The following is a 57,671-nucleotide window of genomic DNA, read 5'->3' as shown; positions in this document are numbered from 1 at the left end:
CACACCGATGATCGCGAACGGCGCGAGCGTGTACAGCACCTCGAGCGGCAGGTTGTAGCGCGTCTGCCGCGGCGCGTCCTCGCTACGCCGGCGGTACCGGACCACGGCGAACAGGATCAGGCCCCAGACCGCCACACCGATCACCAGGGCGGCGATCCAGGCGCCGATCCACAGGCTTCTGACTGCCTCGGTCCGGTCCGAAGCACCCTCCGGCAGTCCAAGTCGTTTCCACTGCGCGTTGGTCTCCGACGAGCAGCCGGTCAGCACCAACGTGCCGACCACTACCGCTGCCGGGACCAGCAGGCGTCGCTTCGCCGGACGTGACGCGGCGCGGGTCTGCTGACCCGCCGCTCGCGCGACCACTCCGGACGTGCCGTTCGAACCCACGGGGCGCCTTTCCCTTCCCAGGTGAGACTGACGACAGAACACTACTGGACCGCCTCCCGCGTTCTGCGCATAGGTAGGGCTTAGCGTTTCCCGTGTGAGCAACCGTGCATATCTGGACGCCGCAAGTGCCGAGGTACTGCACCCTGCCGCGCGGGAGGTGTTGCTGCAGGCACTCGATTCCGGGTGGGCCGATCCGGCCCGGTTGCACCACGAGGGAAGGACCGCCCGGCTGCTGCTGGACAACGCCCGCGCGGTGCTCGCGGAAGGCGTCGGCGTACAGCCCGACGAGCTGTACCTGACCACCTCCGGGACGGCCGCGATCCATGCCGGACTGCCCGCGGTCGCGGCTGCTCGGCGACGGATCGGTACGACGGTGGTGCACTCCGCGGTCGAGCACTCGGCGGTCCTGCACGCCGCGGCAGCGGCCGGTACGGCGTACGAGGTGGGCGTGGATCAGCTCGGACGGGTCGACGCGGATGAATTCGCCTCGCAGGTCAGGCGGCCTGGCGTCGCGCTGGCCGCACTGCAGACCGCGAATCACGAGGTGGGGACGCGGCAGCCGGTGGCTGAGCTCGGCGAGGTGGCGGCTGCGGCGGGCGTGCCGCTGTTCGTGGACGCGGCGGCGACGGTGGGTCATGAGGCGATCCCTGGTGGGTGGTCGGTGCTCACCGCGAGTGCTCACAAGTGGGGCGGGCCGGCAGGGGTCGGGCTACTCGCCGTACGGAAGGGCACGCGGTTCGCACCGGCCTGGCCGGTGGACGAACGCGAGGACGGCCTCTCCCCTGGGCACCCGAACGTCCCCGCCGCGCTGGCTGCCGCTGCTGGTCTCCAGGCTCGTCTCCTGGAAGCCGATGCCTTGGACAAGCAGCACCGGGCCTGGATCGCCGAGCTGAGGACCCGGGTGGCCGCTGACCTCACCGATGTGGAGGTAGTGGGCGACCCGGACGACCGGCTCCCCCACGTGCTGACCTTCTCCTGCCTGTACGTCGACGGCGAGGCCCTGGTCACCGCACTGGACGCCGAGGGCTTCTCCGTCTCCAGCGGCTCAGCCTGTACGGCGAGCACGCTGCGCCCGTCGCACGTCCTGGCCGCGATGGGTGTGCTCACCCACGGCAACGTCCGGGTCTCACTCGGCCGCAGCAGCACGTACGACGACGTGGACCGCTTCGCGCGGGTTCTGCCCGGGCTGGTCCAGCGGATCCGTACTGAGGTGGGCATGTGACGACCCTCGACTGCCGCGGGATGCTCTGCCCGCTCCCGGTGATCAAGCTCGCGCAGGCGTTCCCGGCGCTGGCGGTCGGCGACAGCATCGCCGTACTGGCCGACGACCCCGCCGCCGCGACCGACATCCCCGCCTGGTGCCGGATGCGCGAGCAGGAGCTGGTCTCCGCCGAAGACGGGCGGTACGTCGTACGGAAGCTCAGCTAAAACGGTTGGCGCCGAGTAACCGCTACGGCCCAAGCTGACCGGCATGACCGACTTCTCGACCAAGCCGATCCTGACCGGCGAGCTGGTTGTCCTGCGGGTGCTGGACGAGCAGGACTTCCCGGCGATGAAGGCCGCGATGGACGATCCCGAGGTGGCCCGGCTGACCGGCAGCCACGAGAAGATCAGCGACGAGAGAGCGCTGGAGTGGATCCGGACCCGCAAGAACCAGCCCGACCGGCTCGACCTGGCGATTGTTGACAAAGCCACCGGCGAGACCGTCGGCGAGGCGGTCCTGAACGACTACGACCCGGACAACCAGGCCTGCAACTTCCGGATCCTGATCGGCCCGACCGGCCGCGGCCGCGGCCTGGGCACCGAGGCGACCCGGCTGATTGTCGACTACGGCATCGAGGTACTCGGCCTGCACCGGATCAGCCTGGGCGTGTACGCGTTCAACCCGCGGGCGCAGCGGGCGTACGAGAAAGCGGGCTTCGTGGTCGAGGGGCGTTTGCGCGACGACCTGTTCTGGGAGGGCGAGTGGGTCGACTCGATCGTCATGTCGGTCCTCGCGACGGAATGGCCGGCAGGTAGCCGGTGACCTTGGCGCGACAGCCGACCGTGCCGCTTCCATCGGCGCGGAGCCTGCGGACGTAGAGCCGCTCGATGTACAAGAACAGCGCCAGGTCACCACAGCGGATCAGCCGGTCCGCGCGGCGAGCAGTCGACCGCTCCCCCTCTCACCGCTGACGAGCCCTCAGGCTCGAGCTGCACGACGCACAGGTCAGGTCGACTCGACGGCAGCCGCTCCACCACCAGCAGGCGGAGTGACCACTGGGCATGGCAGTGGCCGGTGAACTCGGCCGGTCGCCAGTGGGCATGGCAGCGGCCGGTGAACTCGGCCGGTCGCCAGTGGGCATGGCAGTGGCCGGTGAACTCGGCCGGTCGCCGCTCAGCGCAGCGGCGTGGCCGGTGGGCTCAAGGTGGGCCCGGTAGGTTCGGGGGCGTGACCGAACGTTTCGCCGTACTGACCGGTGCCGGGATCTCGACCGCGTCGGGCATCCCGGACTTCCGCGGTCCGCAAGGATTGTGGACAAAAGACCCGGCCGCGCAGGCGATGTTCGACATCGACGAGTACGTCGCGTCGCCGAAGGTCCGGGCCGCCGCCTGGAAGCACCGCCTCTCCGCCCCCGCCTGGACAGCCGAGCCGAACGCCGGCCACCGCGCCCTCGCCGAACTGGAGCGCCAGGGCCGCCTGACCGCGCTGATCACCCAGAACATCGACGGCCTGCACCAGAAGGCCGGCTCGGTGAATGTGCTCGAGCTGCACGGCACGGTCTGGTTCGTCGATTGTCTGCAATGCGCCCGCAGGATCCCCATGGCCGACCTGCTCCCCCGCCTCGACGCCGGCGAGGAGGACCCGGCCTGCGAGATCTGCGGCGGCATCCTCAAGTCCGCCACGGTCTCCTTCGGCCAGTCCCTCGACCAGAAGATCCTCGACGCGGCCGTCGCCGCCACCGAGGCCTGCGACACCTTCCTCGCGATCGGCACCTCACTGCAGGTCTACCCCGCGGCCGGCCTGTGCGCCGTCGCCCTGAAAGCGGGCAAGCGCTTGATCATCATGAACGCCGAGCCCACCCCGTACGACGAGGAGGCCGACGAACTCCTCCACACCCCCATCGAGACGACCCTGCCGAACCTCGTCCAACGCTGACCGCCGCCCGACGTCTCCAACTGACCATGCCCGGCCCGATCGAGATCGCGCTCCCCAGCCTCGTCACCGCCTGAGTCGCTCGGCGACACCATCGCCTCGACCCCGACAGATCCGCAGCACCCCTCCGACAAATCGGCAGGATGACATCCGACAAATCGGCAACAGCCTCCTCGACGAATCGGCAGTACGATATGTCGATGAGCCTGATCGACCGCGCAGCGACGACCGTCGTGAGAGCCGCCCTGACCGATACTCCGGTCGTCGTGCTGAACGGACCGCGTCAGGTCGGGAAGACCACTCTCACCCAGGGCCTGGGTTACCTCGGATCGCACGACTTCGCCACTCTCGACGAGGAAGCAAGTCGGCAAGCGGCCCGCGACGACGCCCGCAACTTCGTCAGTAGGCCGGTCGACACCTTCGTGATCGACGAGGCACAGCTCGAACCACAGCTGTTTCGTGCAATCAAGGCTTCCATCGATCGGGACCGGCGGCCCGGGCGCTTCCTGCTGACCGGGTCGTCCCGGCTGCTGTCGGCGCCGGACATGGCTGCTTCGCTGGTCGGACGAGTGGAGACGATCGACCTGTGGCCCTTCTCCCAGGGCGAGCTCGACGGCCTGACCGACACCTTCGTCGATCGGGTCTTCGACGAACCGGCGGCTCTGATCCGCACCGGTGACCTGTCACGGCAGGAGATCGTCGAGCGCATCGTCTGCGGCGGTTACCCCGAGGTCGTCAGCCGACGGCCGGGCAGACGCCCTGCCTGGTTCGACAGCTACCTGACCACCGTCACCCAGTCGGTGATCCGTGACCTGTCCGCCATCGAACGGCTGGCCGAGATCCCCCGCCTTCTGCGGCTTTGCGCTGCGCGGACAGGTCAGGAGCTGAACGTCAGCGCCATCGCGAGCGAGCTCGGCTTCCCCAGCCGCACCGTGGACGGCTATCTCGAACTGCTGGTCCAAGCCTTCCTGATCGAACGAATCCCTGCCTGGTCCACCAATCTCAGTCGCAAGGTCGTCCGGCGACCGAAACTCGTCCTCACCGACACCGGACTGGCCGCTCACCTGATCGGAGCCACCGCGTCGACCACTGACAGGCCAGGTGGACCCTTCGGGCAACTGCTGGAGACCTTCGTCGCCAACGAGGTCCGCAAACAACTCACCTGGTCCACCGAACGGCCGTCACTGTGGCACTTCCGAGACCGCGACGGGGCCGAGGTGGACCTGGTTCTGGAGCATCCGGACGGGCGGGTGGTGGGCATCGAGGTCAAGGCGACGAGCACGCCGTCGGCTCGTGATCTTCACGGCCTTCGGTACCTCGCCGACCGGCTCGGCGACCGGTTCCATTTCGGTGTCCTGCTGCACACCGCACCGGAGGCGACGCGGTTCGGACCGTCGATCGCCGCCCTCCCGGTCTCCTCCTTGTGGCGTGCCGTGACCTGAGCGCGACCTTCGAGGTCTTCCCCCGGTCCGGAGCGCGGGCTAGCGTCCCGGGCAGATTGTCCTGTCTTGGGAGGGGAACCCGCGATGCTCAGGTTCGTCATGCACCGTGCTCGTTGGCTGGCTGGGGCGACAGCGATTGCCGTGGTGGCGGTGGGACTCGGTACGCCGTCCGCCGCGCCCGCTGGTCCGTCCGCCGATCGGGTGATCACGCTCGCCGGGTCGCTGCAGAGTGAGTTGGGATGTGCCGGGGACTGGGACCCGGGGTGTGCCGCGAGCACGCTCGGTACGGCGGCGCCGTACGGGAAGGTGTTCGACGTACCGGCCGGCTCCTACGAGTACAAAGTGACCGTCAACGGCGGCTGGGACGAGAACTACGGCGCCGGCGGCGTACTGAACGGCGCGAACATTCCGTTGACAATCGACGGGCCCGCCAAGCTGCGGTTCAGCTACGACGACACGACGCACGTGGTCAGCGTCGCGCCGGTCAATCTGGCCGGGCCGACGCCGACCGCGGCCGACAAGGCGCTCGCGAGCCCGAGCCTGCGCGAGGACCTGACCAAGGAACGTTTCTACTTCCTGATGGCCGACCGGTTCGCCAACGGCGACAAGTCGAACGACGCCGGCGGCCTGACCGGCGACCGGCTCGCCACCGGGCTCGACCCGGCGGACAAGGGTTTCTACCACGGTGGCGACCTGGCCGGCGTGATGCAGAAGCTCGACTACATCAAGTCCCTCGGCACGACGAGCATCTGGCTGACCCCGTCGTTCAAGAACCGGCCGGTGCAGGGCTCGGGCGCGGACGTCAGCGCCGGATACCACGGGTACTGGATCACCGACTTCACCCAGATCGACCCGCACCTGGGCACCAACGCGGACATGCAGAAGCTGATCAAGCTTGCCCACGGCAAGGGGATGAAGGTCTTCTTCGACATCATCACCAACCACACCGCGGACGTGATCGCCTACCAGTCCGGCCAGTACGGCTACATCCCGAAGGCGACGTCGCCGTACAAGGATGCCGCGGGCACCGTGTTCGACGACAAGCAGTACGCCGGGGGCGACACCTTCCCGCCGCTGGACCCGAACACGAGCTTCCCGAACGTGCCGGTCTTCAAGACGCCGGCCGACGAGACCGTCAAGCAGCCGGCCTGGCTGAACGACCCGACGCTCTACCACAACCGCGGCGACTCGACCTTCGCCGGGGAGAGCGCGGAGTACGGCGACTTCGTCGGGCTGGACGACCTGTTCACCGAGCAGCCGAAGGTCCGCGACGGGATGATCGACGTCTACAAGGCCTGGGCCGAGCTGGGCATCGACGGGTTCCGGATCGACACCGTCAAGCACGTGAACCTGGAGTTCTGGCAGAAGTTCTCGCCGGAGGTCCTGAAGGCCGCGAAGGCGAAGGGGACGAAGGACTTCTTCATGTTCGGCGAGGTCTTCGACGCCGACCCGAAGTTCATGTCGACATACACGACCTCCGGCGCGCTGCAGGCCACCCTCGACTTCGGGTTCCAGCAGAACGCGGTCGCGTTCGCCAAGGGCGACCCGTCGACCAAGCTGAGGGACCTCTACGCGAACGACGACTACTACACCGACGCCGACTCCAACGCGTACCAGTTGCCGACATTCCTCGGAAACCACGACATGGGCCGGGTCGGCACGTTCCTCAAGCAAGCCGGGGCAGCAGGTCAGGAACTCCTGCAGCGTGACAAGCTCGCCCACTCGCTGATGTTCCTGACCCGCGGCCAGCCGGTGATCTACTACGGCGACGAGCAGGGCTTCACCGGCCCGGGCGGCGACAAGGACGCGCGGCAGGACATGTTCGCGACCAAGACCACCGAGTACGCCGACGACGAGGTCGTCGACGGGACCGGATCGTCGACAATCGGCAGCAAGGACTCGTTCAACCCCCAGGCGCCGATGTACAAGCACATCGCCGCGCTGCAGAAGCTGCGCGCCAAGTACCCGGCACTGAGCAACGGCACCCAGATTCACCGCTACGCGTCGAACGCCGGCGGTCTGTACGCGTTCAGCCGGCTCGGCGCGGACAAGACCGAATACCTGGTCGTGTCCAACAACGCGACGACCGCCAAGACCGCGACCATCCCGACGTACGGGTCGAAAGTCTTCAGGCCCGTGTACGGCGGGACGAAGTCGTTCGTCACCGACCGCGAAGGCCGGGCGACGCTGACCCAGCCGCCGCTGTCCGTGACGGTCTACCAAGCGGTCTCGAAGGTCCCGCGCCGGTCCAAGGCTCCGGCCGTGTACCTGAGCTCGCCCGAGCCGGGCGCGACCGTCGGCGGTCGCGCCGAGATCGCCGCCGCGGTTCCGGAGAACACCCCGGTGACCGTCACGTACGGCGTCCGCCCGGTCGGTACGACGACGTGGCAACGACTCGGCTCCGACGACAACGCGCCGTACCGCGTCTTCCACGACGTGACGAAGCTTGCCAAGGGCACCTTGCTCGAGTACCGGGCCGTGCTCAAGGATGCTTCCGGCAACTACTCCGTCTCCGGCTCGTACGGCGTGGTCGGCGATCCGCCGCCGCCCGGCGGCGGTGGAGGCGGCGGGACCGGCCCGGTCACCCAGCCCGCCAACGTGAGCGTGCCCGGCGACCACAACAGCGAGATGGGCTGCCCGGCGGACTGGTCACCGGACTGCGACCAGGCGCAGCTGACGCTGGACCCGAAGGACAAGGTCTGGAAGGGCACGTACACCGTTCCCGCCGGTGAGCACGCGTACAAGGCCGCGATCAACAAGACGTGGGACGAGAACTACGGTGCCGGCGGCAACCTCAACGGCGCGAACATCTCCTACACCGCACCGGCCACGCCGACCACGTTCTACTACGAGCACGGCCGGCACTTCGCCACCTCGGACGCACAGGGCCCGATCGTCACCGTGCCCGGTTCGTTCCAGTCCGAGCTGGGCTGCCCGGCCGACTGGTCGCCCGACTGCATGCGACCCTGGTTGACCGACCAGGACGGCGACGGCACCTTCACCTGGTCGACGAGCGAGTTGGGAGCGGGCAGTTATGAGGCGAAGGTCGCGCACGGTCTGTCGTTCGACGAGAGCTACGGCCAAGGCGGGAGCCCGACCGGCGCGAACATCCCGATCACCGTTCCCGGTGACGGGCTGGTCGTCACGTTCTCGTACGTGCTCGCGACCCACCTGCTGACCGTGACGACCTCCAAGCCGGGCGCGCAGCCCGATCTCAAGCAGGCGAAGGCGCACTGGGTGGGCAAGGACCTGCTCGCCGTACCGCCGGTGGCTCACCCGGAGCGGTCGCGCTGGCGGCTGCACTGGTCGCCGACCGGCGGGCTCGCGGTCGACGCGGACGACATCGGCGGCTCGTCGTCCGGCCTGCGGGTCGATCCAGCAGGATTGTCGACAAAGGTGCTGGCCAAGTACCCGGCGCTGAAGGGCTACACCGCGCTGCGGCTCGACCATGCCGACGCGCGCAAGATCCTGAAGGGCCAGCTCGGGCTCGCCCAGTACGACGACGCCGGGCGCCTGCTCGACGCGACCGGGGTGCAGATCCCCGGCGTACTGGACGATCTCTACGACTCAGCGGTCGGACGTTCGTACGGCGTGACGTGGCACGGCGGCGTGCCACGGTTCACGCTGTGGGCGCCGACCGCGCAGAAGGTCACGCTGCTGATCGGCGGCCGGCGGGTGCCGATGCGGCCGTCGTCGGATGGTTCCTGGACGGCGGACGATCGTCGACAATCGACCGGGGCGTCCTACCGGTACGAGGTGACGGTCTTCGCGCCGAGCACGGGCAAGGTGGAGACCAACGTCGTCACCGATCCGTACTCGGTCGCGCTGACGACGGACTCGGCGTACTCGGTGGCCGTGAACCTCGACGATCCGGCGGGCAAGCCGGCGCTGTGGTCCCGGACCCCGGTTCCACCGCTGGCGCGGTCGGTGGATTCGACAATCTACGAACTGCACGTGCGCGACTTCTCGATCAACGACACCACGGTCCCGGCCGCGCACCGCGGAACCTACCTCGCGTTCGCCGACGAGGGCGCCGGCACCAAGCATCTGCGCAAACTCGCGCAGGCCGGCCTCGACACGGTGCACCTTTTGCCGACATTCGACATCGCCTCGATCCCGGAAGGCGCGCAGGACAAGCCCGCGTGCGACCTGAAGGCGCTCCCGGCGGACTCGGAGGAGCAGCAGGCCTGCGTCACCGCCGTCGCGGCGAAGGACGGGTTCAACTGGGGCTACGACCCGTACCACTGGCTCGCGCCGGAGGGCTCGTACGCTGTCCGGAAGGACGGGCTGAGCCGGGTCGCGGAGTTCCGGACGATGGTCGGCGGGCTGCACAAGTCGGGGCTGCGGGTCGTGCTCGACCAGGTCTACAACCACACGCCGGCCGCCGGTCAGGCGCCGACGTCGGTGCTCGACAAGGTGGTCCCCGGCTACTACCAGCGGCTGAACGCGACCGGTGGGGTCGAGACGTCGACGTGCTGCAGCAACATCGCGACCGAGCACGCGATGGCCGAGAAGATCATGGTCGACAGCACGGTGTCGTGGGCGCGCAACTACCGCGTCGACGGGTTCCGGTTCGACCTGATGGGCCATCACAGCAAGGCGAACATGCTGAAGGTCCGCGCCGCGCTGGACAAGCTGACCGTCGCCCGCGACGGCGTCGACGGGAAGAAGGTGTTCCTGTACGGCGAGGGCTGGAACTTCGGCGAGGTCGCGAACGGCGCGCTGTTCGAGCAGGCGACGCAGGGCAACCTCGGCGGGACCGGGATCGCGACGTTCTCCGACCGGCTGCGGGACGGCGTCCGCGGTGGCGGGCCGTTCGACGAGGACCCGCGGGTGCAGGGGTTCGGATCGGGCGCGGCGAGTGACCCGAACGGTGCTCCGGTCAACGGGTCGCCGGCGGATCAGGCGAAGCGATTGGCGCACGACACCGACCTGGTGCAGCTCGGGCTGGCGGGGAACCTGCGGGCGTTCAGTTTCCGGTCCGCGGACAGCGGGACCGTCGTACGGGGCGACGGGGTGGACTACAACGGATCGCCTGCCGGGTACGCGGATCAGCCGAACGAGGTCATCACGTATGTCGATGCCCACGACAACGAGACGTTGTGGGACTCGCTGACCTTCAAGTTGCCCACGGCAATGCCGATGGCCGACCGGGTACGGATGAACACGTTGTCGCTGGCAACGACCGCGCTGGCGCAGACGCCGTCGTTCTGGCACGCGGGCGCGGATCTGCTGCGCAGCAAGTCGCTGGACCGGAACTCGTACGACTCCGGCGACTGGTTCAACCAGCTGGACTGGACCGGGGCGGACAACGGCTTCGGGCGCGGTCTGCCGCCGAAGCCGGACAACGAGGCCAAGTGGTCGTTCATGAAACCGCTGCTCGGCAACGCCGCGTTGAAGCCGACGGCCGGCGACGTGGCGACGGCATCCGCGGCTGCGGCCGATCTGCTGAAGCTCAGGTTCTCGACGCCGCTGTTCCGGCTGGGGTCGGCCGACCTGATCAACCAGAAGGTGAGCTTCCCGCTCAGCGGCACCCCCGCGGCGGTCCCGGGCGTCATCACGATGCGGATCGACGACTCGGCCGGACCGAACGTCGACCCGGCCCTCAAGGGTGCCGTGGTGATCTTCAACAGCACAGGATCGACGGTCAGCCAGCAGATCCCGGGCCTCACCGGCGCGAACCTCTCGCTCTCACCGGTGCAGGCCGGCGGCTCGGATCCGATCGTCAAGCAAACAACCTGGACCGCCACGACCGGCACCGTCGCGGTCCCGGCGCGGACGGTCGCCGTACTGGTCCAGCGCTAGCGAGGAGAACGGCGCCGCCCAGCGCAACCAGCGCAAGGCCTGGGCGGCGCCGCTCGCCCGCTCGTCCAGCGCGGAACTTGCGAAGGCCCGAGGCGGCGCCGCTCTCCGCTCCGGACGGATGAGGACGAACTCTTCCCCAGCGCAGGGAATCGGTTTACAGTCCGCCCTGTGAGAGCGCTCTCACATCCGCCCTCTCTTCCGCCCCGGAGGTGGTACCCCGTGTCTCGGAGTCCAGCAAGAAATCACCGAAGGCGTCGCGGCTGGCGTGCGGCCGTCGTCGCCCTGGCCCTGGCCGTCTGCTCGACCCTCCTGGTGGGTGGCGTAGCAACGGCGGCCGACGACTACACGCAGGCGGCCACCTCGCTCGACGCGGGCCAGGCCCAGATCGCCTTCACCCCGACCACGGCAGCGCTGTACGTCGACGTTCACTACACCGTCGCCGGCCAGGGTCAGCAGAACTTCCGGATGGACCTCAGCGGCGGGACCTGGCGCAAGACCGTCAGCGGGCTGTCGTCGGGGACCGTCGTCGACTACTGGTTCACCTACGAGAAGAGCGGTCCGCAGTACGACACCCCGCACTTCAGCTACACCCACGGCGGCTCGACCACGCCGGCAGTTGCGGCGCCCACCTTCTCCCCGGCCGGCGGCAGCTACTCGACCGCGCAAACGGTGACGATCTCGACGGCCACGGCGGGCTCCACGATTCGCTACACGGTCGACGGTTCCACGCCGACGGCGTCGTCGCCGCTGTACAGCGGACCGATCAGCGTGCCGTCCTCGCGCACGCTCACCGCGATCGGCATCAAGTCCGGTCTGGCCGACTCCCCCGCGGCCGGCGCGACGTACACGATCGGCACCGGTCAGGTCAGTTGCACGACGCAGCCCGACGTACCGGACTTCGGCCCGAACACGCGCATCTTCGACCCGAGCATGTCGTCGACCGCCATCCAGGCGCAGCTCGACGCCGACTTCAACGCCCAGAAGGACACCCTGACCGCGCAGATGGCGAACCGCCGGATCGCGCACCTGTTCAAGCCCGGCGCGTACAGCGTGCACGACGACGTCGGCTACTACACGTCGGTCGCGGGCCTCGGCCAGAACCCCGGCGACGTGGTCATCAACGGCGCCATCACGGTCGACGCGTTCAACGAGTCCGACCAGGGCGTCGCGCTGCAGAACTTCTGGCGGTCCGCGGAGAACCTGGCCGTGAACCCGATCGGCGGCTCCAACCGCTGGGCCGTCGCGCAGGCGGCGCCGTTCCGCCGGATGGACATCCGCGGCAACCTGCAGCTCTACCCGGCCAGCTACGGCTTCGCCAGCGGCGGCTACATCGCCGACTCCAAGGTGTCCGGACAAACCGCGTCCATCTCGCAGCAGCAGTGGTACACCCGCGACAGCAACCTCGGCAGCTGGGCCGGTGGCGTCTGGAACATGGTCTTCTCCGGTACGCCGGGCGCGCCACCGACCACGTTCCCGAACCCGCCGGAGACAACCCTCGCGACCACGCCGGTCTCGCGGGACGTGCCGTACCTCTACCTCGACAGCGCGGGCAAGTACCGCGTGTTCACCCCCGCCCTGCGCACCAACGCCTCCGGCGCGAGCTGGGCAGGAGGCTCAACCCCCGGTACGTCGATCCCGATGAGCCAGTTCTACGTCGTCAAGGCCGGCGACACCGCGTCGACCATCAACGCGGCGCTGGCGTCGGGCTGCAACCTGTTCTTCACGCCGGGCATCTACCACCTCGACCAGACCCTCAACGTGACCAGGGCGAACACCGTCGTACTCGGCATCGGGTACCCCACGCTGATCCCGGACAACGGCGTCAACGCGATGCAGGTCGCCGACGTCGACGGCGTCCGCATCAAGGGTCTGCTGTTCGACGCCGGTACGACGAACTCCGCGGCGCTGCTGACCGTCGGCCCCTCGGGCTCGTCCGCGAACCACGCGGCGAACCCGACGACCCTGCAGGACGTGTTCTTCCGGATCGGCGGGTCGATCGCCGGCCACGCGACGACGAGCCTGCTCGTCAACAGCAACCACACGATCATCGACCACATCTGGGCCTGGCGCGCCGACCACGGCAACGCCGGCACCTGGGGCTGGACCCAGGCCACCGGCGACACCGGGTTGATTGTCAACGGCAACGACGTACTGGCCACCGGCCTGTTCGTGGAGCACTACCAGAAGACCCAGGTGATCTGGAACGGCCAGCGCGGGAGGACGATCTTCTTCCAGAACGAGATGCCGTACGACGTACCGAACCAAGCGAGCTGGAACCGTCCGAGCGGCCGCAACGGCTACGCGGCGTACAAGGTCGGCGACAACGTCACCTCGCACGAGGCCTGGGGGCTGGGAAGCTACAACTTCTTCAACGTGAACCCCTCGGTCAGCGCATACAACGCGTTCGAGGCACCGAACAACGCAGGAGTGCGCTTCCACAGCCTGTGCACGGTGTCCCTGAACTACCAGGGCACGATCACCCACGTCATCAACGACACCGGGGGCGTGACACCACCCGGCACCGTCCCCGTCAACGTGGTCAGCTACCCGTGAGCTGACCGTCGGTCCCTCTGCCCTCAGGGAATGCGCACGACGAGGGCGGAGGGATCGACCTCGGCGCTGAGGATGCGGCCGTTCTCGATGGTGTCGCCGTCGAGCTGGCGGCCGGCTGGTCTGTCGGCCTTGATCTGGATCCGCTGCCCGGTGTAGCGCTGGATGTGGCGGCCCTCGTTCAGCGACTTGATCACCAGGCTGAGCGCCAGCCGCGGCCAGTGACTGATCCGGCGCGGCGCGAGGACGACCAGGTCGATCATGCCGTCGTCGGGCTTGGCGTCGGGCAGCAGCGGGATGTTCGCCTGCAGGGTGCCGACGTTGCCGATCACCACCGTGCGGGCCCGGCGGGTGATCGGCGGTTTGTCGTCGACGGTGATCTCGATCTTGACGAACGGGTGGTTCAGATTGCGCATTGTCGACACGACGTACGCCGCCCAGCCGACCCGCTTCTTCAGGTCGTCCGGGGCGTCGGCGATGATCGCGGCGTCCAGGCCGAGCCCGGCCATCACCACGAACCGGTCGTCGCCGAGCTGGTCGCCCTTCACCAGCACGCTGTCGATCCGCTGCTCGGAACCGTCCAGCAGCTGGCTCAGCGCCTCGTCGAGGTCGAGCGAGATGCCGAGGTTGCGGGCCAGCAGGTTGCCCGTACCGGCCGGGAGGACGGCGACCGGGATGTCGGTCCGCGCCAGCTCGGCGCAGACCACCCGGACCGTCCCGTCACCGCCGGCCACGACGACCAGGGCGACGGTCTCGTCGATCGCCCGTTTCGCCATCGCGTAGCCGGCGTCGTCCTCGGTCGTCTCCAGCCAGAGCGTGTCCTCGAACCCGCGCTCGGACAGCGCCGCGTCGACCTTCGCGCGGAACTCGTCGACGTCCGCGACCTTGATCGGGTTGAGGATCACCGCAGCTTGCAGTCGGCCAGTCGGCTCTGGCTGGTCGTCCTGGGTCTCTGGGTTCACCGGGAGCCTGTCTGTTCAGGGGAATGGAGGTGCAGCATTCCATGGTGTGCCCAGGAAACCCAGGGAGTACTCCCTTTCAGACCGGCCGGTACACCGTGTGGAGTACGCCGGTGCTGAAGGTCGTCGCGGACAACAGCTCCAGCGGCACCGTCTCACCGTCGTCGAACAGTCGCGCACCGTGACCGACAGCGATCGGGTGGACCAGCAGGTGCAGCTCGTCGAGCACCTTCGCCCGCAGAAGCGAGCGGACCAGCGTCGACGACCCGACAACGCTGATGTCCTTGCCCGGCCCGTCCTTCAGCTTGGCGAGGGTCTCGATCGGGTCGCCCTCGACGAGCGTCGAGTTCTGCCACGCGTCGACGTTCTCGAGCGTGCGGGAGACGACGAGCTTCGGGGTGTTGTTCATGTGCTCGGCCATCTCCAGCTCGGCCGTCGGCCAGAACGCCGCGAACTCCTCGTACGTCCGGCGACCGACCAGCATGGCGTCCGAGCGCGCGGTCAGCGCTTCGACCTGCGCGCCCATCGCGTCGTCGAAGTACGGGAAGTGCCACTGGTCAGGGGCCTCGGTGACGCCGTCGAGGGAGATGAACAGGCCGGCCACGATCTTCCGCATGATGGTGCTCCTCGGTTCTGAAGGGGTGCTCTTGCCTGTGCGTCGACCGGCGGCCGGCGGAATCGACATCGCCGCCCGGAACCTTTCGGCCCGTCTCAGGGCGGGCGAACGTGGGTGATTTTGTCGGTCCCGGCGGCTAGCGTGCTTCGGGTGACTCTTCCCCGCAGTACGCCGGCAGACCAGGGACTTTCCAGCGAGGGCCTCGACGGGCTCGTCGCCGCGCTGGACGCGTCCGAGCAGGAGATCCACACCGTGATGGTGCTGCGGCACGGTCACGTCGTGCTGGAGCGGGAGTGGTCGCCGTACCGGCTGACCGACCGGCACCTGCTGTTCTCGGTGTCGAAGAGCTTCACCTCGACGGCGGTCGGGCTGGCCGTGGAGGCCGGGCTGCTGTCGGTGGACGACAAGGTGGTCTCGTTCTTCTCCGGCGACGACCTGCCCGACAAGGTCAGCGACAACCTGGCCGCGATGGAGGTCCGGCACCTGCTGACGATGTCGACCGGCCACACCGCCGACACCGTCGACCGGCTCGGCCGGACCGGGCGGATGGTGCAGGGGTTCTTCCGGCTGGACGTGGAGAACGCGCCGGGTGCGCCGTTCGTCTACAACAGCGGGGCGACGTACATCCTGTCCGCGATCGTGCAGAAGGTCACCGGCGAGAAGGTGATCGACTACCTGCGGCCCCAGCTGTTCGAGCCGCTCGGGATCAGCGAGCAGATCTGGGAGACGTCGGACGAGGGCATCAACATGGGCGGCTGGGGGCTGAGCCTCAGCACGCACTCGCTGGCGGCGTTCGCTCAACTGCTGGTGCAGCGTGGGGTGTGGGAAGGGAAGCAGCTGGTCCCCGCGGAGTGGATCGACGCGGCGACCTCGGCACAGGTTGACAACAGCAACCAGGACAACCCGGACTGGAAGCAGGGATACGGGTACCAGTTCTGGCGCGGGCGTCACAACTCGTACCGGGGTGACGGCGCTTTCGGTCAGTACGTGCTGGTGCTGCCCGACCACGACACAGCGGTGGTCATCACCAGCGCCTCTCCGGACATGCAGGCAACACTGGACGTCATCTGGGAGCACTTGCTGCCGCTGCTGGAGGCCGGGCCGACCGGCGTCGCCGTGTCGTCCTTCGGTGAGCCGCCCGCGATGGAGATCACGCCACCTTCAGGCCCCTCGCCCGCACCGGGTGACGGGCGGACCTACACGTTCGCGACCAACGACCACGGTCTGTCCGCGGTCCGGCTGGACGCCGACGGCAGCGGGACTTTCACCTTCGTCGCGGCCCGCGCGTGGGAATCCGGTACGCAGGAGATCACCTTCGCACCGGGCGACTGGGACGAGCAGTCCTACACGCTGACCGACCCGGCGCAGCGCCTCGTCACCTCGGCGTACGGCGACGGCGACACGTACGTCGCGACCGCACGCCTGCTGGAGGCGCCGTTCAAGATCACACTGCGCTGCCAGCCGGTCGACGGCCGGCTGTCGGTCGCCATCAGCTACAACGTCGGCTTCGGCACCACCGACCAAACCCTGATCTCCGAGTGAATCGACCCGGGGTCTCCGGGTGAATCGGCCTGGGGTCTCAGAGTCAATCGGCCGGTGGTCTGCCGAGCAGGTCGCACCGACCAGGCCCGGCCGGACTGAACCCCGCCGCGCTCAGTCCCGGCGGGTGAAGGTGAGGGTCTCGCCGCGTGCGCCGCCCATCCAGAGGTCCTGGCACGCGGCGGCCATCTCGGGGAGGCCTTCGGTGATGGCGCCGAACACATTGCCGGGGATCCAGCCCTGGTCGCCGTTGATCAGCAAGTTGTTGCGCCCGTAGAACAACGCCAGGTCGACAATCGCGCCCGTCGTACCGGTGCCCGTGCTGTTCTCGTACCCGTACGCCGGGTTGCCGAGGTCGTCGGAGTCGAACGAGAACCAGCACAGGTCCCCGGGGATCGGCGTCACCGTCGTGTTCTCCTTGCCCGGGTCGGCCGGAGCGAACGCGGGCAGCAACGTGTAGATCTCGTTGCGCGCGTACTTCCCGTGGAACACCGGTGCCGACAACGGCAACGCGTCCCACACCGCCGCCGCCGTCCGCGGCGCTTCCTCGTCGAGCAGCCGTGCGACACAACTGACGCCACGCTTGTCCAGGGACACGGTGATGAACCGGCTCATCAGACCTCCTGCAGGGACGGGACACGGGTGTGCCATGCGGTCGCGGACTGGTACGCCTGCCCGACGCGGAGCACGAGGCCGTCGGCATGACGCTTGCCGACAATCTGCAATCCGATTGGCAGCCCCTCGCTGGTGAAGCCGCAGGGAACGCTCAGGGCGGGTTGCTGGGTGAGGTTGAACGGATAGGTGTACGGCGTCCAACTGGTCCAGTCGGGCGACGGCGACCCGTCCGGCACGTCCTGGCCGACGGCGAACGCGGGCAACGGGAGCGTCGGCGTCAGCAGTACGTCGTACCGGCGGTGGAACAGGCCCATCAGCCGGCCAAGCTCCATCCGCGTCGCCGTGGCGTCGAGGAAGTCCGAGGCGGTGAAGTGCGCGCCGGCTTCGGCGGTACGGCGTAGGCCGGGGTCGACCTGGTCGCCGACCGCTTCGCCGTACGCCTGGAGGAGCTTCGCGGCGCCCGAGAACCAGAGCACGTTGAACGCGTCGATCGGATCGTCGAAGCCCGGATCGACCTCGCTCACCTCCGCACCGGCCGCTTGCAACACCTCGACCGCGGCGCGGACAGCGGCGTCCACCTCCGGATGATTGTCAACAAAACCGAGATCAGGCGAGAAACCGATCCGCAGGCCGGCCACGCCGTCGTCGATGCCGTCGAGGAAGGAGCTCGTGGGCGTCGGCATCGCGGACCAGTCGCGCGAGTCGAACCCGGCAATCACGTCCAGCAGCGCCGCGTTGTCGCGCACCGTGCGTGTCATCGGCCCCGCGTGCGACAGCGTGCCGAACGCACTCGGCGGGAACAGCGGGATCAGCCCGTACGTCGGTTTGAGCGCGACCGTACCGGTGAACGCCGCCGGGATCCGGACCGATCCGCCGCCGTCGGTGCCGACCGACCACGCGCCCATACCGAGCCCGACCGCCGTCGCCGAGCCGCCGGACGATCCGCCCGAGGTCTTCGTCGGGTCCCACGGATTGCCGGTCGCGCCGTACTTGATCGAGTCGGTGACGCCCTTCCACGAGTACTCCGGCGTTGTCGTCTTGCCGAGGATCACCGCTCCGGTCTCCCGCAGGCGGGCAACCGCCGGGGCGTCTTCGTCCCACGGACCAGCCTCGTCGATCAGGTGGCTACCGCGCAGTGTCGGCCATCCTTTTGTCCACAACGCGTCCTTGATCGAGGTCGGTACGCCGTCGCCGGGGCCCAGTGGCTCCCCTGTGTGCCACCGGGCCTCCGACTCCTTCGCGGCGGCCATCGCGCCTTCGCGATCGACCAGGACGAAGGCGTTCACCCGCTCGTCGTACCGGTCGATCGCGTCCAGTGCCTCCTGCGTCGCCTCGACCGGAGAGATCGTCTTGCGCCGGTACCCCTCGACCAGTTCGACCGCTGTCACCGACCAGCACCTCCGGGTACGTAACCGAGTTTTTTGTCGACAATGTTGAGCAACTGCTCTCCCGCGACCCACCGCCGAACATTGCCGGCGAACTGCGCGGCCAGCGTGTCGCGCCAGCCGATCACGTCGCCCGCCATGTGCGCGGTGATCGTGGTGTTCGGTGCATCCCAGAGCGGGTGGTCCGCAGGCAGCGGCTCGGTGTCGAAGACGTCGAGGGTCGCGCCGCCGAGCGCACCCCGGGAGAGCGCGTCCAGGAGCGCACCCTCGTCCACGAGCGGACCGCGACCGATGTTCACCAGGTGGGCGTCGGGCTTCAGCTGAGCGAACACCTCGGCGCCGACGACGCCCCTGGTCCCGGCGGTCAGCGGGGCCGCGACGATCAGGTAGTCGCACCAGGCGGCCTCGGAAGCCAGATTGCTGGTATCAACGACCTCGCCGAAGTCGGGATCGCCGGTGAGCGCTCGCCGGCCGGCGCCACGGACCTCGAGCCCCGCGGCGGTCAGGAGACGGGCAGTGGCCCGGCCGATGCCGCCGGTGCCGACGACCAGGGCCTTCGCTCCGGCGATGCTCCGGGTCTCGCGGTGTCGCCACTCGCGCCGGCGCTGCAGGTCGAGGCTGCCCCGAGTGTCCTTGGCGGCAGCGATCACCGCGCCCAGGACGTACTCGGCGATCGGGCGGTCGAAGACCCCGCGCGCGTTCGTCACCACCACGTCGGAGTCGCGCAGCCCGTCGAACAGCAGCGTGTCGACCCCGGCGGCGGTGACGTGGATCCACTCGACCGACCCCGCGTCCGACCACACGTCACGCACCGCGGTCGAGAAGTAGTCCCAGAGCATCAAGGCCCGCGCTCCCCGCACCGCCTCGGCCAGACCGTCGGCCGCGCAGTAGCGGAACTCGACCGGCAGGCCCTCCAGGCCGGGTGGTCGATCCGAGGATTGTTCACACAGAACCGCGACGACTGGACTCTCGACAGGTGGCGGCACGCTGTCGAGGCTAGAAACCGCCCGTAGGATTGTCAACAATCCCTTGTTTCTGGACCGGCCCGGCCCCCACACTGAGTCCCATGATTGAGGCTCCTCCCCTGCTGCAGACAGGGATCGGCGTCGTCGCGCCGTACGACTTCGCGCTGGACCGCGAACTGTGGCGCTGGGTGCCCGACGACGTGAGCCTCTACCTGACCCGGCTGCCGTACGTCCCGCTCGCCGCGACCGTCGAGATGGCGATGCACATCTCCTCTCCCGCCCTGGTCGCCCGCAGCGCCGTCGACGTGCTGGCCGTGTCCCCGCTGGTCACCGCCTACGCCTGTACGTCGGGCAGCTTCATCGGCGGGCTCACCGGCGAGGCGCGGATGGTCGCGGCGATGGAGGACGCCGGAGCGCCGACCGCGGTCACCACCAGCGGAGCACTCCTGATCGCGCTCCGCCAGCTCGGTCTCACCCGGATCGCCGCCGTCACGCCGTACACCGAAGACCTCACCGACGGCCTCGTCGCCTACCTAGCCGAGGCCCAGGTCGAGGTCGTCGCGACCGCCGGCCTCGGCCTCACCTCCGAGATCTGGACCGTGCCGTACGAGACGACCTGCGCCCTCGTCCGCGACACCGACACCCGCGATGCCGAGGCCGTCTTCGTCAGCTGCACCAACCTGCCGACATACGACCTGATCGCGCCCCTGGAGGTCGAGCTCGGCAAACCCGTGCTGACCGCGAACCAGGTGACGATGTGGTCGGCGCTGACCATCGCCGGGCGCCCGGCGGTCGGGCCCGGCCAACGACTGCTCGCGGCCTGAGGGAGGACGACGATGCCGAGCGACATCCTGGTGCAAGCGGTCGAGGCCGCCGAGTACGCCGACCGGCTGGCGCGGGTCCGCGAGATCATGCGAGAGCGCTCCCTGGCGGGTCTCGTGGTGACCGACCCGGCCAACCTCTTCTACCTCACCGGGTACGACGCCTGGTCGTTCTACACCCCGCAGTGCCTGATCCTCGGAGCCGAAGGCGAGCCGCACCTGTTCGCGCGCGCGATGGACGCGGCCGGCGCCGCCTACACCTGCAACCTGCGCGCAGACCAGATCCACGGATACCCCGAAGAGCTGGTGCACCGGCCAGACGTCCATCCGTTCGACTGGATCGCGGAGAGAGCGCGATCTCTCCTGCCCGACGGGGAGACGATCGCGGTCGAGGCCGACTCGCACTACTTCTCCGCCCGCGGCTACCTTGCCCTCGGCAACGGTCTGCCTGGACGCCGGCTGGTCGACTCCACCGAGCTGGTCAACTGGGTCCGGCTGGTCAAGTCACCGCACGAGCTGGCCCAGCTGCGGATCGCGGGACAGATCGCCGCGACGGCGATGCGGATCGCGTGCGACCAGCTTCAGCCCGGCCGTCGGCAGTGCGATCTGGTCGCGGAGATCATGGCCGCGCAGGCGATCGGCACACCGGACCACGGCGGCGGCTACCCGGCGATCGTGCCGATGCTGCCGACCGGCGAAGCAGCCGGTACGCCGCACCTGACCTGGACCGATCGCGTCTTCCGGGCCGGCGAGGCGACCACGATCGAACTGGCCGGCGTCTTCGGCCGCTACCACGCCCCACTCGCCCGGACCGTGATGCTCGGCGACCCACCCCAACGCCTCACCGAGACAGCGAAAGTCGTTGCCGAGGGCCTGCAAGCCACGCTGGCGACCATCCGGCCAGGCGTCACCGGGAGCGCGGTCCACCACGCCTTCGACACGGTCATCCGCGGCCACGGCCTGCGCAAGGATTCCCGGATCGGGTACTCGATCGGCATCGGGTACCCACCCGACTGGGGCGAACGTACCGTCTCGCTACGCCCTGGCGAGACGACCGAACTCGCCGCCGGCATGGCCTTCCACGTGATTCTCGGCATGTGGATGGACGGCTGGGGCTACGAACTGTCCGAGCCGGTAGTTGTCACGAGCAACGGAGTCGAGCGCCTCACCGACCTGCCACCCGACCTCACCATCAGGAGGTAACACCTTGCCGACCACCCCAGCTGCCCACCGCCCCGTCCCCGAGAGCGCGCTCTCCGCCGCGGAGAGCGCGATCAGTTCTCCGACCGTGGCGCTGCCTCCGGGCCTGCCGTACGCCGGTCGCGCGGCCGGCCTGGTCGGGTCGGTGATCGACTCCAGCACGTCGTTGCTCCACAAGCAGCAGCACGACATCGTCCGGCTGGCGATGGGCAGCCCGGCAGCCGAGGCGGTACCGGCCGCGATCCTGGCCGGGATCGCGGAGACCCAGCTGGCCCGGCCGGACTCCTACGACTACGCCGCCACCGAAGGCGATCCGCCGCTGCACGCGGCGCTGCTCGACGTACTGCGGGGAACGAGCGACGAGACGACCGCGGACCGGTTGACCGTCACCGCCGGTGGCATGCAGGGGCTCGACCTGTTCTGCAAGCTGTTCGTCGACCCCGGCGATCTGGTGGTCGTCGAGTCTCCGACGTACACGAACGGCAGCGCAACCGCTCTCTCGTACGGCGCGCAGGTGCTCGAGGTCCCGGTCGACGACAACGGCATGGACGTGGACGCGCTGGAGGCCCTGGTCGCGGCTGCCGGCCGGCTCCCGAAGGCGATCTACACGATCCCCACGTTCCAGAACCCGTCCGGGGCCACGTTGTCGCTCGAGCGGCGGCACCGCCTGCTGGAGCTGGCCCGGCGGTGGGGAGCGATGGTCCTCGACGACGACCCGTACGGGTTGCTCCGCTTCGACGGGGACCCGTTGCCGACGTTGCGTGAGCTGGGTGGCGGCGATCCGCTGGTGTTCAGCGTGCGGACCTTCTCGAAGATCGTCGCTCCCGGGCTGCGGGTCGGCTGGGTGGACACCGCGCCGGAGCTGCAGCCGCTGCTGATCAGCGCGAAGCAGGCGATGGACACCTGCACGAACCTCCCGGCGCAGCGGCTGGTGACCGGCTTCCTCACCGGCGGGCACCTGACCGACCACCTGGTCACGCAGCGCGCGGAGTACCGGCGGCGCAAGGAAGCGATGCACGCGGCCCTGACCGAACACTTCGGCGGAATCGCCCACTGGACCGACCCTGACGGCGGATTCTTCCTCTGGGTGACGCTCGACAACGGCGTCGACGCGGCCGACCTGTTCGAGGTCGCGCTGGCCGAAGGCGTCGCCTACATTCCGGGGAGCGCTTTCTCACCGAGCGGCAGGTTCCGCGACGCGCTCCGGCTGTGCTTCGCGTCGACCCCGCCGGACCGCATCCACGAAGGAGTCGCCCGGCTGAGACGAGCCGTCGACCTCCAGACGAAGGGGTAGTACGTGGGCATCTCCAGCACCGAGCAGGTCGTGCTCGACCGGATCGACGAGCAGTGGCTGGTCGAGCTGACCCAGTCGTTGCTGCGGGCAACCGGCCAGAACCCGCCGGGCGACGAGGCGGCGACGGTCGCCGTACTGAGCGCGGCGGCGGCCGGGCTCGGGCTGGAGGTCGCCGAGACCCTCGTCGAACCCGGCCGGAACAACCTGAGCATCACGTTGCCCGGCGGTGACGCGCCAGGTCTCCTCCTGCTCGGCCACACCGACGTCGTACCGGTCGGCGACGGCTGGACCACCGACCCGTACGGCGGCGAACTGCTCGACGGCCGCATCTACGGCCGCGGCGCCTCCGACATGAAAGGCGGCCTCGCCGCTTCCCTCGCCGCCCTCGCTGCCCTCCGCGGCACCAACCTCACCGGCCCCGTCGAACTGGCCGCGCTGGTCGACGAGGAGGAGACCGGCAAGGGAATCCGCGCGTACGTCGGTTCGGTCGGCCGCGCCGGCGACCGGGCCCCGCGGTTCCGCGGCTGCATCACGACCGAACCGACCGACCTGCAGACAATCATCGGCGCCCGCGGCGACTCCTACCTCCGGGTCGAGATCCACGGCCGCGCCTGCCACGCGGGCAACCCCGCCGACGGCGCGAACGCGATCTACGGCGCGGCCGCCGTCGTCGCCGAGATCGAACGCCTGCATGCCGAACTGGCGCTGAAGCCCCACCCGTTGCTCGGCCCGGCGACCTGGAGCGTCGGGCAGATCCACGGCGGTACGGGCGGTTCGATCGTCCCCGCCGAGTGCGTGCTGGTCGCCGACCGCCGGCTCCTCCCCGGCGAGTCCCCCGAGGCCGTCCTCGACGATCTCCGCGCCCGCGTCGCCGGCCTCCACCTCGAAGACCGGGGCCTCACCGTCGACCTCGCGATGCCGATGGAGATGCCCGCCTTCGAGACCTCCGCCGACGCCGAACTGGTCCGCGCGACCGACACCGCTCTGGCCGCCGCCGGAGGGCCCGGCCTGCCGCTCGGCGGCTGGACCGCCGCCTGCGACGGCGGCTACATCGCCCGCGACCTCGCCGTACCGGTCGTTGTCCTCGGCCCCGGTTCCGTCACCACCCAGGCCCATCGCGCCGACGAGTCCGTCGCCGTCACCGAACTCCTGACGGCCGCCCGCGCCTACACGCTCGCGGCCCTACGACTGCTCGGCAGGTGAGCCCGGGAAGAAGTTCGCGCTCTGCACGTACTCCATCGCCCGCACGAACTCAGGGTCGTTCATGCGCGCCATCATCTGCTCCTCGGTGAGGTCGGCGACGCGGGTCTGGATCCAGTAGAGGTTGCCGAACGGGTCGCGAACGCGGCCGACCCGGTCGCCCCAGAAGAGTTCGGTCACCTCCGTCACCGAGGTGCCGCCGGCGGCAACGGCCTGGCGGTGGGTGGCGTCGGCGTCGGCGACGTACAGGCGCAGGAACGCCGGGGTGGCCGGCCACTCGGGGCGGGCGTCGAACATCATCACGATCGCGTTCCCGATCCGCATCTCCGCGTGCCCGACGACGCCGTGCTCGTCGACCACCTTGCCGAGGTCCTCGGCGTCGAACGCCTGGGTCAGGTAGTCCATCAGCGCGAGCGTGTTCCGGGAGATCATCCACGGGGTGATGCTGGTGTAGCCCGGCGGGATCGGGGCGACGGTCATGGCGGTGCCTTCCGGTTGCGGTTGCTTGCACCGGAAACGCTAGGAGCAGTAGCGGTCGATTGTTGACCGCTACTGCGTTCGACCCGGTGCTTCGAGTGCGGCGGCCAGGAGTTGCGCGAGGTGGAGAGGGCGGCGATCCGTGCCGTGGGCGATCTGGGTGCGGCAGCTGAAGCCGTCCGCGAGGACCTGTGTGGACGCATCCGCAGCCCGTACGGCGGGGAGGAGAACGCGCTCTCCGACGGCCTGGGACAGCTCGTAGTGGTCGGGCTCGAAGCCGAAGTTGCCGGCCAGACCACAGCAACCGGCGTCGGGGACGACCGCGTCGATGCCTGCGGCCCGCATCACCGCGCGGTCGGCGTCGAAGCCGAGGACGGCGTGCTGGTGACAATGCGGCTGGACCAGCGCCTCTCCCCCGACCTGCGGCGGCTGCCAGCCGGATTGCTGGAGGAACTCGGCGAACGTGTACGTCGACGCGGCGGCCGCCGCCGCGAGGTGGTTGTTCTCGAGCAGGTCCGGTGCGTCCTGGCGCAGCGCCGCGGTGCAGCTCGGTTCGAGGCCGACGATCGGCGTACCGGCGGCCAGGAACGGAGCCAAGACCGCGAGAGAGCGCTCTATGACGTTCTTGGCCGTTCCCAGCTGACCGGTGGAGATCCAGGTCAGACCGCAGCAGACCGGCTTCGCGGGGATGACGACCTCGTACCCGGCAGCTTCGAGGACCTCGACGGCGGCGCGGCCGATCTCCGGTGCGAGGTGGTCGGTCAGGGTGTCGGGCCACAGCACGACCTTGCCGCGGGACCCCTGGCGCACCTCGCGTCCACGGAACCATGCCGTGAAGGTCTGCTCGGCGAACGCCGGGATCGCGCGTTCCGGCGCGATCCCGCCCAGGCGTTTGGCCAGCGGCAGTCCGGCCAGACGGTTCACCAGGCGAGGAGCGTGCGAGGCGAACCGCGACCAGAGCGGGAGCCAGCCCATCGACCAGTGCGACAGCGGCCGGGCCCACGGGCGGCGGGCGTAGTGGTGGTGGGTGAACTCGGCCTTGTACGTCGCCATGTCGACGTTCACCGGGCAGTCGGACTGACACCCCTTGCAGGACAGGCAGAGGTCCAGCGCGTCGCGAACCTCGGTCGACTTCCAACCGTCGGTGACCAGGTCGCCCTCGAGCATCTCCCACAGCAGGTGCGCCCGCCCGCGCGTCGAATGCAGCTCCTCACGGGTCACCTGGTAGCTCGGGCACATTACGCCGCCCGAGCTCTGCCGGCACTTCCCGATCCCCACGCAGCGCCGCTGCGCCTGGGCGAAGTCGTGATTGTCGTTGCCGTAGGCAAAGACCGTCAGCAGCTTGCGATCCTTGGCCGGCCCGTCGTGGCGGATCGCCGCATCGACCGGCGGCGGGTCGACGATCATGCCCGGGTTCATCACCCCGGCCGGGTCCCAGATCCGCTTCAGCTCGCCGAGCAGCCGGACGCCGTCGGCGCCGTACATCCGTTCCAGCAGTTCCGACCGCGCCCGCCCGTCGCCGTGCTCGCCGGAGACCGATCCGCCCAGTGACACCACGAGATCGGTCGCCTGTTCGACGAACGTCCGGTACGTCGCCAGCCCGCTCCGGCTGAGCAGGTCGAAGTCGATCCGCATGTGCATGCAGCCCTCGCCGAAATGCCCGTACGACGCACCCGACAGCCCGTGGCGCGCGAGGAGCTCGTCGAGGCCGCGCAGGTACGCACCGAGCCGCTCGGGCGGAACGGCCGCGTCCTCCCAGCCACCCCACGCCTCAGCGCCGTCGGCCCGCCGCGTCGCCAAGCCGGCGGCGTCGGTACGGCACCGCCAGAGCACGCTCTGCGCTCGCGGATCGGTGACGAGCGTGGCCGTCGCGGGTGATCCGTCGCGGAGTTCTTCCAGCATCCTCTGCGCGGCCCGAGCCGCCGAGGTTTCGTCGACGCCGCCCATCTCGACGAGCAACCAGGCCCGCCCGGCCGGCAGACCGGCTTGGATCGCGGCGTCGCGCACCTCGCTCGGCAGGCGCTCGACCAGATCGCTGTTGATCGACTCCATCGTCAACGGACCGTGGCGCAGAACGACCGGGACACAGTCGGCCGAGGAGATCGAGTCGCCGAAACCCAACACACACAGGACTTTCGCGGGCGGTACGGGGGTCAGGGCAACGGTTGCCTGCAGGGTCGCGGCGAAGCCGCCCTCACTGCCGCAGAGCAGACGCGCGACGTCGTACCCGTTCTCCGGCAGCAGCCGATGCAGCGCGTACCCGGAGATCTGCCGAGTGAACTGACCGAAGCGGCGGCGGATGATGAGTTCGTTGCTGTCGACAAGGGCCTGCAGTTGGCGGTGGAGGTCGCCCTCGCGGCCGGGGCGGGCGGCGAGTTCTGCGCGTACGGCGGCTAGCGCGTCCCACGCGCCAGGAGGCGCACCGGCGGAACGTGGTCCGCTGGGAGCCAGTCCGCCGGCGCGGGCGTCAGGGCGGGCGCCGAACCCAGAGTCCGCGCCGCTCGGGCGGGCGCCGACGCCTGCTCCGCCGATCGCCGCAAAAGCGCCGGTGTCGAGCGTGAGAAAGGTGCCGTCAGCAAGGACCGTGTCGAGGGAACGAAGATTGTCCGCGGTCGTACCCCAGGCGACCGAGTGGGCACCGCAGGCGTTGTTCGCGATCATGCCGCCGAGCGTGGCCCGGCTGGCCGACGACGGATCTGCACCGAACGCCAGACCGTGCGGCCGAGCCGCTGCCAGCAGATCGGTGAGAACAACGCCAGGCTCCACCACCGCAGTACGCCGCTCGACGTCGAGCGACAGAATCCGATTCACATGCCGGGATGCATCGATCACCACGCCGCCGATCGCATTGCCGGCCATCGACGTACCGCCACCGCGCAGCGTCACCGGCGCACCGGCGGCCGCCACCAAGGCAACCGCCGCGGCCAGATCAGCCTGGTCCGCGGGGACCACGACGAGGTCCGGAACGGCCCGGTAGTTCGAGCCGTCCGCCGCGTAGAGCGCACGACTACGGGCATCGTCACCGACGGACCCCCGCAACTGCGCCCGCAACTCGCGAACAAGCCGACCAACGTCGTACGACGACCGCCCACCACCGACCCCCACACCAGCCACGCCAGCACCCACTCCCTCCCGACGATCGTTCCCGCCAGAGCCCCGCGAGTTCACCACCCCACCACCTGCCAACCCAGCCCGCCGCCGCCCAAGTCAGCACCCACCGCCCCGCGACCCCCATCCCCACCAGGCACCTGCGAAGCCACGACACCATCACCCACCAACCCGGCTCGGCTGCCGGCCCGTGTCACCAACCCGGCTCGGCCGCTAGCCCCCGTCACCATCCCAGCTCGGCCGCTGACCCCTGCCGCCATCCCAGCCCGACTGCCGGCCCCTGCCGCCATCCCAGCCCGACCGCTGACCCCCGCCGCCATCCCAGCCCGACCGCCGGCCCCCGCCGCCATCCCAGCCCGACCGCCGGCCCCCGCCGCCATCCCAGCCCGACCGCCGGCCCCCGCCGCCATCCCAGCCCGACCGCTGACCCCCATCGCCACCCCAGCCCGACCGCTGACCCCCGCCGCCGCCCAGGCCAGCGGCCCCCGGACGACCTTCCCGCCAGAAGCCTGCGAGTTCACCGCCTCGCCACCTGCTAACACGGCCCGCCGCACGGTCACGAGCCCGCGCGCGTCCAGCGCCTCGTGCAGCGCGGTGATGTCACCGAACCCGACGAACACCTTCTTCACCGCGGCCAACGCGTCGAGATCCAGCAACGGCAGCATCCGCTGTACGCCGTACCCGCCCGCATCCGAGGGGGCGCCACTGCCTTCCCTCTCCCCCCGGTCAACCATCTGAACCCCGCCCTGGGAGTCGTCGGGATCAGACGGTCCGAGCTGGGGAGTGCCAGGCGCGAGTGGGGTTAACATTGTCGACAATCTACCTACTCCGGTGACAGGGAGCCAGCATGGTGACTGTAGGCCTGCTCTATCCAGGGCACAGCGCGGAGGACGACTACCCCGCGCTAGAGGCGCGACTCGACGGCTCGGTCCGGCTGCCGGTGGTGATCACCTCGGTCGGCGAGGACGCGCACCGGGTCGACGCGCTGCTGGATCTCGGGCGGGCCGAACGCCTGGCCGACGGAGCGAGCGAGCTGGCGGCCGCCGCCCCGGACGCGGTCATGTGGGCCTGCACGTCGGGCAGTTTCGTGTTCGGCCCCGAGGGCGCGCGGAACCAGGCCTCCGGCGTGGCCCAGGCGCTCGGCGTACCGGCGTCGTCGACGTCGATCGCGTTCGTCGACGCACTGAAGCACCTCGGGCTGACCAAGGTCGCGGTCGCCGCGTCGTACCCGGAGGACGTCGCCAAGCACTTCGTCCGGTTCCTCACCGCGGGCGGGGCCGAGGTCGTGTCGATGGGCAGCCACGGGATCATCACCGCCGCCGAGGTCGGCACGCTCGCGCCGGACCAGGTGGTCGCGATGGTCAAGGCGGCCGACCACCCTGACGCGGAGGCCGTGCTGGTGCCGGACACCGCGATGCACACCTTGCAGATTATCGACCAGCTGGAGGCAGCCGTCGGCAAGCCGGTCCTGACCGCCAACCAGGTGACGGTCTGGAAGGGTTTGCACCTGCTCGGCCCGGTACCGTCGTTCCCAGGATTGGGAACTCTCTTTGGAGCACAGAAGTGACGAACTACATCGAACCGCTGGCCCAGGAGTCGACGCCGAGCATCATTGCCGACAAACTCCGCAAGGCCATCGGTCACGGGGAGCTCAAGCCGGGCACTCAGCTCGGTGAGGCCGACCTCGCGCGCAAGCTCGGGGTCAGCCGGGGCCCGCTGCGTGAGGGCATGCAGCGGCTGACCCAGGAGGGGCTGCTGGTCGCGATCCGCAACCGCGGCCTGTTCGTGGTGGACATGACCCCGGACGACGTCCGCGACATGTACCTCGCGCGGGAAGCGGTCGAGCGCGCGGCGGCCCGGAAGATCCTCCAGGGCGGATACGCGGCGGCCGGCCAGACGTTGATCGACATCGTCACCGAGATGGCCGCGGCCTGGACCCCGGCCGCGGTGGGCGAGCTGGACATCGAGTTCCACGAAACCCTCGTCCGGCTCGCCGCGAGCCCACGGCTGGCCCGGATGCACCAGACGTTCATCACCGAGACCCGGATGTGCATCCACGCCCTCGAGGAGACGTACTCGGCCTCGGAGGTCCGTATCGAAGAGCACCTCGCGCTCGCCACGGCCATCCAGCAAGGCGACGCGTCACTGACCGACCAACTCCTGGTCGCCCACATGGACGACGCCATCACCCGCCTCACCAACCGCTGACCCCGAAGCCCCTCGGGCCTCCATTCCCTCGGGCCAGCCCTGCGTCCCCTCGGGCCAGCCCCGTAGCGTCCGAAGATTCCGTATCCGTCCGAGAATCCGTGCCCTATAACGCTCGGTCCTTCGGACGGATGCGCATTCTTCGGACACAACAGCTCGGGGCAGGGTGCACGGGGAACCGGCGCTCAGCGGCGATCGGCGGAAAGCGCGGCTCGGCTGGGAGCCGGGGTCGGCAGGGCGGGAGGCCCGGCGGGAAGCGCGGAAGCGGAGAGCGACCGAGTGCGGAGCTCAGCTGGGAAGCCGCGGCTGGGCCGGCTGCGGCCAGCAGGCCCGGCGGAGGGCAGTGGCGGGGCAGCGCTCAGCGAAGGTTGGCGCGATGAGCGGCGATTCTGACGGCGGCGCGGAACGGGAGCGGCGCGGAACGGGAGCGGCGCGGAGCCGAGCCAGCGCGGAGTGGGTCGGGAGCGGGTTTAGTGGGAGCCCAAGGGGCAGCGCGAATCGACCTCGGGTTCAGCGGGAGCCGGACCCAGGGTCATCGCCGAGTCTGGCGACGGCGCGTACCCGACAGCACGAAGACCGTCGGGCTGGCGCCGGAGTACTTCAGGAGGCGTTCGCGGACGATCTTCACCTCGGGTGTCCGCGCGACCGAGTCCTTCAGTAGCCGTTTGTCCTCGGTCAGCAGGACGGCGCGACCGTCCGGCCGCAGTACCCGGGCGATCTCTTTCAGCACCGCCGGGTAGAGCTTCGCGTTGTCGCCATGGCTCCCGACCAGCTTGCCGAACGGCAGGTTCGTGATCACCCGGTCAATGCTCCCCGAGGCGAGCGACGACTTCTCCGCCTGGCCGACCGACAGCTCCGCCGTGATCCCCGCGCGGGCCACGTTCTCGCGGGCGAGCTCGATCGCCTTCTCGTCACGGTCCGAGCCGACCAGTCGCCCGTACGCGAACGGGTGCGCCGCGAGCAGGATCGTCCCGGTCCCGCAGAACGGGTCGAAGATGTGGTGCTCGGTCCCGACCTTCGCCAGCCGGACCATCACCTCCGCGACCACCGGCTTGGTCGACCAGGGCAGGCGCTCCAGCTGCGGGTAGTTCCGCGACCAGTGCAGCGGCCCGATCTCGCCGAGCCAGCGGCCGCCGTCGGAGGGGTCCGCGACGAAGTTCACCGCCCAGTCCGACGTGTTCTCCGACCACCCGAGTTTGTCGACCAGCACGTCCCACAGCGCGCGGGCGTCCGGCGTACCGGGTGCGATCCGGAACCGGACCGGCTCGTCCAGCGCGGACAGTACGCCGGTGTCGGCCGACCGCAGTACGGCGGCTTCGTCGGCCAGCGGTACGGCGGCCGTCAGGTAGAGCCGCGTGCCGTGCAACGGCCGCAGCGAGCCGTCGATCCGGCAGGTGACAGCCCCGTCGGTGCGGTCGGTGATGTCGGGTCCGGTGAGCAGGTCCTCGGCACCGCCGACCGTGGTGAGCACGATCTGGTCCTGAACGGGCCGATCCAACAGCAAGGTGAACTCCTGAGGTGAGCGCCGGACTCGGCAACCACCGACCGTACCAGTCCTACTTCAGGGCGATCCCGATGTACTTCGTCTCCAGGAACTCGTCGATGCCGTTCGGCCCTCCCTCGCGGCCGAGGCCCGACTGCTTGATGCCGCCGAACGGCGCGGCCGGGTTGGACACGACGCCCTGGTTCAGCCCGACCATCCCGGTCTCCAGCGCCTCGGCGACCCGCAGGGCCCGGCGCAGGTCGTTCGTGTAGACGTAAGAGACCAGCCCGTACTCCGTGTCGTTCGCCGCGGCGACCACCTCGTCCTCGCTCTCGAACGGCGTCAGCGGCGCCACCGGACCGAAGATCTCCTGATCGGCCATCCGGGCGTCCCGCGGTACGCCGGTGAGCACGGTCGGCGGGTAGAAATACCCGTTGCCCTCAGCAACCGATCCTCCGGTCAGCACGGACGCGCCCCGATCGACCGCGTCGGCGACCAGCGACTCGACCTTGGCCAGCGCCGCCGCGTCGATCAGCGGGCCGACCTGGACACCGTCACCGGTCCCCCGGCCGACCGTCAGGGCACCCATCCGATCGGCCAGCCGGCGACCGAACTCGTCGATCACCGAGGCGTGCACGTAGATCCGGTTGGCCGCCGTACAGGCCTCGCCCATGTTGCGCATCTTGGCCGCGATCGCGCCGTCGACCGCCTCGTCCAGGTCGGCGTCCTCGAACACCACGAACGGCGCGTTGCCGCCGAGCTCGAGGGATGTCCGCAGCACCTTCTCGGCGCACTGCTCCAGCAGCGCCCGGCCGACCTTGGTCGACCCGGTGAACGACAGCTTGCGCGCGTCGCCGGAGCGGATCAGCGGCTCCATCACGCCGCCCGCGTCCATCGCGGTGACGCAGTTGACCACGCCGGCCGGTACGCCGGCCTCGGCGAGGATGTCCATCAGCGCGAGCATCGACAGCGGCGTCTGGTGCGCCGGCTTGATGACGCTGGTGCACCCGGCCGCGATCGCCGGTCCGAGCTTGCGGGTGCCCATCGCCATCGGGAAGTTCCAGGGCGTGATCAGCAGGCACGGCCCGACCGGCTGCCGGGCGACCAGGAACCGCGCTCCCCCGGCCGGTGCGGTCTGGTAGCCGCCGTCGATCCGGACGGCCTCGCCCGCGAAGTGCCGGAAGAACTCGGCGGCGTATGTGATCTCGCCGCGCGCCTCGGCCAGCGGCTTGCCCATCTCCAGCGTCATCAGCAGCGCGAGGTCGTCGATCCGATCGTGCAGCAGCTCGAACGCGGCGGTGAGCAGGTCGGCCCGCTCGCGCGGCGAGGTCGCGGCGAACGACTTCTGCGCGGCGACCGCGGCGTCCAGCGCGGCCCGGCCGTCGGCCGGAGTCGCGTCGGCGACCGCGCACAGCTTCTCGCCGGTCGACGGATCGAGTACGTCGAACGTCGCGCCGCCGGCCGCGTCGCGCCACTGCCCGCCGACGTACAGGCGTTTGTGGACGGCGTCGACGACCCGCGCCTCGTCCGAGCCCGAACCCGTGGCCTCGCCCGAACCCCTGCCCGAGCCCTTGCCCGGCCCCCCGCCCGAACCGTCGCCCGAACCCTCGCTGGACCCCCTGCCCGAGCCCTCGCTCGACCCCCTGCCCGAGCCCTCGCTCGACCCCCTGCCCGAGCCCTCGCTCGACCCCCTGCCCGAGCCCTCGCTCGAACCCTTGCCCGAGCCCTCGCCCGAACCCGCCTGCTCGTCCTGCCGAATCATGTCCAGCTCGGTCATCGGACCCCCTTCACCGCCAGAGACGTCTGAGATACGCTGATTGTCGACAATCTACCAGTCTTCCAACGAGGGGGAACCCCGTGGCCGAGCTCTCCCAGCTCCTCAAGCAGGCGACCGGCGTCCTGGCCGCCCGCGGCGAGGGCGTCCTGCTGTACGACGAGGACGACCGCCGCTATCTCGACTTCACCGCCGGCATCGGGGTGACCAGCACCGGCCACTGCCACCCTCGCGTCGTCGAGGCGGCGCAGCGCCAGGTCGGCACGCTGATCCACGCCCAGTACACGACCGTCATGCACCGCCCGCTGCTCACACTGGTCGACCGCCTCGGCGAGGTGCTGCCGGCCGGGCTGGACCGGATGTTCTTCGCCAACTCCGGCAGCGAGGCGATCGAGGCAGCCCTCCGGCTGACCCGGCAGGCGACCGGGCGGCCGAACGTGATCGTCTTCCACGGCGGGTTCCACGGACGGACCGTCGCGGCGGCGTCGATGACGACGTCGGGGACCAAGTTCCGCTCCGGGTTCAGCCCGTTGATGGGCGGGGTGCACGTGTCGCCGTTCCCGGACCCGGGGCACTTCGGCTGGCCCGTCGAGCAGGCGACGGACTTCGCGCTCGCCCAGCTCGACTACGTCCTGCAGACCCTCAGCACGCCGGCCGACACCGCCGCATTCTTCGTCGAGCCGGTGCTCGGCGAGGGTGGTTACGTGCCCGCGAACGAGCGGTTCCTCGCCGGCCTGCGGGAGCGGACCGACACGCACGGGATCCTGCTGGTGATCGACGAGGTCCAGACCGGGTTCGGCCGGACCGGGAAGTTCTGGGGCGGCGACCACTTCGGCGCGCGCGCCGACGTCCTGGTGACGGCGAAGGGGCTGGCGTCAGGTTTCCCATTGTCGGCAATCGCCGCATCCGCGGACTTGATGGACAAGGCCTGGCCCGGGTCGCAGGGCGGCACGTACGGCGCGAACGCGGTTGCCTGCGCCGCGGCGCTTGCGACGCTCGACGTGATCCAGGACGAGAAGCTGGTCGAGAACTCGGCCGAGCGCGGGGCGCAGTTGAAGCAGGCCCTGCAGACAGTGGCAGACAAGCACGACCGGATCACCGACGTGCGCGGCCTCGGCCTGATGATCGGCAACGAGTTCCGCGACGCGGACAACAAGCCGGATCCAGTCACGGCAACCGCCGTACAGCAAGAGGCGGCCCGGCGCGGGTTGCTGCTGCTGACGTGCGGGGCCTGGGGGCAGGTCGTCCGGTTCATTCCCGCACTGGTCGTCTCACCCGACGAGGTCGACGAGGCCGCAGGCGTCTGGTCGGACGCAGTCAACGCCGTCCTCGGCTGACAGCGGTCGACGCGGCTCGGCTGAGGGCGGTCGGCACTGCGAACTGCCGTCGTTGGCCGACAGCGGTCGACGCGACGAACGCCGCCATCGGCTGACTACCAGTCCACGCGGTGAGCGACGTCTTCGGCTGATGGCAGTCGCCTCGCGAGCGCCGTCTTTGGTTGACAATCTACAAAGCGCCGACTGGGACAAGTTGTCCCGGCCGGCGCTTTGGGTTGGGTCAGGCCTTGGCAGGCTCGAGCTCGACCGGGGGCGGAGCGCCCTCGGTGCCGGGAGTCTCGGTGCCGTTGAGCGGGCAGCGGGTGGTCTCGGGAACCTTGACCAGGGCGATCGCGCCGATCACGCAGGCGGCCATCATGTAGTACGCCGGCGTCAGGTTGTCACCGGTCTTCTCGGTCAGCCAGTCGTTGACGGCCGGCGCCGTCCCGCCGAAGAGCGAGGTCGAGACGTTGTAGGCAATCGCGAACCCGGCGTACCGGACGTGCGTGGGGAACATCGCCGGGAAGGTCGCCGAGATCGTCGCCAGCTGCGGTACGTAGAGCAGACCCAGGATGGCGAACCCGAGTACCGCGCCGACCATGTTGGTGCCCATCAGCAGGAAGGCCGGCACCGCCGCGACGAACAGTCCCGCGAGCGACACCCACCACAGCGGTTTTCGCCCGACCCGGTCGGAGAAATGGCCCGCGAACGGCAGGAAGCACATCATCGCCAACTGGCCGATGATCGGCACGATCAGCGACTGGTCGGCGTTGAGGTGGATCTCCTTCTCCAGGTACGTCGGCATGTAGGTCAGCAACGTGTAGTTGACGACGTTCAGCGCGACGACCAGACCGCCCAGCTGCAGGATCGGCTTCCAGTAGCCGGCCAGCAGGTCCTTGAACTGGGTGGAAGTGCTCTCCTCTTTCTCCCCGGACGCCTCCAGCTCCTTGAACACCGGGGTGTCCTCGAGCCGGGACCGCAGGTACATGCCGACCAGGCCGAGCGGCGCGGCGACGAAGAACGGCAGCCGCCAGCCCCACGACCCCATCGCGTCGTCGCTGAGCACGAGCGAGAAGCCGAGCATCAGCAGCGCGCCGAGCGAGAACCCGGCCAGCGTGCCGAACTCCAGGAAGCTGCCGAGGAACCCGCGCTTGCGGCTCGGGGCGTACTCGGCCATGAAGGTCGCGGCGCCGCCGTACTCGCCACCGGTGGAGAAGCCCTGGATCATCCGGAGCAGCACCAGCAGGATCGGCGCCCACAGGCCGATCGAGTCGTACGACGGGACGAGCCCGACGCACAGGGTGGCGCCGGACATCAGCAGGATCGTGATCGCGAGGACGTGCTTGCGGCCGAGGCGGTCGCCGAGCGGACCCCAGACCAGACCGCCGAGCGGGCGGACCAGGAACGAGACCGCGAACGTCATCAGCGCGAGCAGTGTCGCGCTCTCGGCGTCGCCCGGGAAGATCGCGGCGGAGATGTAGGTCACGCCGTACGCGTAGATGCCGTAGTCGAACCATTCGGTCGCGTTGCCGATCGCCGACGCGGCGATCGCCCGCTTCAGCACTCCGGGCGGCGGATCGGTCTCGACGGTCGGCTGAGGGTGTTCGGAACCCACGGAGGGCCTCCTCGGTTCGTCAATCGGCAACAGCGTCAAGCTCGGTGCCCACTTGGGCACGGATGTAACCGCTTTCGCTCGTTCGTAGTTTTGTTGACAATCCGAAGGTTAGCCATGTGCGATCGTGAACGGCAAGCACTCGACCGCAACCTGTCACCCGCGGGACGCGCTGTTGGCGGTGGATGATTGTCGACTCACGCGCCGAGATCCACGGCGGGAATCGCCGCCTGCACCGACCGAGCCAGCCAAGGCGCGGTGCGTAGGAGGGAACCCGCGGGGGGTGCCGGGTGGTGCTTGGGTGCCGGGGACGCCGGAGGCCGGGGTGCGGGCTGCCGAAGTGCCGCGGTGGTGCGGCCCGGGCGCGGGGTCCCGGGCGCCGGGAGCGGGCGCCAGGGCTGGCGCGGGGTGCCGGGGAAGTGCACGGCGCCAGGGCGCGGAGGTGCCGAGGTGGCGCGGAGCGCCGGGGTGACGCGGGGTGCCGGGGGCAGTGGGCGTGCCGGGGGTGGTGCGCGCGGCGCCGGGGTGGTCCCGAGGCGCGGGGTGCGAGGCGCCCGGGGTGGTGCGGATCGCCTGGGGCACGGAGTGCGCCGGGGGCGCCTGGGCGCGGGCTGCCGAGTACCCAGTGCGCAGGGCGCCTGGAGCCCGGTGCCGGGTGCCGGGGTGCCGGGTGCCCGAGGCGTTAGTGCCGGGGTGGCGCGGCTTGTCTGGGCGGCCGGGTGCCGAGTGCGCAGGGGTGCCCGTGCGGGGTATCTGAGCGCGGGGCGTCTGAGCGCGGGTGTCGGGTCCGGGGGTGCGGAGGCCCGCGGTGGTGCGGGCCCGACCGCGGCTTCCGGGGCGCCGGGAAGCGTGCCGGGGCTGGCGCGGGGTGGCCGGGCTGGCGCGCGGCAGCGGAGTCCCGGGCGGGTGTGCGTCCGCGCCGGGTGGCGCGAGGCGCCCACGCGGCGCGGGATGCGGCTGCCGGGGGTGCGGGTGCATGAGGTGGCGCGGAGCGCCGGGGCCCGGCATGCGGATGCCGGGATGAAGGTTCCCGGGGTGCAGGGTCCCGGGCCCGCGGGCGGGGTGGCGCCGGAGACCCGAGCGAGTGATGCGGGGTGCCCGGCGTGCAGGGGTGCCGGGGCACGGGTTTCGGGGTGGTGCGGAGTGCCTGGGGACGGGTGCGCGGGTGCGCGGAGTGCCTGAGAGCGGGGTTCCCGGGGCCCAGGGCGGGTGGCGCGGGTGTCGGGTGGTGCGGAGTGCCTGGACGCGGGGTGCGCGGGTGCGGAGTGCCTGGACGCGGGGTGCGCGGGTGCGGGGCGCGGAGTGCTCGGGGCGGGGTGCCGGAGTGATGCGGTGCCGGGCGCGGAGTGCCGGGCGCGGGGTGCCCGGGGGCGGAGTGCCGGGCGCGGGGTGCCCGGGGGCGGGGTGCCGGAGTGGCGCGGTGCCGGGCGCGGGGTGCCGAGGTACCGGGCAGGCGTGCGGGGCGCGGGGGCTGCCGGGGTGCCTGCGGTCGTCGTACTGGGTTTGGCTGGGGGTTGTGATGGTTCGGACTGCTGCTACTGCTGGGGCGGGACCATGGAGGCGAGGCCGGCGATGATTACTTGGGCGCCGAAGTCGAAGCGGTCGTCGCCGCTGGCGCCGGTGGTCATGGCGCCGGCCAGGGCGATGGTGAGTGGGAAGCGGGCTGGGTCGAGGGAGCCGAAGAACGAGCGGAGTTGGTCGACGAATCCGGCGAGGTCTTCGGGGGCGAAGTCGGCGGCGCCCTGGACGCTTTCCTCGAAGGCCGTGGCGGTGATGAACAGCGGGATCAGGTCGACGGCCCAGGCGGCGGCCTGGTCGGGGACTCGGCCGGCTTTGAGGATCGCGAGCATGCGTTCGGTGCTGAGCATGGCGTACTCCCCCAGCGGGACCTGACCGATCGCCGCGCGGGCCAGGCCGGGGTACGCGCGCATCACCCGGAGGATCTCGTCCATCGCGGCCTTGAGCTGCTCCTGCCAGTGCTCCGGATCGGCGTCCGGCAGCACCATGTCGGCGGCGGCGCGGTCGAGCATCAGCTGGTCGAGCTCCTTCTTGTTCGCGACGTGCGCGTACAGAGAGGCCGGGCCGGTGTCGAGCGCCTGGGCAACCTTGCGCATCGACACCGCCTCGTAGCCCTGCTCGACCAGCAGCCGCAGCGCGGTGTCGACAATCCGCTCGCGCGTGAGCGGCTCCCGCGTGGCGCGGGCCGGCTTGGCGGGAGTGATCGGCTGCCACGGCGACGACTGGTTCATGCGCCCACTGTAGCGAACACCGTACTTGACACGAATAGTGTTCGAGCGTAGAACGGTGTTCGTTAACGAACACCGTTCTACTGGGAGCAACGATGACTACCTCAACCACCACCTCACCCGGCGAGGTGACCGCAACCGCCGGTACGCCGTACAAGTGGCGCTGGATCGTGCTCGCGACCGTGCTCGTCGCCGAGATCATGGATCTGGTCGACGCGACGATCGTCAACATCGCCGCGCCCTCGATCCAGCGCGAGCTGGGCGGGTCGAACGCCGCGGTGCAGTGGATGCTCGCCGGGTACACGCTCGCGTTCGCGATCGGCCTGGTCAGCTTCGGGCGGCTCGGCGACCTGGTCGGCCGGCGCAAGCTGTTCGTGATCGGCGCGGTCGGGTTCACCGTCGCCTCAGCGCTCTGCGGGCTGGCGACCTCACCCGGCCTGCTGATCGGAAGCCGGGTCGCACAAGGCCTGCTCGGGGCCGTGATGATCCCGCAGGGGTTCGCGATCCTGAAGTCGGTCTTCCCGCCGGACGAGATCGGCAAGGCGTTCGGGCTGTTCGGGCCGGTGATGGGATTGTCGGCAATCGCCGGGCCGGTGCTGGCCGGCGTCCTGATCGATGCGAACTGGTTCGACGCTGGCTGGCGGATGATCTTCTGGATCAACGTGCCGATCGGGGTCGCGGCGGTCGTCGGCGCGCTGCGCTGGATGCCCGAGGTGAAGACGCCGGGCGCCCGCGGGCTCGACCCGGCCGGCGTGATCCTGGTCAGCCTGGGCGCCGGGCTGCTGATCTACCCGCTGGTCCAGGGCCGCGAGCTCGACTGGCCATTGTGGACAATCGCCATGATGGTTGCCGCGCTCCCCGTGTTCGTGCTGTTCGGGTGGCGTGAGCGCCGGTCGGGCAACCCCGTCATCGACCCGTCGCTGTTCCGCAGTCGCGGGTACGTCGCGGGGCTCGGCGTGATCAGCACGTTCTTCCTGGCGATGTCCGGGTTCACGCTCGTGCTCAACCTGTTCACCCAGCTCGGCCTGCACTACAGCCCGTTGAAGGCCGGCCTCGCGATGGTGCCGTTCTCGCTCGGGATCGCGATCGGCGCACCGCTGTCGGCCGGACTGCTCGCGCCGAAGCTCGGGCGGATCGCACTGCAGCTCGGGATCGGCGTGATGACGCTGGCGATGGTGTGGGTCTGGATCACGTTGGTCCACAACGGCGACGCGACGACGATCTGGGACCTGGTACCGCCGCTGCTGCTGGTCGGGATCGGGTCGGGCATGGTGTTCGCGCCGCTGTTCGACATCATCCTGGCGTCGATCGACGACAGCGCGGCGGGCTCGGCGTCCGGCGTACTGACCGCGATGCAGCAGTTCGGCGGGGCGATCGGGGTCGCGGTGATCGGCACGATCTTCTTCCAGCTCCTGCCCACCGACGGTTTCCTCGGCGCGGCCAAGACCAGCACGCTGGTCGCGACCGGACTGTTCCTCGTCGCGCTGGCCATCACCTGGCTACTCCCCCGGCGGGCCCGCGCCGAGGTCGCTGCCAGCTGAGCTGCGGCCTGGGGGACGACCGGACTGCCGCCTGGGCTGCGGCCCGGGTTGCGGCCTGAGCTGCGGCCCGGGTTGCGGCCCGACTGCGGCCTGAGCTGCGGCCCGAGTTGCGGCCGGACTGCGGCCTGAGCTGCGGCCCGGACCTACGACCGGACTGCCGAGGCAACTGCCAGCTGAACTGCAGGCCTGAGCGGCCTGACCGGGTTGCGCCTGTGCAGGCCGCGCTGGTCCTCGGAGGGCTCGGGCTGGGCCAGCGAGTCGTTTACGACCGGCCTGCCGGCTGACCCGAAGCTCGCCGGTTGGCGTTGAAGCGTGCCTTCTTCTGACGATTCCCGCAGGTGTTCATGTCGCACCACTTGCGGGTCCGGCTCTGGCTGGTGTCGAAGAAGGCGGCGCGGCAGGTCGGCGAGGCGCACAGGGCCAGCTTTCCGTCTCGTTCGCCGGCGACGATGCCGATCGCGTCGGCGGCGATCACGCTCAGCGCGTCTTCCACGCAGGAAGTCGAGCTGAGCCGCCATCGCCGCTGACCGTCGGGCGTCAGGACGGCCGCCGCTCGGCCCTGAGCGCTGAAGTTGTTGATGACCTCGACAGCCGCCGCAGGAAGCGCGTCCTGAGTCGCGGCCGCTGTCGCGGCAGCGTGGATCGACTCCCGAAGTTCGCGCGCGAGGTCGAGCTGGGCGCTCGTGCAGGAGCCCACGGCGAGGCCGCTCACGGCCAGCCAGTCGACGAGTCGCTGCGGTGTGGGAATGCGTTCCACCGAGTCGCCCTGACGCTCCGACAGGGTGCCCGTGAAGCTGGTCGCCAGCACGGCTCCGAGGCGGAATTCAGGGAACTCGGCAGGCATGGAACCATCTTAGCAGGTTCACATCGGCCGGGAAGTTGTGTTAGAACCGTCTTAGCCGGTTCGCATCGGAGGCAGCCGGCGCCGCGACGGCCAGGAGGTCTCATGCCCAGCGACGACGTACAAACATTCGCAACCCGCGCGACCGACGCCGAACTCGACGAGTTGCGCGCGCGATTGGCTGCGGCACGGCTACCGGAGGCCGAAACGGTCCTGGGCGCCGCGCCCGGCGCGCGCCGATGGGACCAAGGCGTTCCTCTCGCCGACCTCGTCGAGATCGTGAACTACTGGAGGACCGGGTACGACTGGCGAGCGTTCGAGGAGCGTCTCCACGCGATCGGCCAGTTCCGCACGACCATCGACGGCCTGGGGATCCACTTCCTGCACCGCCGATCCGCGCGCACCGACGCCACGCCGCTGATCCTGACGCACGGCTGGCCCGGCAGCGTCGCCGAGTTCGTCGATGTGATGGACGAGCTGGCGGATCCGCAGGACGCGGACGCGCCGGCGTTCCACGTCGTGGCTCCTTCGCTGCCCGGCTTCGGGTACAGCGACAAGCCGGCCGGCACCGGGTGGGGAACCGAGAAGATCGCGGCCGCCTGGGTGGAGCTGATGGGGAGGCTCGGCTACCGCAGGTTCGTGGCGCACGGCGGCGACTGGGGAGGTGTCGTCACCACCGTTCTCGGTGGCAGGTTCCCGGAGCACGTTCTCGGCATCCACACGGTGCTGGCGCAGGCGCCGCCCGGGCTGACGACGGACGGGCTGACAGCGGTCGAACGCGCGTGGACCGAGGAGACTCGCGACTTCTGGCACCAGCGGTCGGCGTACGCGAAGCAGCAGGCGACACGGCCGCAGACAATCGGCTACTCGCTCGTCGACTCGCCGGTCGGGCTGCTCGCGTGGATTGTCGACAAGTTCGCCGAGTGGTCGGACACCCAGGACAGCCCGTTCGAGACGATCTCCAGGGATCGCGTTCTGGACGACGTCACGCTGTACTGGCTGACGCGGACCGGGGCGTCCGCGGCGCGCATCTACTACGAGAGCCACCAGTCGCTCGACCCCGAGCTCAGGGTCGACGTCCCGACGGCCGTCACGGCGTATCCGCGGGACATCGAGAAGTGCCCGCGGCCCTGGGCGGAGAAGCGGTACCGGCAGATCGTCCGCTGGAGGACGCCCGAGGCCGGCGGGCACTTCCCATCACTGGAGGTGCCTGAATATTTTGTCAACGATCTACAAGAGGGTCTCGCGGCGGTGCTCAGTCGCTCGTGACGAAGCCTTCCTTGACCAGCCAGTCCATCGCGACGTCAGCAGGCTCACGGCCGTCGACGTCGACCTGGGCGTTGAGCTCGATCAGGACCGCGTCGGTGAGTTTGGCGGAGACCGGGGCCAACAGGTCGCGGAGTTGCGGGTACTGGTCGAGGACCTTCTTGGCGATCACCGGTGCGACGTTGTACGCCGGGAAGTAGTTCTTGTTGTCCTCGAGCACCACCAGGTCGAGGGACTTGATCCGGCCGTCCGTCGTGTAGATCTCGCCGAACAGGCAGTCGCCGTTGTCGGTGGCGGCGTAGACGGCGCCGGTGTCGAGGGTGCGGACGTTGTCGCGGCTCACGCCCGAGCCGAGCGGGACGCCGTAGTGCTTGAGCATCGGTTCGAAGCCGTCGTTGCGGTTCGCGAACTCGGACTCGACGCAGAACGTACGTTCCTTCAGCGGGATCTGACTCAGCTGGGACAGCTTGGTCAGGCCGAGCTTCTCGGAGTTCTTCCGGGTCACGCCGAAGCCGTAGCTGTTGTTCATCGGCGCCGGCTCGAGCCAGACCAGCCCGTACTTCTGCAGGTCCTCACCTGCGACCGCGTCGTACTGCTTGCGCTTGTCAGGGATGCCGGTGTCGTGACCGAGGTAGGAGATCCACGCCGTGCCGGTGTACTCCCACGCCATCTGGATCTGGCCCTGCAGCATCGCCTGGCGCGACGTGTCGCTGCCGGGCATGTTGGTCAGGTCCTTCACCTTGGCCCCGGCCGACTGCATCAGGATCGCGGCGATCTTGCCGAGGATCAGCTGCTCCTGGAAGTTCTTCGACCCGATCCCGATCTCCAGGCCGTTGAGATCCTTGGCCGAGGCCAGCGGTCCGGCCAGCGTCGCGGTCGGGACGTACCCGCCGCTGGTGCCGAGACCGCAGCCGCTCAGGCCGGAGGCAACGAAAACAGTTGCCGTCAGCAACCCTATGACGCGCTTCATCGCAGTCCCCTCGGCCGGGTGATCTCTTCCAGGATCCGGCCGGCCCAGTCGATCAGCAGAGCCAGTACGCCGACCAGCAGCGCGCCGCTGACCAGGACCGGGAAGCGCAACAGCCGGATACCCGTCGTGATCAGGCTGCCCAGTCCACCGGCGTCGATGAACGTCGCCAGCGTCGCCGTACCGACGACGAGGACCAGGGCGGTCCGGATGCCGGCCATGATCACCGGTACGGCGAGCGGCAGCTCGATCCGCCCGAGCACCGATCGGCTCGACATGCCCATCCCCCGGCCGGCCTCGACCAGGTTGCGGTCGACGCCTTGCAGGCCGACGATCGTGTTGCGCAGGACCGGCAGGACGGCGTACAGGCAGAGCGCGAGGATCGCGGTCCAGAAGCCGAAGCCGAGCCAGATCGCGAGCAGGACGATCAGGCCGATCACCGGCGCCGCCTGGCCGGCGTTCGCGAAGGCAACGACGATCGGCGCGGCCCGGCGCATCCGGGGGCGGGTCAGCGCGATGCCGAGTGGGACGGCGATCAGCAGAACGATGACCGTGGCAACGACCGTCAGCTTGAGGTGCTCGACGGTGAGCGTACCGACGACGCTCCAGGCCAGCTGGCGTTGCTCGATCGAGTCGAGCTCGGCCTGCGAACGCCAGATCACCCACGCCGCGAGGACCACGGCAACGAAAATAGGCTGCCCGAGCAACAATCCCCAGCTCGGGCGGCGGCGCCGTTCGGACGCCAGCCCGGCGGCCGCCGCTTTGGCATCCGCGAGGTTGCGCCGCTCCTGCGCGGAGGTGCCTGGATCGACGACGGTCATGAGACCACCTCATCCGCCTCCGGCGCTTGGATCCGGGCCAGCACCGCCTGGAAGTCGACGACGCCCAGGTACTCGTCCCGCCGGCCGGTGACGACCGCGCTGCCATGGCTGGACACGAGCATCGTGTCGAGCGCGTCGTTCAGGGTCGCGCGACGGTCGATCGTGACCAGGTCGGTGCCCTCCTTGGGCGCCGGCACGCGGTCGACGCCGGCCAGGTCGCGGGTCCACATCCAGTCGATCGGGCGCCGCTTCGCGTCCAGTACGACGACCGAGTCGTCCCCCGCCGCCTGCGCGGAGCGGAGTACGTCCGCGGCCGTGTCGCCCACCGACGCGACCGTCGGCTGACCGAGGTCGATCTCGCTGACCCGGCTCAGCGTCAGCTGCTTCAGGGCGGCCCCCGCGCCGACGAAGTCCGCGACGAACCGGTCGGCCGGGTTCGACAGGATCGCTTCCGGTACGTCGTACTGCGCGATCTTCGCCCCCTCGGTGAGGATCAGGATCCGGTCGCCGAGCTTGACCGCCTCGTCGAAGTCGTGGGTGACGCAGACGATCGTCTTGCGCAGCTCCTCCTGGATGCTGAGCAGTTCGTCCTGCAACCGTTGCCGGGTGATCGGGTCGACCGCGCCGAACGGCTCGTCCATCAGGATCACCGGCGGGTCCGCGGCCAGGCCGCGCGCGACGCCGACTCGTTGCTGCTGGCCACCGGAGAGCTCGCGCGGGTAACGGCCGCGGTACCGCTCGGAGTCGAGGCCGACCAGCTCGAGCAGCTCGTCGACGCGTTCGGTGATCCGGCCGCGGTCCCAGCCGAGCAGACCGGGGACCATCGCGATGTTCTGGGCGACGGTCATGTGCGGGAACAGGCTGCCGCCCTGGATCACGTACCCGATGTGCCGGCGCAGGTCGTCGTCGTCGCGGCCGCTGATGTCCTCGCCGCCGATCCGGATGCTGCCGGACGTCGGCTCGATCAGGCGGTTGATCATCTTCAGCGACGTGGTCTTGCCGCAGCCCGACGGTCCGACGAACATCACGATCTCGCCGGCCGGGACGTGCAGCGACAGACCCTCGACGGCCGGCTTCTGCTGACCCGGGTAGCGCTTGACGACGTCGATCAGGTCGATGTCGACGCCGCTGACCTCGTGGTCGCCGGACGTCTCGGCCGCGATCGGGTGGGCGGCCGAGGGCTCGGGTGCGGCGGACGTCGTACGCGAATCAGACACGGATCCCCCTGGGGGTCGTCAGCCGGCCGACGCCCAGCAGCAGCGCGTCCAGCACGAGAGCCAGCAGCACCACCCCCAGCGTTCCGACCAGGGCGGAGTTGAGAGCGTTGGCGCCACCGATCTGGGTGAGGCCGGTGAAGATGAAGCTGCCCAGACCAGGGCCGAGCACGTACGCCGCGATCGCCGCGATGCCCATCGACATCTGCGCCGAGACCCGGACGCCGGCCAGGATGACCGGCCACGCGAGCGGCAGCTCGATCCGCACCAGGGTGCGGAGCCGGCCCATGCCCATGCCGCGGGCGGACTCGACCAGCGTCGCGTCGACGCCGGCCAGGCCGACGACCGCGTTGCGCAGGATCGGGAGGGTCGCGTAGAAGGTCACCGCGACCACCGACGTCGCCGTACCGATGCCGGCCAGCGGGATCAGCAGGCCGAGCAGCGCGAACGACGGGATGGTCAGGCCGACCGCGCTGATGCCTTCGGCGGCCGACGCGATCTTCGGGTTGCGATGGACGAGCACGGCCAGGACGACGGCGATCACCGTCGCGAGCACCACGCACTGGATCACCAGGCTCAGATGCTGGTAGCCCTGGTAGAGCAGTTGCGACTGCCGTTCGGTGATGTAGTCCCACACGGTCTCGATCGCCCTCCCACGGGTTTCGCTCCCCCGCTGCAGGGGTCGGTACGCCGGGTGCCAGCTTCAACCACCCTAGTCAGCCGACTGGTCCCCCGCCGGCCTGGACCACAAACCCTCCAGGTCACCCGGCGTGTCGCCGCCGCTGCCGCTGGTGAGCCGGAGTGCGCTTTCCGGTGTTTACCGCCGTACGGCGCACGGCGTGGGCCGGGCATGACGAAGCCCCCGGCACCTGTCGGTACCGGGGGCTTCGGGTGAGGCTCAGTTGAACGAGTCGCCGCAGGCGCAGGAGCCGGTCGCGTTCGGGTTGTCGATCGTGAAGCCCTGCTTCTCGATCGTGTCCACGAAGTCGATCGACGCACCCTTGAGGTACGGCGCGCTCATCCGGTCCGTGACGACGCTCACACCGTCGAAGTCCGCGACGACGTCACCGTCGAGCTGACGCTCGTCGAAGAACAGCTGGTACCGCAGGCCGGAACACCCGCCCGGCTGCACGGCGACGCGCAGCGCGAGGTCGTCGCGACCTTCCTGGTCCAGCAGCGCCTTCACCTTCGAGGCGGCCCCGTCCGTCAACAGGATCCCCGTCGCGGCGGCGGTGGCCTGCTCGGTCTGCGCTTCAGTCATTCCTGACTCCAGTCATCTCTTGAGCGCCCGGCTGCTGATGGGCAGGCAGCCGCACGCGGAAAATCCGCTGTCAACACGGGCCAACACCCACTGACCCGCGCTCATTCCCATGGTCGCACACCAATTTCGAGGATCAACAACTTGCCTCACCCACCGGGCAGCCACCCTCAGCGGGCCCAGGTCCGGGCGACGCGCTCGGCGACCTTGGCCAGCGAGCCGTGCGGATCGGCGAACGCCTGCTCCTCGCCGACGGCGTCGACCAGGGAGTAGGCCGACTCGACGCCCATCGTGCGCATCTCGCGGGAGCCGATCAGTACCTTGCCCGCCAGGACGACGCACGGCCGCATCGCGTCGTTCGCGACCTTGGCGACGCCCGCGATGACCTTGCCGTCGCGGGACTGGAAGTCGAACGCGCCCTCGCCGGACAGCACCAGATCGACCCGGCCGGCCTTCTCCTTCAGCCCGGTGAGGTCGGCGACGAGGTCGATCCCGGAGACGCGCTCGGCGCCGAGCAGGAGCAGCGCGTACCCGAGCCCGCCCGCGGCGCCGGCGCCCTTCTGGTCGGCGGTCTTCCGGTCGGCGAGCTCGGCGAAGCGGGTCAGCCAGCCGTCGACCACCGGCTTGCGCTCGTCGGCGACGCCCTTCTGCTGGCCGAAGATGTTGGTCGCACCGCGCAGCCCGAGCATCGGGTTCTCGACGTCGCTCGCGGCGACGAACTCGACGCCCGCCATCCGCGTCCGCGCCGGCTCGAGGTCGACCTCGGTCAGGTCGGCCAGCCCGGTCGCGCCCGCGTCGAGGCGGCCGCCGGCGGCGGTCGCGCCGAGGGCCGCGAGCAGGCCGGCGCCCGCGTCGTTCGTACCGGAACCGCCGAGTCCGAGAACGATCCGCTTCGCCCCCGCGTCCACCGCAGCGGCGATCAACTGACCGACGCCGTACGTCGTACCGTCCTCCGGCCGTCGGTCCGCCGGCTCGATCAGGTGCAGTCCGCAGGCCTGCGCGGTCTCGACGTACGCCGTCTCGCCGGCGACCAGGACGGTCGCCGGGACCTCACCGCCGAGCGGACCGCGCACGGTCACCGCCAGAAGGGTGCCGTCGACAACGGCGGACAGTACGTCGATGAACCCCGGTCCCCCGTCGGCCATCGGCGCCACCAGTACCTCGGCCTCCGGGTCCCGCCGCCGCCACCCCTCCTCGATCGCGGCCGCAGCCTCGACCGCCGTCAACGTCCCAGCGAACTTGTCCGGAGCAATCAGCACGCGCATGCGCCCATCCTCGCAAACCCGCTCGCCTTCGCGCGCATCCGCAACCACCTGCCGGACGGGCCTCTCGACGGGATAGGCCGGGCCTATCGGTCCATCCAGCTCGGCGACTGGGGTGGACGTGGGCCGACGTCGACGTGCACCACTGATCAACCACGCGACCGACGGCTCGGCCACGCTCAGCGCGCACCTCCGCGGCGGCCGATCGCGTGGTTGGTCAGTGGTGGGCGTCGGCCACCCAGCGGTCGACGTGCGCAAATGCGAGCCACCGCCTCGGGTCCGTGCGGCGTCGGGCCGGTAGCGTGCGGGCGGTGCAGCTCACCGTCGCCGAGGCGATTGCCGTCCAGGAGGACCTCCGCCGGCACGTCGTCACCACCGACGACACTTCGCCGGCGCCGCGGTACGTCGCCGGGCTGGATGTCGCGTACGACGGTGACGAGTACGCGGCGGCGGTCGTCGTACTGGAGGTGATCCGGGCGGCGACGGTCGAGCTGCAGGAGGTGGATCGCGCTGTCGTGCGAGGGCGGACTGCCTTTCCGTACGTGCCGGGGTTGTTCGCGTTTCGGGAGGTGCCGGGCCTGGTGGCCGCGTTGGAGCGGCTGCGGGTGACGCCGGAGCTGCTGGTGTGTGACGGCCAAGGGCTGGCGCATCCCCGGCGGTTCGGGCTGGCTTGTCACCTCGGGGTGGTGACCGGGCTGCCGAGTCTCGGGGTGGGAAAGACTGCTTTCGTCGGCGAGTGGCAGGAGCCGGGGACTGCGCGGGGTGAGGCCAGTGAGCTGGTGCTCGACGGGGAGGTCGTCGGGAAAGTGCTCCGGACGCAGAACAAAACCAAGCCGGTGTTCGTCTCAGTCGGGCATCGGGTGTCGTTGGGGACGGCGGTCGAGCGCGTGCTGGAGTTGGCGCCGCGGTATCGACTGCCGGAGACGACCCGCGCAGCGGACCGCGCGTGCCGGGACGGACTGGCCGAGCGCTGACGGCCCCGGTGCAGGTTCGACGAGCGAGGAGAGCGGATGACGTTGCACGAGAACGGCGTACGGACTGATGCGATGGCCCCGCTTCGGCCGGGGGCCTCGGCGGCGGTGCTGGACGGGGATCGCTTGTTGCTGACTCGGCGCAGCGACAACGGCGAGTGGTGCATGCCGGGTGGCGGGATCGACGCGGGTGAGCGGCCGGCGGAGGCCGCGCAGCGGGAGGTGCTGGAGGAGACCGGGCTGCGGGTGCGGGTGACCGGGCTGCTCGGGGTGTACTCGGATCCGGATCTGGTCGTCGTCTACCCGGACGGGAATCGGGTGCAGATCCTGGGCGTCCTGTTCCGCGCCGAGGTGGTCGAGGGCACGGCCGGGTTGTCCGACGAGGTGACCGAGGTCGGGTGGTTCACGGCGGCGGAGGCGGCCGAGTTGACGGTCATCGCCAATCATCGGCCGCTGTTGCCGACGGCGTACGGCGTGGCGGAGATCTACTTCAACCCGCCTAGGCCAAGTACTGCGTGACCGCGTTCGCGGCGCGGCGGCCGGAGACCAGGGCGCCTTGGATCGACGCCGTGTCGCGGTGGTCGCCGGCGATGAAGCGGCCTTCGCCGAGGTCGACCGGGCGGCGCGGGGTGAGCGGCGGCGCCTGCTGCGGAAGGGCTTCCGCGATGTCGTGCCGTACGACGAGTTGCCACGCGCCGGCCGACCGCCCGTACATCCGGGTCAGCTGGATCCGCACCTCGCTCTCGACGGCGTCGGTCGGCCAGAGGGTGGTCGCCTGGATCAGGTGCTGCCCGGGCGGCGCGTACGACGGCGCGACGTTCGACATCACCGCGGTGTTGACGACCGGCCCGTCGCGGCGGCCGTCGACCACCAGCAGCTTGTCGGTGCGCGGTGGTTCGTCGGTCGCGAACCAGTAGGTGCTGAGGCCCTTCAGCTGCGGCGCCCGGACCTGCACGAGTCCGGCGGCTGCCGACGGATCGGTGGCGACGACCACGGCACGGGCGCGGAGCTCGCCGTCGACGGTGCCGACGACCACCTCGTCGCCGCCTCGTACGGCGGTCACCGCGCGGCCAAGCTGAACAGGATCTCGCAGCCGCGCGGCCAACTGCTCAGGCAACGCGGCCATTCCGCCCGCGGGCAGACTCGGTGTGCCGAGCAGGAAGCTCCGGAGGAGCAGCCGTACGAAGGCTGCCGAGGTCGCGCCGTCCGCCTCGGCCAGTACCCCGGCGAGGAACGGCTCGAGGATCTCCCGCCGAAGCTTGCCCTCGACTCCAGCGCGGTCCAGCGACTCCTGCAACGACACATCTCCCCCACCCGACGAGTCGTGCTGTGCCTCGGCGAGGAGACGATGGACCGGGCCCAGAGCCGGAGCCGCCCAAGCGCCGATCCGGGCCAGCTCCTTGGGATGCAGGTAGCCGCTCAGGAGGGACTTGGCCACGAGACCCGGGCTGCGGCGCGGGTCGGCGACGAGCGTCGTACCAGCGGCTCCCGCGACGGCGACGCCGGCGGTGAACGCTTGGAGGTCCAGCGCCGGCAGGTCGACGTACCGGCGTACGGCGGGGTAGGCCGGGTTGAGCAGCTGGAAGCCGTGGTCGCACAGGTAGCCGTCGATGCGGTCGGTGCGGACCCGGCCGCCGACCGCGTCTGCGGCCTCGAGCACACTGACGGCGAGACCCCGGCTCTGCAGGGTGAGGGCGCAGTTCAGCCCGGCGAGACCAGCTCCGACGACGATCACGTCTGTCATCTCTCGATGCTTGCACATCTTTCGACCGATACCGCCAACGATCGGCGCCGGTAATTTCGCATGATGGGCAGTGACGCGTACCACGCGATCCCGGGGTGCCGGCGTGCGACGATGTTGACGTGACGACGATCGCAGACGGCCCGAAATCCCTTCCGCTGCTGTTCCTGGGCCGCGACACCGACCCGCACTCCGAGCGTGGCGTCGAGTGCCCGGGCGCTCTTCCGCCGGCCTCCGACCCGGACCTGGTCGAGCGGGCGCAGAAGGCCAAGGCCGCGCTCGGCGACCAGGTGTTCGTGCTCGGGCACCACTACCAGCGCGACGAGGTGATCCAGTTCGCGGACGTCACCGGTGACTCGTTCAAGCTCGCCCGCGACGCGGCGAACCGGCCGGACGCGCCGTACATCGTGTTCTGCGGTGTGCACTTCATGGCCGAGTCCGCCGACATCCTCACCAACGAGAGCCAGACGGTGATCCTGCCCGACCTCGCGGCCGGCTGCTCGATGGCCGACATGGCGCGGATCCAGCAGGTCGAGGCGGCCTGGGACGCGCTGGCCGACGCCGGCGTCGCGGACGTCACCGTGCCGGTCACCTACATGAACTCCAGCGCCGACATCAAGGCGTTCTGCGGCCGCAACGGCGGCGCGGTCTGTACGTCGAGCAACGCCGACGTCGCGCTCGACTGGGCGTTCCAGCAGGGCGAGAAGGTGCTGTTCCTGCCCGACCAGCACCTCGGGCGGAACACCGCGGTGCTGAAGATGGGCATCAGCCTCGACGAGTGCGTCGTGTACGACCCGCACAAGCCGGGTGGCGGTCTGACCCGCGAGCAACTCGCGGCGGCGAAGATGATCCTGTGGCGCGGGCACTGCTCGGTCCACGGGCGCTTCACGCCGGAGTCGGTCGACGACGTCCGGGCGCGCGTTCCCGGGGTGAAGGTCCTGGTGCACCCGGAGTGCCGGCACGAGGTCGTCACCAAGGCCGACCTGGTCGGTTCGACGGAGTACATCATCAAGGTCCTCGACGAGGCCGAGCCCGGTACGTCGTGGGCCGTCGGCACCGAGCTGAACCTGGTCTCGCGGCTGGCCAAGCAGCACGCCGACAAGAACATCGTCTTCCTCGACAAGACGGTCTGCTACTGCGCGACGATGAACCGGATCGACCTCCCGCACTTCGTCTGGACCTTGGAGAACCTGGTCGCCGGCCACGTCGTCAACCCGATCAAGGTCGACGCGGACACCGAGCGGCACGCCAAGATCGCCCTGGACCGGATGCTCGCCCTGCCGGGCAAGACCGCCCGGGACTGAGGGGGAAGGAGGAGCCTGTCGCCCCGGGCGCAGGCTCCGCCGCGCACCCCGCCGTTGCGAGGACGACAGGTTCGGGCCGCGCGGGACGCGCGCAGCGTCGGGGCCGAACACCTCCACAGCCCCTGTCTGCAAGGGTGGGGGCGTGAGCGACTCGGGTTTTCACCTGGTCGAGGTCGGTAGCGACCTCGACCAGGCAGGTGAGGTCGTCGACCGGCTGCTGGCGCTGAACGTGTCCGATCGGGTGCTGGTCGAGGTCGAGTGCGAGACCACCAGCCACGCGCTGGACTGGTGGTTGTCGAGAGCAACCGTCGGGTGGACGACGTTGGAGTTCCTGCTGCCTCCGGAGGTCGCCGTCGAGGTCGAGTGGCTGCTGGTCGCCGACGGGCGGGCCCGCGGCGGGGTCGTCGGCCCGGAAGGGGTGCATCTGTGGGTCGAGCCGACCGACACGGCCGCGCTCGAGAAACTGGCCCGCTCGGCGCCGGTGCCGGTCCGCGTGTACGTCGGGGACCTGAAGCCGGCGCTGTTCACCTGGGCGATGATCCCGCCGGCGCCGGCGCGGACCTTGGTGTACTGGGACGACTGCTGGTGGCCGCCCGAGGGTGAGTTCCGGGGTGAGTCCAAGCACGCGGGGGTCGCGGTGGCGGTCAACGCGTCGACGCTGTGGGACCTCGACCCGGGGCCGGTGGGCTTTCGGGTGTACGTCGAGACGCGGTCCGGCGACGTCGAGCTGGCTCGGCGGCTGGCAGGCAAGGCGAGGCTGGAAGTTCTTGCGGAGGCCGAGTCCCTCTGACGGGCCCGATCAGGAGTTGGTGACGCGGGCTTCGGCGTACCAGTCGGCCAGCAAGGCCGGGAGACGGTCGGGACCCCAGCGGTCGACCGGGGTGATGCGGCCTTTCAGGGCGGCCAGGCCCTTGGCCAGCTCGCCGACGACGTCGCCTCGCCAGTCGACAGCGACGCCTTCGTCCGGGCCGACGATGACGGACGGGCCGCCCCGGTCGACGCAGACGACCGGGCAGCCGCTGGCGAGTGCTTCGGTGACGGCCCAGCCGGCTGCTTCGCGGAGGGCGGGGGCCAGGAGCGCGTCGGCGCGGAGCAACGCGGCGAGGACCTCTTCGCGCGGGAGCTGGCCGGTGAACTCGACGCGGTCGCGGACGCCGAGCTGCTCGGCGAGGCGTTCGGCGCGCCGCCAGTCGGGGCCGTCGCCGATGACGCGGAGCTCCCACGTGGCGGCTTCGGGGCGCGCGAGCGCGCTGATCGCGATCAGCAGGCCCTTCCACGGGATCAGGCGGCCGACGAACAGCGCGGTCTTCACCCCGGGCCCGCCGAAGGGCTCGTACGGACCGGAGGCGCTGGCGAAGCGGCGGATCGCGACGTTCGGCTGGACGACGATCTCGCGCGCGTGCGGTCCGAAGACCTCCGCGACATCCTTGTTCTGGGCAACGACCAGGTCGGCCCGTTGCGCGACCTGCCGGCCGATCAACCGCCGGGCGGCGCCGGTCCACGCGCGGCGGACCAGTTCGCCCACCAGGCCGCCCGAACCGAGCCAGTGCGCCATCGACAGCGGCACCGCCGTCGACCCGCCGACCGGACCCCAGATCACCTTCGCCGACGTCCGCCGTACGACGCCCGCCGGCATCCAGTCGACGGCGAACGTGAGGTGGTGGATCACGTCGAAGACGTGCTCGCGGTGCAGCCGCTCGGCGACCTGGCCGGCCTTGCGCTGCCACAACGGGTAGTACCAGTACACGTCCGCGCTCCGCCGCCGCAGCTTGAGCAGGAACTTCGACAGCTCCAGCGGTACGACGGTCAGCCCCGGCACCGGCCGGATCGCGAGCTCTTCCTCGATCTCGTGCAGGAACTTGCCGCGGGTCAGCAACCACACGTCGTGGTCCCGCGCGGCCGCCTTCGCCCACGCCCACCCGGCGCCCGGCTCGGACCCACCCTGGGGCCGGCACGCGTACGCGCTGACGAGGATCTTCTTCCGGGCCTGCGCCGGCCCGGTCACAGCGTGCCCTCGAGCAACCGTCGCAGGTCCGTGCTCGACGTCGACGCCGTGTACGGGAAGTAGTGCACGCCGGCCCCGACCTCGCCGAGCAGCTTCTCCAGCCGGAGCCCCTTCTCGGTGCCCTTCCAGTCGTCGCCCTTGAACAGCACGTCGTACCGGAGCTGTTTCCACATCTCGAACTTGTCGCTGGACCAGTCGCTGACCACCTCGTCGACGATCCCGATCGCGCGCACGACCTCCATCCGCTCGTCGTGCGGTACGACGGGCGGGCGGCCCTTGATCTTGGTGACGACGTCGTCCTCGACCACGCCGGCGATCAGGTAGTCGCAGTGCTCGCTGGCGCGGCGCAGGATGTTCAGGTGCCCGATGTGGAACATGTCGTAGACCCCCGGGGCGTACCCCACGACGCCCATCAGGCCCGGACCCCGGACGGCGCCAGCGCCGCCATCTCCTTGTACCACTTGGAGATCGCGGCCAGCAGGAACAGCAGGTTCGCCAGCAGCATCAGCCCGTAGAGGCCGGCGAACAGCGTCGGCCACCCGACGGTGAGGAACACCAGGCAGAGGATCCCGTAGTCGGTCGGCGCGATCACCAGCGACTTCAGCACCGAGTCGCCGCGCACGTTGGCGGTCGAGACGCCGTGCCGCCGGCGCAACTGGTCGATCAGGATCAGCCCGAAGAACATCACCGCGGACACGCACAGGTACGCCAGTGGGACCAGCAGCACCAATTCGTTGCTGAAGGCATCGAACCGGTAGAACGAGACCAGCACCGCCGAGTGCAGCAGGGTGATCTTCACGCAGTCGATCATGTGGTCGAGCCACTCGCCGACCGGCGAGCCACCACCCCGCAGCCGGGCCAGCTGACCGTCGGCGGAGTCGAGCGCGTACCCCAGGACGAGCAGCGCCGTGACCACCAGTGCCAGCGGCAGACTCGGCGCGATCGTCGCGAGCAGCACGATGCCGATCAGCGAGCAGAAACCGCTCGACAGGCTGACCTGGTTGGGCGTCCGGTTCAGCAGGAACGCACCGGCGGCCAGGTAGCGGCCGAGTTTGCGGTTCACGAAGCGCGAGTAGACCGGCGTACCGGCCGAAGGTTTCTGAGCGCGCGCGAGCCGCGCGACGGCGTCGCCGTACGAGCTCATGCGACGGAGCTGCGCGACTGCCGCTGGCCGATCGCGGCGCGCAGGATCTGGCTGCGGGACTCGCGGCGGTTCGGCAGCGCGCGGACCAGCTCGGCGGGAACCCCGTCCAGCTCGTCAGCGGCCAGTACGCCGTCGGTCCCGTCAGCGGCGAACACGGTCTCGACCCCCGGCACCCCGGTCAACCATCCGGCGTCGTCGACCACGACGACCTCGTCCACGCAGCGCAGCTGCTCGAGGATCTGCGCTCGCTCGACCAGCGGGACGAACGGCCGCGCACCCCAGGCTTCGCGCGCCCAGTCGTCGGTGAGCACGCCCACCACGAGCCGGTCGCACTGTTCCTGCGCCTGCTCGAGCACGTCGAGGTGCCCGATGTGGAACAGGTCGAAGACCCCGGTCAGATAACCGATGCGCTGCGGCACCCTGCACTCCCCCACTGAGCCCCTGTGGGCTCTACCCCTCCGGCGTTCCCGAACCCAGCCGGGCCGGTACGCCGAACACCTGTGCAACGAACTTCTGGCGAAACTCCGGGAAACCGGTCCCCACCAGCTGTCGACGAGACCCCCCTCGCCTCCGCGCACTTTACACCGGGTGATCGCCGGTGACCTAAGCAATCCGTCGCGCGGCGATGACTGCCCCGGCAGGTACTCAGGGGGCAGGCGGCCCGGTCAGCTGCCGGCCGCGTGCCGCGCGATCGCATCGGCGTAAATCCTCTCCGTGGCCGCCAGGTCGCGCTCCGGGGTGAAGCGCTCCACATAGACCTGACGGGCTCGCTCGCCGCAGGTTATCGAAGTGCGCGGATCGGTGACCAACCGCAGTGCCTTCCGCAGCGATTCGGGGTCGCCCGGTTCGGCCAGCGCACCGGTCTCGCCGTCCTCGACGAGCTCGGCCAGCGCGCCGATCCGGGACGCGACGACCGGGACGCCGTGCGCGAACGCCTCCACCACGACGAGGCCGAACGTCTCGTAGGAACGAGCCGGTACGACGACCGCGCGCGCCGTACGGACGACGTCCATGCTCTCGGCCCACGGCAGCGCGCCGAGCACCCGCACGGACGGGTCCGCCGCGGCCCGCGCGTCGGCCTGGTCGCGCAGCGGTCCGTCACCGATGACGACCAGTTGGCCCAGCGAGGCGTCCCAGGCCTGCAGCAGATCGGCGAAGCCCTTGTCCTCGGTGAGCCGGCCGAGGAACACGACGGCTTCGCCCGCGCCCTCGCGAACCTGCCCGGAGAACGGGACGGCGTGCGGCTTGACGACGATCTGCTCGGGCGCGAACCCGGCGGCGACGTACCGGGACCGGACGAACTCCGAGGGCGCGATCAGCGTTGTGGTGTAGCGCTGCCAGGTGTGCAGGGCCTGGTGAACGCCGATCCCGGTGACCAGCGGCAGGCTCTGCACGGTCGAGTCGCGGTAGCAGCCGTGCACAGCGCCACGCCACGGGATCTTGCCGACGCAGGACTCGCACGGAGCGCCGTCGCGCTGCAGTACGGCGTTCGCGCACAGCAGGCGGAAGTTGTGCAGCGTGGCGACCACCGGGAGGCCGGCCCGGGACGCGGAACGCAGTACCGACGGGCTCAGGAGCGGGAACGTGTTGTGCACATGCACGATGTCCGGACGCTGTTTCTGCAATCGGAAGGTTAAATCGCGTTCGGCCGCAAATGACCATATGGAGCGGAACGGTAACAGTGCGCGATCTTTGCCGGGCATTTGCTCAATGTCATCGCTGTGTCGCGCGTAGAGATCGACGACATGTCCTGAGCTGCGCAATAAATCAGCTGTTTGATCGACAACGGTGTTCTCGCCACTGGGTTGACCCGAACGATAACGGTTGTGCAACATGGCGACCCGCATGGCACCACCTTAGAGGTTCGCGGTGGTGACAACTGGTTCGTGAGGCCGCATCTCGGGGAGTTTCACCGCGTGCCGATAACCCGGAGGATGCTTTGAGAAGGACGCCGCCCAAGCGGATGCTGCTCATCGGTGTCATCGCTAGCGCGATCGCCGTCGTTACAGTGGCCTATCCCGTCGTCTCCCATCAGAAGAACGCGGCAACCGCCGGAAAGTCACGCACTACCGATCAGGACGCCGCGGCCGGCGCGGGCATTCTTCCGTCGTCGCGGCCGACCACGAAGCCGACGAAACCCCGGGCGACGACGCCGCCGGGCACGGTGACGAGCAAGCCGCCGACCGTCGTACCGACGACGAAACCGTCGAAGCCTTCGGAGCCGACCAGCAAGCCGACCGCTCCCGAGCCGCCGGAGCCGACCAAGACGGTCGTCGTCCCCGGCAACGGCACCGCCGGACCGGCGTACGCCGGTCCTTGCAACGGCGTCGCGATCAAGCCGGGCCAGAACGCCCAGTCCGTGGTCAACGCGAACCCGGCCGGTACGACGTTCTGCTTCACCGCGGGGCTGCACCGGATCAGCCAGACGATCCGGCCGAAGGCCGACCAGACGATCGCCAGCGACGACCGCGCCGTACTGACCGGCTCCGTCCCGCTGACCGGCTGGACCCGATCCGGCGCCGCCTGGGTGACCCGCGGCGCGCTGCCGCCGGCGTACGGCAAGGCCGGTCAGTGCGAGGACAACGCGGCGAACATCTGCAGCCTGCGTGAGCAGCTCTACCTGGACGGCGCGCACCTGACCCGCGTCGCCTCGCTCGGCGCGGTCAAGGCCGGCACGTTCTACGCCGACTACGCCGCCGACGCGATCTACGTCGGCAGCGACCCGGCCGGCAAGGCGGTCGAGATGGCGAAGACCGCGACCGCGATCGAGTCGAACCAGCCCGGCGTCACCGTGCGCGGGCTGACCATCGAGCACTTCGCCAGCGCGGCCCAGGCCGGCGCGCTGGTCTCCGGCCCCGGCTGGAAGGTGAAGGCGAACGAGGTCCGCTGGAACAAGTCGGTCGGGCTGATGCTGGTGAAGGCCAACAGCGCGCGGATCGAGCGCAACCTGGTGCACCACAACGGCCAGCTCGGCCTCGGCCAGTACAACTCGCTGCAGGCCGACGTCACCTCGAACGTGATCACCCAGAACAACACCGACGGCTTCTGGATCGCCGACTGGGAGTCCGGCGGGATGAAGTCGACCCGCTCGTCCGGCACCGTCAGCGGCAACCTGATCCAGGCCAACAAGGGCGTCGGGATGTGGGCCGACGTCGCCGACGACGGCCGGGTGATCAGCGGCAACAAGATCGTCGCGAACGC

The 57,671-nt window shown here is 70.0% G+C and carries 48 protein-coding genes (2 of these 48 cut by a window edge); 22 read left to right on the top strand and 26 right to left on the bottom strand.

Going from position 1 to position 57,671, the window contains the following annotated elements:
• Positions 1-387, bottom strand: the 5' end (the start) of a protein-coding gene (gene ctaC / locus HDA39_RS04525) for an aa3-type cytochrome oxidase subunit II (RefSeq protein ID WP_184793981.1). Its footprint begins 513 nt before the window's first position; only the first 387 of its 900 coding nucleotides appear in the window; it begins with the start codon at positions 385-387; its stop codon lies off the left edge, out of view.
• A 94-nt stretch (positions 388-481) separates the two neighbouring features.
• On the opposite strand from ctaC, the gene HDA39_RS04520 reads away from it, so the two are divergent.
• From HDA39_RS04520 to HDA39_RS04490, 7 genes are all read left to right on the top strand, one after another.
• A complete protein-coding gene (locus HDA39_RS04520) occupies positions 482-1,609 on the top strand; it encodes an aminotransferase class V-fold PLP-dependent enzyme (protein WP_184793980.1) in 1,128 nt (375 codons plus the stop codon).
• Entirely contained in the window at positions 1,606-1,815 is a 210-nt protein-coding gene (locus HDA39_RS04515) for a sulfurtransferase TusA family protein (RefSeq protein ID WP_337925625.1), read from the top strand. Before HDA39_RS04520 ends, HDA39_RS04515 begins: the two co-directional genes overlap by 4 nt.
• A gap of 43 nt (positions 1,816-1,858) precedes the next feature.
• A complete protein-coding gene (locus HDA39_RS04510) occupies positions 1,859-2,413 on the top strand; it encodes a GNAT family N-acetyltransferase (protein WP_184793979.1) in 555 nt (184 codons plus the stop codon).
• Positions 2,414-2,818: 405 nt separating this feature from the next.
• Entirely contained in the window at positions 2,819-3,526 is a 708-nt protein-coding gene (locus HDA39_RS04505; protein ID WP_184793978.1) for a Sir2 family NAD-dependent protein deacetylase, read from the top strand.
• Between the two features lie 197 nt (positions 3,527-3,723).
• Positions 3,724-4,965 carry an ATP-binding protein gene (locus tag HDA39_RS04500; RefSeq protein ID WP_184793977.1) on the top strand — a complete coding sequence of 414 codons (1,242 nt, stop codon included), beginning with the start codon at positions 3,724-3,726 and terminating at the stop codon, positions 4,963-4,965.
• A gap of 84 nt (positions 4,966-5,049) precedes the next feature.
• Positions 5,050-10,770 (top strand): pullulanase-type alpha-1,6-glucosidase, encoded by a 5,721-nt coding sequence (pulA, locus tag HDA39_RS04495; RefSeq protein ID WP_184793976.1) that lies wholly within the window; start codon positions 5,050-5,052, stop codon positions 10,768-10,770.
• Between the two features lie 312 nt (positions 10,771-11,082).
• Positions 11,083-13,323 carry a chitobiase/beta-hexosaminidase C-terminal domain-containing protein gene (locus HDA39_RS04490; protein WP_337925624.1) on the top strand — a complete coding sequence of 747 codons (2,241 nt, stop codon included), beginning with the start codon at positions 11,083-11,085 and terminating at the stop codon, positions 13,321-13,323.
• A 23-nt stretch (positions 13,324-13,346) separates the two neighbouring features.
• On the opposite strand, the gene HDA39_RS04485 is transcribed toward HDA39_RS04490, so the two are convergent.
• Positions 13,347-14,282: a diacylglycerol kinase family protein gene (locus HDA39_RS04485; RefSeq protein WP_184793974.1), complete on the bottom strand. Its 936-nt coding sequence runs from the start codon at positions 14,280-14,282 to the stop codon at positions 13,347-13,349.
• Positions 14,283-14,358: 76 nt separating this feature from the next.
• A complete protein-coding gene (locus HDA39_RS04480) occupies positions 14,359-14,895 on the bottom strand; it encodes a dihydrofolate reductase family protein (protein WP_184793973.1) in 537 nt (178 codons plus the stop codon).
• Positions 14,896-15,045: 150 nt separating this feature from the next.
• Here HDA39_RS04480 and HDA39_RS04475 point away from each other — a divergent pair, with 150 nt between their 5' ends.
• On the top strand, positions 15,046-16,437 hold the full coding sequence (locus HDA39_RS04475; RefSeq protein ID WP_337925623.1) for a serine hydrolase domain-containing protein: 1,392 nt from the start codon (positions 15,046-15,048) through the stop codon (positions 16,435-16,437).
• 111 nt (positions 16,438-16,548) lie between these two features.
• On the opposite strand, the gene HDA39_RS04470 is transcribed toward HDA39_RS04475, so the two are convergent.
• The 3 genes from HDA39_RS04470 to HDA39_RS04460 are packed head-to-tail and all read right to left on the bottom strand — an operon-like array spanning position 16,549 to position 19,420.
• On the bottom strand, positions 16,549-17,049 hold the full coding sequence (locus HDA39_RS04470; protein WP_184793971.1) for a DUF3830 family protein: 501 nt from the start codon (positions 17,047-17,049) through the stop codon (positions 16,549-16,551).
• Complete coding sequence (locus tag HDA39_RS04465; protein ID WP_184793970.1) at positions 17,049-18,437, bottom strand: amidase; 1,389 nt, start codon at positions 18,435-18,437, stop codon at positions 17,049-17,051. The genes HDA39_RS04470 and HDA39_RS04465 overlap by 1 nt, the downstream gene beginning before the upstream one ends.
• Positions 18,434-19,420, bottom strand: coding sequence for a D-2-hydroxyacid dehydrogenase (locus HDA39_RS04460; protein WP_337925622.1), 987 nt, complete (start codon positions 19,418-19,420; stop codon positions 18,434-18,436). Before HDA39_RS04460 ends, HDA39_RS04465 begins: the two co-directional genes overlap by 4 nt.
• 80 nt (positions 19,421-19,500) lie before the next feature.
• Here HDA39_RS04460 and HDA39_RS04455 point away from each other — a divergent pair, with 80 nt between their 5' ends.
• The 4 genes from HDA39_RS04455 to HDA39_RS04440 are packed head-to-tail and all read left to right on the top strand — an operon-like array spanning position 19,501 to position 23,917.
• Positions 19,501-20,223 carry a maleate cis-trans isomerase family protein gene (locus tag HDA39_RS04455; protein WP_184793968.1) on the top strand — a complete coding sequence of 241 codons (723 nt, stop codon included), beginning with the start codon at positions 19,501-19,503 and terminating at the stop codon, positions 20,221-20,223.
• A 12-nt stretch (positions 20,224-20,235) separates the two neighbouring features.
• The gene (locus HDA39_RS04450) at positions 20,236-21,423 is read left to right on the top strand and encodes a M24 family metallopeptidase (RefSeq protein ID WP_184793967.1); all 1,188 of its coding nucleotides are present in this window, start codon (positions 20,236-20,238) and stop codon (positions 21,421-21,423) included.
• A 4-nt stretch (positions 21,424-21,427) separates the two neighbouring features.
• Entirely contained in the window at positions 21,428-22,714 is a 1,287-nt protein-coding gene (locus HDA39_RS04445) for an aminotransferase-like domain-containing protein (RefSeq protein WP_184793966.1), read from the top strand.
• A gap of 3 nt (positions 22,715-22,717) precedes the next feature.
• A complete protein-coding gene (locus HDA39_RS04440) occupies positions 22,718-23,917 on the top strand; it encodes a M20/M25/M40 family metallo-hydrolase (protein ID WP_184793965.1) in 1,200 nt (399 codons plus the stop codon).
• On the opposite strand, the gene HDA39_RS04435 is transcribed toward HDA39_RS04440, so the two are convergent.
• The 3 genes from HDA39_RS04435 to HDA39_RS43030 form a co-directional block, all read right to left on the bottom strand.
• Entirely contained in the window at positions 23,897-24,394 is a 498-nt protein-coding gene (locus HDA39_RS04435) for a VOC family protein (protein ID WP_184793964.1), read from the bottom strand. The two genes, HDA39_RS04440 and HDA39_RS04435, sit on opposite strands and share 21 nt — an antisense overlap.
• 69 nt (positions 24,395-24,463) lie before the next feature.
• Positions 24,464-27,505: an FAD-binding and (Fe-S)-binding domain-containing protein gene (locus HDA39_RS04430; protein WP_337925621.1), complete on the bottom strand. Its 3,042-nt coding sequence runs from the start codon at positions 27,503-27,505 to the stop codon at positions 24,464-24,466.
• A gap of 50 nt (positions 27,506-27,555) precedes the next feature.
• A complete protein-coding gene (locus HDA39_RS43030) occupies positions 27,556-28,164 on the bottom strand; it encodes an LD-carboxypeptidase (RefSeq protein WP_420488793.1) in 609 nt (202 codons plus the stop codon).
• Between the two features lie 182 nt (positions 28,165-28,346).
• Between HDA39_RS43030 and HDA39_RS04420 the strand changes: the two genes are divergently transcribed.
• Both HDA39_RS04420 and HDA39_RS04415 read left to right on the top strand, forming a co-directional pair.
• The gene (locus HDA39_RS04420) at positions 28,347-29,066 is read left to right on the top strand and encodes a maleate cis-trans isomerase family protein (protein WP_184793962.1); all 720 of its coding nucleotides are present in this window, start codon (positions 28,347-28,349) and stop codon (positions 29,064-29,066) included.
• On the top strand, positions 29,063-29,707 hold the full coding sequence (locus HDA39_RS04415; protein WP_184793961.1) for an FCD domain-containing protein: 645 nt from the start codon (positions 29,063-29,065) through the stop codon (positions 29,705-29,707). Before HDA39_RS04420 ends, HDA39_RS04415 begins: the two co-directional genes overlap by 4 nt.
• Positions 29,708-30,236: 529 nt before the next feature.
• On the opposite strand, the gene HDA39_RS04410 is transcribed toward HDA39_RS04415, so the two are convergent.
• Both HDA39_RS04410 and HDA39_RS04405 read right to left on the bottom strand, forming a co-directional pair.
• Positions 30,237-31,208, bottom strand: coding sequence for a TRM11 family SAM-dependent methyltransferase (locus HDA39_RS04410; RefSeq protein ID WP_184793960.1), 972 nt, complete (start codon positions 31,206-31,208; stop codon positions 30,237-30,239).
• 52 nt (positions 31,209-31,260) lie between these two features.
• A complete protein-coding gene (locus HDA39_RS04405) occupies positions 31,261-32,964 on the bottom strand; it encodes an NAD-dependent succinate-semialdehyde dehydrogenase (protein WP_238355973.1) in 1,704 nt (567 codons plus the stop codon).
• An 80-nt stretch (positions 32,965-33,044) separates the two neighbouring features.
• Between HDA39_RS04405 and HDA39_RS04400 the strand changes: the two genes are divergently transcribed.
• Positions 33,045-34,298 (top strand): aminotransferase class III-fold pyridoxal phosphate-dependent enzyme, encoded by a 1,254-nt coding sequence (locus tag HDA39_RS04400; protein WP_184793959.1) that lies wholly within the window; start codon positions 33,045-33,047, stop codon positions 34,296-34,298.
• A gap of 220 nt (positions 34,299-34,518) precedes the next feature.
• Here the strand turns inward: HDA39_RS04400 and HDA39_RS04395 are convergent, their stop codons facing one another.
• Together HDA39_RS04395 and HDA39_RS04390 are read right to left on the bottom strand one after the other, a co-directional pair.
• A complete protein-coding gene (locus HDA39_RS04395) occupies positions 34,519-35,892 on the bottom strand; it encodes an MFS transporter (RefSeq protein ID WP_184793958.1) in 1,374 nt (457 codons plus the stop codon).
• 1,532 nt (positions 35,893-37,424) lie between these two features.
• Positions 37,425-38,138, bottom strand: a complete 714-nt coding sequence (locus HDA39_RS04390; protein ID WP_184793957.1) for a TetR/AcrR family transcriptional regulator — start codon at positions 38,136-38,138, stop codon at positions 37,425-37,427.
• A 92-nt stretch (positions 38,139-38,230) separates the two neighbouring features.
• Between HDA39_RS04390 and HDA39_RS04385 the strand changes: the two genes are divergently transcribed.
• Positions 38,231-39,676 carry a DHA2 family efflux MFS transporter permease subunit gene (locus HDA39_RS04385; protein WP_184793956.1) on the top strand — a complete coding sequence of 482 codons (1,446 nt, stop codon included), beginning with the start codon at positions 38,231-38,233 and terminating at the stop codon, positions 39,674-39,676.
• Between the two features lie 262 nt (positions 39,677-39,938).
• Here HDA39_RS04385 and HDA39_RS04380 read toward each other — a convergent pair whose 3' ends face one another.
• A complete protein-coding gene (locus tag HDA39_RS04380) occupies positions 39,939-40,484 on the bottom strand; it encodes a CGNR zinc finger domain-containing protein (RefSeq protein ID WP_337925620.1) in 546 nt (181 codons plus the stop codon).
• A gap of 138 nt (positions 40,485-40,622) precedes the next feature.
• Here HDA39_RS04380 and HDA39_RS04375 point away from each other — a divergent pair, with 138 nt between their 5' ends.
• The gene (locus HDA39_RS04375) at positions 40,623-41,786 is read left to right on the top strand and encodes an epoxide hydrolase family protein (RefSeq protein WP_184793954.1); all 1,164 of its coding nucleotides are present in this window, start codon (positions 40,623-40,625) and stop codon (positions 41,784-41,786) included.
• Here the strand turns inward: HDA39_RS04375 and HDA39_RS04370 are convergent.
• The 6 genes from HDA39_RS04370 to HDA39_RS04345 form a co-directional block, all read right to left on the bottom strand.
• A complete protein-coding gene (locus tag HDA39_RS04370) occupies positions 41,773-42,753 on the bottom strand; it encodes a glycine betaine ABC transporter substrate-binding protein (RefSeq protein ID WP_184793953.1) in 981 nt (326 codons plus the stop codon). The genes HDA39_RS04375 and HDA39_RS04370 overlap by 14 nt on opposite strands.
• On the bottom strand, positions 42,750-43,571 hold the full coding sequence (locus tag HDA39_RS04365; protein WP_184793952.1) for an ABC transporter permease: 822 nt from the start codon (positions 43,569-43,571) through the stop codon (positions 42,750-42,752). Before HDA39_RS04365 ends, HDA39_RS04370 begins: the two co-directional genes overlap by 4 nt.
• A complete protein-coding gene (locus HDA39_RS04360) occupies positions 43,568-44,788 on the bottom strand; it encodes an ABC transporter ATP-binding protein (protein WP_337925619.1) in 1,221 nt (406 codons plus the stop codon). Before HDA39_RS04360 ends, HDA39_RS04365 begins: the two co-directional genes overlap by 4 nt.
• A complete protein-coding gene (locus HDA39_RS04355; RefSeq protein ID WP_184793951.1) occupies positions 44,781-45,422 on the bottom strand; it encodes an ABC transporter permease subunit in 642 nt (213 codons plus the stop codon). The genes HDA39_RS04360 and HDA39_RS04355 overlap by 8 nt, the downstream gene beginning before the upstream one ends.
• 261 nt (positions 45,423-45,683) lie before the next feature.
• The gene (erpA, locus tag HDA39_RS04350; protein WP_184793950.1) at positions 45,684-46,046 is read right to left on the bottom strand and encodes an iron-sulfur cluster insertion protein ErpA; all 363 of its coding nucleotides are present in this window, start codon (positions 46,044-46,046) and stop codon (positions 45,684-45,686) included.
• A gap of 167 nt (positions 46,047-46,213) precedes the next feature.
• Positions 46,214-47,308 carry a glycerate kinase family protein gene (locus HDA39_RS04345; RefSeq protein ID WP_184793949.1) on the bottom strand — a complete coding sequence of 365 codons (1,095 nt, stop codon included), beginning with the start codon at positions 47,306-47,308 and terminating at the stop codon, positions 46,214-46,216.
• Positions 47,309-47,616: 308 nt separating this feature from the next.
• Between HDA39_RS04345 and nfi the strand changes: the two genes are divergently transcribed.
• Together nfi and HDA39_RS04335 are read left to right on the top strand one after the other, a co-directional pair.
• Positions 47,617-48,279 carry a deoxyribonuclease V gene (nfi, locus tag HDA39_RS04340; RefSeq protein ID WP_337925618.1) on the top strand — a complete coding sequence of 221 codons (663 nt, stop codon included), beginning with the start codon at positions 47,617-47,619 and terminating at the stop codon, positions 48,277-48,279.
• Between the two features lie 36 nt (positions 48,280-48,315).
• Positions 48,316-48,795 (top strand): NUDIX domain-containing protein, encoded by a 480-nt coding sequence (locus tag HDA39_RS04335; protein WP_184793947.1) that lies wholly within the window; start codon positions 48,316-48,318, stop codon positions 48,793-48,795.
• Here the strand turns inward: HDA39_RS04335 and HDA39_RS04330 are convergent.
• Positions 48,776-50,020 (bottom strand): NAD(P)/FAD-dependent oxidoreductase, encoded by a 1,245-nt coding sequence (locus tag HDA39_RS04330; RefSeq protein ID WP_184793946.1) that lies wholly within the window; start codon positions 50,018-50,020, stop codon positions 48,776-48,778. The genes HDA39_RS04335 and HDA39_RS04330 overlap by 20 nt on opposite strands.
• A gap of 119 nt (positions 50,021-50,139) precedes the next feature.
• Here HDA39_RS04330 and nadA point away from each other — a divergent pair, with 119 nt between their 5' ends.
• Positions 50,140-51,321 (top strand): quinolinate synthase NadA, encoded by a 1,182-nt coding sequence (gene nadA, locus HDA39_RS04325; RefSeq protein ID WP_184793945.1) that lies wholly within the window; start codon positions 50,140-50,142, stop codon positions 51,319-51,321.
• A gap of 142 nt (positions 51,322-51,463) precedes the next feature.
• The gene (locus HDA39_RS04320; protein ID WP_184793944.1) at positions 51,464-52,111 is read left to right on the top strand and encodes a hypothetical protein; all 648 of its coding nucleotides are present in this window, start codon (positions 51,464-51,466) and stop codon (positions 52,109-52,111) included.
• A gap of 9 nt (positions 52,112-52,120) precedes the next feature.
• On the opposite strand, the gene HDA39_RS43605 is transcribed toward HDA39_RS04320, so the two are convergent.
• From HDA39_RS43605 to HDA39_RS04295, 5 genes are all read right to left on the bottom strand, one after another.
• Positions 52,121-53,326 (bottom strand): glycosyltransferase, encoded by a 1,206-nt coding sequence (locus tag HDA39_RS43605; RefSeq protein ID WP_184793943.1) that lies wholly within the window; start codon positions 53,324-53,326, stop codon positions 52,121-52,123.
• Complete coding sequence (locus tag HDA39_RS04310; protein WP_184793942.1) at positions 53,323-53,739, bottom strand: FAD synthase family protein; 417 nt, start codon at positions 53,737-53,739, stop codon at positions 53,323-53,325. Before HDA39_RS04310 ends, HDA39_RS43605 begins: the two co-directional genes overlap by 4 nt.
• On the bottom strand, positions 53,739-54,470 hold the full coding sequence (locus HDA39_RS04305; RefSeq protein WP_184793941.1) for a CDP-alcohol phosphatidyltransferase family protein: 732 nt from the start codon (positions 54,468-54,470) through the stop codon (positions 53,739-53,741). Before HDA39_RS04305 ends, HDA39_RS04310 begins: the two co-directional genes overlap by 1 nt.
• The gene (locus HDA39_RS04300; RefSeq protein ID WP_184793940.1) at positions 54,467-54,889 is read right to left on the bottom strand and encodes an adenylyltransferase/cytidyltransferase family protein; all 423 of its coding nucleotides are present in this window, start codon (positions 54,887-54,889) and stop codon (positions 54,467-54,469) included. Before HDA39_RS04300 ends, HDA39_RS04305 begins: the two co-directional genes overlap by 4 nt.
• Before the next feature lie 246 nt (positions 54,890-55,135).
• Positions 55,136-56,305 carry a glycosyltransferase gene (locus tag HDA39_RS04295; protein WP_238356395.1) on the bottom strand — a complete coding sequence of 390 codons (1,170 nt, stop codon included), beginning with the start codon at positions 56,303-56,305 and terminating at the stop codon, positions 55,136-55,138.
• A gap of 128 nt (positions 56,306-56,433) precedes the next feature.
• Between HDA39_RS04295 and HDA39_RS04290 the strand changes: the two genes are divergently transcribed.
• Positions 56,434-57,671 carry the 5' portion of a right-handed parallel beta-helix repeat-containing protein gene (locus HDA39_RS04290; RefSeq protein WP_238355972.1) on the top strand. 472 nt of this gene lie beyond the right edge of the window, so 1,238 of the gene's 1,710 nt are visible here — the first part of the coding sequence; its start codon is at positions 56,434-56,436; its stop codon lies off the right edge, out of view.

Origin of the sequence: Kribbella italica, from assembly GCF_014205135.1 — a bacterium.
GTDB lineage: Bacteria > Actinomycetota > Actinomycetes > Propionibacteriales > Kribbellaceae > Kribbella > Kribbella italica.
The sequence above is the reverse complement of the archived record's forward strand: the minus strand, read 5'-3'. Positions and strand labels throughout refer to the sequence as shown.

Excerpts from the sequence above, each read along its gene's own strand:
- HDA39_RS04510 (WP_184793979.1), top strand. The coding sequence starts at position 1,859 with ATGACCGACTTCTCGACCAAGCCGATCCTGACCGGCGAGCTGGTTGTC.
- HDA39_RS04500 (WP_184793977.1), top strand. The coding sequence starts at position 3,724 with ATGAGCCTGATCGACCGCGCAGCGACGACCGTCGTGAGAGCCGCCCTG.
- pulA (WP_184793976.1), top strand. The coding sequence starts at position 5,050 with ATGCTCAGGTTCGTCATGCACCGTGCTCGTTGGCTGGCTGGGGCGACA.
- HDA39_RS04480 (WP_184793973.1), bottom strand. The coding sequence starts at position 14,895 with ATGCGGAAGATCGTGGCCGGCCTGTTCATCTCCCTCGACGGCGTCACC.
- HDA39_RS04470 (WP_184793971.1), bottom strand. The coding sequence starts at position 17,049 with ATGAGCCGGTTCATCACCGTGTCCCTGGACAAGCGTGGCGTCAGTTGT.
- HDA39_RS04455 (WP_184793968.1), top strand. The coding sequence starts at position 19,501 with ATGATTGAGGCTCCTCCCCTGCTGCAGACAGGGATCGGCGTCGTCGCG.
- HDA39_RS04450 (WP_184793967.1), top strand. The coding sequence starts at position 20,236 with ATGCCGAGCGACATCCTGGTGCAAGCGGTCGAGGCCGCCGAGTACGCC.
- HDA39_RS04435 (WP_184793964.1), bottom strand. The coding sequence starts at position 24,394 with ATGACCGTCGCCCCGATCCCGCCGGGCTACACCAGCATCACCCCGTGG.
- HDA39_RS43030 (WP_420488793.1), bottom strand. The coding sequence starts at position 28,164 with ATGCTGCCGTTGCTGGATCTCGACGCGTTGGCCGCGGTGAAGAAGGTG.
- HDA39_RS04420 (WP_184793962.1), top strand. The coding sequence starts at position 28,347 with ATGGTGACTGTAGGCCTGCTCTATCCAGGGCACAGCGCGGAGGACGAC.
- HDA39_RS04405 (WP_238355973.1), bottom strand. The coding sequence starts at position 32,964 with ATGACCGAGCTGGACATGATTCGGCAGGACGAGCAGGCGGGTTCGGGC.
- HDA39_RS04390 (WP_184793957.1), bottom strand. The coding sequence starts at position 38,138 with ATGAACCAGTCGTCGCCGTGGCAGCCGATCACTCCCGCCAAGCCGGCC.
- HDA39_RS04385 (WP_184793956.1), top strand. The coding sequence starts at position 38,231 with ATGACTACCTCAACCACCACCTCACCCGGCGAGGTGACCGCAACCGCC.
- HDA39_RS04375 (WP_184793954.1), top strand. The coding sequence starts at position 40,623 with ATGCCCAGCGACGACGTACAAACATTCGCAACCCGCGCGACCGACGCC.
- HDA39_RS04370 (WP_184793953.1), bottom strand. The coding sequence starts at position 42,753 with ATGAAGCGCGTCATAGGGTTGCTGACGGCAACTGTTTTCGTTGCCTCC.
- HDA39_RS04365 (WP_184793952.1), bottom strand. The coding sequence starts at position 43,571 with ATGACCGTCGTCGATCCAGGCACCTCCGCGCAGGAGCGGCGCAACCTC.
- erpA (WP_184793950.1), bottom strand. The coding sequence starts at position 46,046 with ATGACTGAAGCGCAGACCGAGCAGGCCACCGCCGCCGCGACGGGGATC.
- HDA39_RS04345 (WP_184793949.1), bottom strand. The coding sequence starts at position 47,308 with ATGCGCGTGCTGATTGCTCCGGACAAGTTCGCTGGGACGTTGACGGCG.
- HDA39_RS04335 (WP_184793947.1), top strand. The coding sequence starts at position 48,316 with ATGACGTTGCACGAGAACGGCGTACGGACTGATGCGATGGCCCCGCTT.
- HDA39_RS04330 (WP_184793946.1), bottom strand. The coding sequence starts at position 50,020 with ATGACAGACGTGATCGTCGTCGGAGCTGGTCTCGCCGGGCTGAACTGC.
- HDA39_RS04310 (WP_184793942.1), bottom strand. The coding sequence starts at position 53,739 with ATGGGCGTCGTGGGGTACGCCCCGGGGGTCTACGACATGTTCCACATC.
- HDA39_RS04305 (WP_184793941.1), bottom strand. The coding sequence starts at position 54,470 with ATGAGCTCGTACGGCGACGCCGTCGCGCGGCTCGCGCGCGCTCAGAAA.
- HDA39_RS04295 (WP_238356395.1), bottom strand. The coding sequence starts at position 56,305 with ATGTTGCACAACCGTTATCGTTCGGGTCAACCCAGTGGCGAGAACACC.